At 42.0% G+C, this 57671-nt stretch carries 47 protein-coding genes, 4 tRNA genes and 1 other RNA gene (1 of these 52 running past the window's edge); 19 read left to right on the top strand and 33 right to left on the bottom strand.

Annotated elements, in window-relative coordinates; translation table 11 throughout:
• Window positions 1–1845, top strand: partial view of a TonB-dependent receptor gene (locus JIG37_RS03215; RefSeq protein ID WP_055196989.1) — the 3' portion only. The gene continues 378 nt to the left of window position 1, outside the view; the window shows 1845 of its 2223 coding nt (coding positions 379–2223); its start codon lies off the left edge, out of view; the stop codon is at window positions 1843–1845.
• Window positions 1846–1886: 41 nt separating this feature from the next.
• On the opposite strand, the gene JIG37_RS03210 is transcribed toward JIG37_RS03215, so the two are convergent.
• Window positions 1887–2255, bottom strand: a complete 369-nt coding sequence (locus tag JIG37_RS03210) for a hypothetical protein (protein ID WP_187490101.1) — start codon at window positions 2253–2255, stop codon at window positions 1887–1889.
• A gap of 49 nt (window positions 2256–2304) precedes the next feature.
• Between JIG37_RS03210 and JIG37_RS03205 the strand changes: the two genes are divergently transcribed.
• Both JIG37_RS03205 and ggt read left to right on the top strand, forming a co-directional pair.
• Window positions 2305–2850: a GNAT family N-acetyltransferase gene (locus tag JIG37_RS03205; RefSeq protein WP_166338967.1), complete on the top strand. Its 546-nt coding sequence runs from the start codon at window positions 2305–2307 to the stop codon at window positions 2848–2850.
• Window positions 2851–2926: 76 nt separating this feature from the next.
• On the top strand, window positions 2927–4585 hold the full coding sequence (gene ggt, locus JIG37_RS03200; protein ID WP_166338966.1) for a gamma-glutamyltransferase: 1659 nt from the start codon (window positions 2927–2929) through the stop codon (window positions 4583–4585).
• A 222-nt stretch (window positions 4586–4807) separates the two neighbouring features.
• Here ggt and JIG37_RS03195 read toward each other — a convergent pair whose 3' ends face one another.
• On the bottom strand, window positions 4808–6010 hold the full coding sequence (locus tag JIG37_RS03195; RefSeq protein WP_082389182.1) for an aromatic amino acid transport family protein: 1203 nt from the start codon (window positions 6008–6010) through the stop codon (window positions 4808–4810).
• Window positions 6011–6415: 405 nt separating this feature from the next.
• Here JIG37_RS03195 and JIG37_RS03190 point away from each other — a divergent pair, with 405 nt between their 5' ends.
• Entirely contained in the window at window positions 6416–7321 is a 906-nt protein-coding gene (locus JIG37_RS03190; protein WP_119852085.1) for a DMT family transporter, read from the top strand.
• 21 nt (window positions 7322–7342) lie between these two features.
• On the opposite strand, the gene JIG37_RS03185 is transcribed toward JIG37_RS03190, so the two are convergent.
• The gene (locus JIG37_RS03185) at window positions 7343–8221 is read right to left on the bottom strand and encodes an OmpA family protein (protein WP_054561850.1); all 879 of its coding nucleotides are present in this window, start codon (window positions 8219–8221) and stop codon (window positions 7343–7345) included.
• 216 nt (window positions 8222–8437) lie between these two features.
• On the opposite strand from JIG37_RS03185, the gene rnt reads away from it, so the two are divergent.
• Window positions 8438–9118 (top strand): ribonuclease T, encoded by a 681-nt coding sequence (rnt, locus tag JIG37_RS03180; RefSeq protein ID WP_138601594.1) that lies wholly within the window; start codon window positions 8438–8440, stop codon window positions 9116–9118.
• Here rnt and JIG37_RS03175 read toward each other — a convergent pair.
• Window positions 9102–10727, bottom strand: coding sequence for a FapA family protein (locus tag JIG37_RS03175; protein ID WP_166338964.1), 1626 nt, complete (start codon window positions 10725–10727; stop codon window positions 9102–9104). The two genes, rnt and JIG37_RS03175, sit on opposite strands and share 17 nt — an antisense overlap.
• Before the next feature lie 277 nt (window positions 10728–11004).
• On the opposite strand from JIG37_RS03175, the gene ssrA reads away from it, so the two are divergent.
• Window positions 11005–11363: a transfer-messenger RNA gene (gene ssrA, locus JIG37_RS03170) on the top strand.
• A gap of 87 nt (window positions 11364–11450) precedes the next feature.
• Here ssrA and JIG37_RS03165 read toward each other — a convergent pair.
• Complete coding sequence (locus JIG37_RS03165) at window positions 11451–12167, bottom strand: enoyl-CoA hydratase/isomerase family protein (RefSeq protein WP_199528685.1); 717 nt, start codon at window positions 12165–12167, stop codon at window positions 11451–11453.
• Window positions 12168–12372: 205 nt separating this feature from the next.
• Between JIG37_RS03165 and JIG37_RS03160 the strand changes: the two genes are divergently transcribed.
• Entirely contained in the window at window positions 12373–13146 is a 774-nt protein-coding gene (locus JIG37_RS03160; RefSeq protein ID WP_194441652.1) for a sulfite exporter TauE/SafE family protein, read from the top strand.
• Here JIG37_RS03160 and JIG37_RS03155 read toward each other — a convergent pair.
• From JIG37_RS03155 to JIG37_RS03145, 3 genes are all read right to left on the bottom strand, one after another.
• Window positions 13136–14614 carry a methyl-accepting chemotaxis protein gene (locus tag JIG37_RS03155; RefSeq protein WP_199528684.1) on the bottom strand — a complete coding sequence of 493 codons (1479 nt, stop codon included), beginning with the start codon at window positions 14612–14614 and terminating at the stop codon, window positions 13136–13138. The two genes, JIG37_RS03160 and JIG37_RS03155, sit on opposite strands and share 11 nt — an antisense overlap.
• Window positions 14615–14621: 7 nt before the next feature.
• Window positions 14622–15458, bottom strand: coding sequence for a transporter substrate-binding domain-containing protein (locus tag JIG37_RS03150; protein ID WP_199528683.1), 837 nt, complete (start codon window positions 15456–15458; stop codon window positions 14622–14624).
• 249 nt (window positions 15459–15707) lie between these two features.
• Window positions 15708–16343, bottom strand: coding sequence for an SDR family oxidoreductase (locus tag JIG37_RS03145; RefSeq protein WP_166338954.1), 636 nt, complete (start codon window positions 16341–16343; stop codon window positions 15708–15710).
• A gap of 142 nt (window positions 16344–16485) precedes the next feature.
• Between JIG37_RS03145 and JIG37_RS03140 the strand changes: the two genes are divergently transcribed.
• Window positions 16486–17943: an OmpA family protein gene (locus JIG37_RS03140; RefSeq protein ID WP_199528682.1), complete on the top strand. Its 1458-nt coding sequence runs from the start codon at window positions 16486–16488 to the stop codon at window positions 17941–17943.
• A gap of 22 nt (window positions 17944–17965) precedes the next feature.
• Here the strand turns inward: JIG37_RS03140 and mnmC are convergent, their stop codons facing one another.
• Complete coding sequence (gene mnmC, locus JIG37_RS03135; RefSeq protein WP_199528681.1) at window positions 17966–20014, bottom strand: bifunctional tRNA (5-methylaminomethyl-2-thiouridine)(34)-methyltransferase MnmD/FAD-dependent 5-carboxymethylaminomethyl-2-thiouridine(34) oxidoreductase MnmC; 2049 nt, start codon at window positions 20012–20014, stop codon at window positions 17966–17968.
• A gap of 179 nt (window positions 20015–20193) precedes the next feature.
• Here mnmC and fabB point away from each other — a divergent pair, with 179 nt between their 5' ends.
• The 4 genes from fabB to JIG37_RS03115 all read left to right on the top strand — a co-directional run bounded on the left by fabB (window position 20194) and on the right by JIG37_RS03115 (window position 28253).
• Window positions 20194–21408: a beta-ketoacyl-ACP synthase I gene (fabB, locus tag JIG37_RS03130; protein ID WP_054551681.1), complete on the top strand. Its 1215-nt coding sequence runs from the start codon at window positions 20194–20196 to the stop codon at window positions 21406–21408.
• Window positions 21409–21553: 145 nt separating this feature from the next.
• Window positions 21554–22675 (top strand): 4-phosphoerythronate dehydrogenase, encoded by a 1122-nt coding sequence (locus JIG37_RS03125; protein WP_138601610.1) that lies wholly within the window; start codon window positions 21554–21556, stop codon window positions 22673–22675.
• 32 nt (window positions 22676–22707) lie between these two features.
• Window positions 22708–23724 carry an aspartate-semialdehyde dehydrogenase gene (locus JIG37_RS03120; protein WP_054551679.1) on the top strand — a complete coding sequence of 339 codons (1017 nt, stop codon included), beginning with the start codon at window positions 22708–22710 and terminating at the stop codon, window positions 23722–23724.
• Window positions 23725–24044: 320 nt separating this feature from the next.
• Entirely contained in the window at window positions 24045–28253 is a 4209-nt protein-coding gene (locus tag JIG37_RS03115) for a FimV/HubP family polar landmark protein (protein ID WP_199528680.1), read from the top strand.
• Window positions 28254–28322: 69 nt separating this feature from the next.
• Here the strand turns inward: JIG37_RS03115 and JIG37_RS03110 are convergent, their stop codons facing one another.
• Window positions 28323–29948: a M28 family metallopeptidase gene (locus tag JIG37_RS03110; protein ID WP_199528703.1), complete on the bottom strand. Its 1626-nt coding sequence runs from the start codon at window positions 29946–29948 to the stop codon at window positions 28323–28325.
• A gap of 243 nt (window positions 29949–30191) precedes the next feature.
• Here JIG37_RS03110 and JIG37_RS03105 point away from each other — a divergent pair, with 243 nt between their 5' ends.
• Window positions 30192–30599, top strand: coding sequence for a lysozyme inhibitor LprI family protein (locus JIG37_RS03105; protein ID WP_199528679.1), 408 nt, complete (start codon window positions 30192–30194; stop codon window positions 30597–30599).
• Window positions 30600–30729: 130 nt separating this feature from the next.
• Here the strand turns inward: JIG37_RS03105 and JIG37_RS03100 are convergent, their stop codons facing one another.
• Entirely contained in the window at window positions 30730–31749 is a 1020-nt protein-coding gene (locus JIG37_RS03100) for an MBL fold metallo-hydrolase (protein ID WP_244664337.1), read from the bottom strand.
• 175 nt (window positions 31750–31924) lie between these two features.
• Here JIG37_RS03100 and JIG37_RS03095 point away from each other — a divergent pair, with 175 nt between their 5' ends.
• Complete coding sequence (locus JIG37_RS03095; protein WP_062564346.1) at window positions 31925–32518, top strand: TetR/AcrR family transcriptional regulator; 594 nt, start codon at window positions 31925–31927, stop codon at window positions 32516–32518.
• Between the two features lie 57 nt (window positions 32519–32575).
• Here the strand turns inward: JIG37_RS03095 and lipA are convergent, their stop codons facing one another.
• The 13 genes from lipA to leuS form a co-directional block, all read right to left on the bottom strand.
• Window positions 32576–33541: a lipoyl synthase gene (gene lipA, locus JIG37_RS03090; RefSeq protein ID WP_138602638.1), complete on the bottom strand. Its 966-nt coding sequence runs from the start codon at window positions 33539–33541 to the stop codon at window positions 32576–32578.
• The gene (gene lipB / locus JIG37_RS03085) at window positions 33538–34191 is read right to left on the bottom strand and encodes a lipoyl(octanoyl) transferase LipB (RefSeq protein ID WP_082389180.1); all 654 of its coding nucleotides are present in this window, start codon (window positions 34189–34191) and stop codon (window positions 33538–33540) included. Before lipB ends, lipA begins: the two co-directional genes overlap by 4 nt.
• Window positions 34192–34210: 19 nt before the next feature.
• Window positions 34211–34489 carry a DUF493 family protein YbeD gene (gene ybeD, locus JIG37_RS03080; RefSeq protein WP_054551674.1) on the bottom strand — a complete coding sequence of 93 codons (279 nt, stop codon included), beginning with the start codon at window positions 34487–34489 and terminating at the stop codon, window positions 34211–34213.
• 183 nt (window positions 34490–34672) lie between these two features.
• Complete coding sequence (locus JIG37_RS03075; protein ID WP_054551673.1) at window positions 34673–35833, bottom strand: serine hydrolase; 1161 nt, start codon at window positions 35831–35833, stop codon at window positions 34673–34675.
• Window positions 35834–35887: 54 nt separating this feature from the next.
• On the bottom strand, window positions 35888–36655 hold the full coding sequence (locus tag JIG37_RS03070) for a septal ring lytic transglycosylase RlpA family protein (protein ID WP_054551672.1): 768 nt from the start codon (window positions 36653–36655) through the stop codon (window positions 35888–35890).
• Window positions 36655–37761 carry a rod shape-determining protein RodA gene (gene rodA / locus JIG37_RS03065; RefSeq protein WP_054551671.1) on the bottom strand — a complete coding sequence of 369 codons (1107 nt, stop codon included), beginning with the start codon at window positions 37759–37761 and terminating at the stop codon, window positions 36655–36657. The genes JIG37_RS03070 and rodA overlap by 1 nt, the downstream gene beginning before the upstream one ends.
• Complete coding sequence (gene mrdA / locus JIG37_RS03060; RefSeq protein WP_138602636.1) at window positions 37758–39638, bottom strand: penicillin-binding protein 2; 1881 nt, start codon at window positions 39636–39638, stop codon at window positions 37758–37760. The genes rodA and mrdA overlap by 4 nt, the downstream gene beginning before the upstream one ends.
• 8 nt (window positions 39639–39646) lie before the next feature.
• Window positions 39647–40117, bottom strand: a complete 471-nt coding sequence (gene rlmH / locus JIG37_RS03055; protein ID WP_036967350.1) for a 23S rRNA (pseudouridine(1915)-N(3))-methyltransferase RlmH — start codon at window positions 40115–40117, stop codon at window positions 39647–39649.
• A gap of 27 nt (window positions 40118–40144) precedes the next feature.
• Entirely contained in the window at window positions 40145–40462 is a 318-nt protein-coding gene (rsfS, locus tag JIG37_RS03050) for a ribosome silencing factor (RefSeq protein WP_054551669.1), read from the bottom strand.
• A gap of 56 nt (window positions 40463–40518) precedes the next feature.
• Window positions 40519–41154: a nicotinate-nucleotide adenylyltransferase gene (nadD, locus tag JIG37_RS03045; RefSeq protein WP_199528677.1), complete on the bottom strand. Its 636-nt coding sequence runs from the start codon at window positions 41152–41154 to the stop codon at window positions 40519–40521.
• A 12-nt stretch (window positions 41155–41166) separates the two neighbouring features.
• Entirely contained in the window at window positions 41167–42207 is a 1041-nt protein-coding gene (gene holA, locus JIG37_RS03040; RefSeq protein ID WP_062564350.1) for a DNA polymerase III subunit delta, read from the bottom strand.
• Window positions 42207–42695, bottom strand: coding sequence for an LPS assembly lipoprotein LptE (lptE, locus tag JIG37_RS03035; RefSeq protein WP_138602632.1), 489 nt, complete (start codon window positions 42693–42695; stop codon window positions 42207–42209). Before lptE ends, holA begins: the two co-directional genes overlap by 1 nt.
• A 1-nt stretch (window position 42696) precedes the next feature.
• Entirely contained in the window at window positions 42697–45285 is a 2589-nt protein-coding gene (leuS, locus tag JIG37_RS03030; protein WP_199528676.1) for a leucine--tRNA ligase, read from the bottom strand.
• 186 nt (window positions 45286–45471) lie between these two features.
• Between leuS and JIG37_RS03025 the strand changes: the two genes are divergently transcribed.
• From JIG37_RS03025 to JIG37_RS03010, 4 genes are all read left to right on the top strand, one after another.
• On the top strand, window positions 45472–45930 hold the full coding sequence (locus JIG37_RS03025) for a zinc ribbon-containing protein (protein WP_054551664.1): 459 nt from the start codon (window positions 45472–45474) through the stop codon (window positions 45928–45930).
• Window positions 45931–45999: 69 nt separating this feature from the next.
• Window positions 46000–48402, top strand: coding sequence for an ATP-binding protein (locus JIG37_RS03020; RefSeq protein WP_062564353.1), 2403 nt, complete (start codon window positions 46000–46002; stop codon window positions 48400–48402).
• Window positions 48399–48875 (top strand): FKBP-type peptidyl-prolyl cis-trans isomerase, encoded by a 477-nt coding sequence (locus JIG37_RS03015; protein WP_199528675.1) that lies wholly within the window; start codon window positions 48399–48401, stop codon window positions 48873–48875. Before JIG37_RS03020 ends, JIG37_RS03015 begins: the two co-directional genes overlap by 4 nt.
• Window positions 48876–49038: 163 nt before the next feature.
• Window positions 49039–49947, top strand: coding sequence for a hypothetical protein (locus JIG37_RS03010; RefSeq protein ID WP_199528674.1), 909 nt, complete (start codon window positions 49039–49041; stop codon window positions 49945–49947).
• Between the two features lie 94 nt (window positions 49948–50041).
• On the opposite strand, the gene lnt is transcribed toward JIG37_RS03010, so the two are convergent.
• From lnt to miaB, 5 genes are read right to left on the bottom strand one after another with little or no spacing between them, the layout of a single operon-like run.
• A complete protein-coding gene (lnt, locus tag JIG37_RS03005; protein ID WP_199528673.1) occupies window positions 50042–51589 on the bottom strand; it encodes an apolipoprotein N-acyltransferase in 1548 nt (515 codons plus the stop codon).
• Complete coding sequence (gene corC / locus JIG37_RS03000; RefSeq protein WP_054551660.1) at window positions 51570–52454, bottom strand: CNNM family magnesium/cobalt transport protein CorC; 885 nt, start codon at window positions 52452–52454, stop codon at window positions 51570–51572. The genes lnt and corC overlap by 20 nt, the downstream gene beginning before the upstream one ends.
• 22 nt (window positions 52455–52476) lie before the next feature.
• Complete coding sequence (ybeY, locus tag JIG37_RS02995) at window positions 52477–52932, bottom strand: rRNA maturation RNase YbeY (protein ID WP_199528672.1); 456 nt, start codon at window positions 52930–52932, stop codon at window positions 52477–52479.
• Entirely contained in the window at window positions 52929–53981 is a 1053-nt protein-coding gene (locus JIG37_RS02990) for a PhoH family protein (protein WP_054551658.1), read from the bottom strand. Before JIG37_RS02990 ends, ybeY begins: the two co-directional genes overlap by 4 nt.
• Window positions 53982–54030: 49 nt before the next feature.
• Entirely contained in the window at window positions 54031–55476 is a 1446-nt protein-coding gene (gene miaB / locus JIG37_RS02985) for a tRNA (N6-isopentenyl adenosine(37)-C2)-methylthiotransferase MiaB (RefSeq protein ID WP_054551657.1), read from the bottom strand.
• Window positions 55477–55734: 258 nt separating this feature from the next.
• On the opposite strand from miaB, the gene JIG37_RS02980 reads away from it, so the two are divergent.
• Window positions 55735–56904 carry an FAD-dependent oxidoreductase gene (locus tag JIG37_RS02980; protein WP_199528671.1) on the top strand — a complete coding sequence of 390 codons (1170 nt, stop codon included), beginning with the start codon at window positions 55735–55737 and terminating at the stop codon, window positions 56902–56904.
• A gap of 293 nt (window positions 56905–57197) precedes the next feature.
• On the opposite strand, the gene JIG37_RS02975 is transcribed toward JIG37_RS02980, so the two are convergent.
• The 4 genes from JIG37_RS02975 to JIG37_RS02960 form a co-directional block, all read right to left on the bottom strand.
• Window positions 57198–57272: transfer RNA gene (locus JIG37_RS02975), tRNA-Gln, on the bottom strand.
• Between the two features lie 38 nt (window positions 57273–57310).
• Window positions 57311–57395, bottom strand: a tRNA-Leu gene (locus tag JIG37_RS02970).
• Window positions 57396–57465: 70 nt separating this feature from the next.
• Window positions 57466–57540: transfer RNA gene (locus JIG37_RS02965), tRNA-Gln, on the bottom strand.
• 40 nt (window positions 57541–57580) lie between these two features.
• Window positions 57581–57665: transfer RNA gene (locus JIG37_RS02960), tRNA-Leu, on the bottom strand.
• Window positions 57666–57671 lie beyond the last annotated feature (6 nt).

Below are 57671 nucleotides of genomic sequence, written 5' to 3'. Positions count from 1 at the left end.
CAAATGGGCTCTAACTTATCATTACCAAATGTTGAGCGTGTAGAGGTATTACGTGGTCCACAAGGTACTTTGTACGGTCGCAACACATTAGGTGGTGCAGTAAATATTATTACTAAGCAACCAGGTGATGAAGGCATTGTGACTACAAATGCAAAAGTAGGTAGCCGTGGTCGTTTAGCCGGTGACGTTTACTTTAATAACAGCCTTACAGACACTGTAAGCATGTCGGCAAGCGTGTCTTATAAACAACGCGATGGTGTAGGTGAAGCGATTAACCTTGCTAACCCAGAGAAAGAAATTGGTGAAGAGCAAGAGTTAAGTGGTCGTATGGCGCTTAAATGGCAAGCAAACAGCGACTTATCTTTTGTGTTCTCAATTGATGGTGTTGATAACGAATCAGGCCAATCACCATACACAATTGAGCTAACGGCGCCACTTGACCCGAATGACCCATTCAATGGTGATTTCCCATTACTTACAGAAGACATGTTACCGAGCGATCCTGATGATTTAGCAACGACGGTAGCGGGTATTGAGTCGACGGCTTACTCAGGCTGGGGTACTTCATTAACAGCTGATTGGGATATCAATAACACCTATACAGCTAAGTTTATCACAAGCTACCGTAGCTCAGAATACGAAGGGGGTCTTGATGATGACGCTGTTGCCCTTAACTTATCAGAGTTCCCTGAAGAAGGCGGTGCAGATCAATATTCATTCGAAATCCAGTTAAATGGTAGCTTCGATAATATGGACTTTGTGTCTGGCTTATACTTCTTTAATGAAGATGGCTTCACAAGTTCTGGTCCGTTTGTATTTAGCCCATTCAACACACCTGATGGCCTTTTGAATGATGGTACTACAGCGTCTTTTGGTGATTATGGTTACTTTGATATCAACCAAGAGACTAACTCATACGCAGCTTATATCAATGCAAGCTATGACCTAAGCGACGATTTAACAGTGGGCGGTGGTCTGCGTTATTCGAAAGATAAAAAAGAAGCCGATGCCTTATTCCCAACGTTTGCAACACGCAAATACGTAAGTGCTGATTTTGATGCAGTAACATGGGATTTAAATGCGTCTTACCAGCTTAGCAATAACATGAACGTGTATGGCCAAATCCAAAAAGGTTATCAAACAGGTGGTTTCCCACCGCGTCCATTTGGTGGTCCTGATCAATTTGTTTCTTTCGATGAAACAAAAGCAATTAACTACGAGCTAGGCCTTAAAGGTCAAGTACACGAAGACGTATCTATGATGCTTGCGGTGTTTGTTACTGACTACACAGACCTAGCATTACCATTCTCAGATCCAACTGCAGGTGGCGGTTTCGTTACTATCGTAGAAAATGCGGGTGAGTCTAAAGCACAAGGTATCGAGCTTGAAACAACAATTGCATTTACAGATGACTTTACGCTACGTAGCGCGATTGGTTACCTAGATTCAGAAATCACAGAAGTAGATGACGGTGTATTAGGTATTGGTAAAGGCGACTCACCAGCACTAACACCACGTTGGACTGTTATGGTCGCACCTTCTTATTTCATTGATTTAAGTAACGGTGGCACAGTGGCAGTAAACGCTAACTACTCATACCGTAGCGATATGCAAGGTCAATCAGTATACAACCAAAGTGAACACATTGACTCTCGTGAATTAGTGGGTTTCAACATCTCTTACTTAAACCCGAACGGTGACTTTGAAGTGACTCTTTACGGTGAGAACGTGTTAAACGAAGTATACGATGTGGGTCGTTTACAACAATCTGGTTTTGTTGGCGTAATGCGCAGCAATGACCGCAGTGAATTTGGCTTAAAATTCAAAAAAGAATTTGAGCTTTAATTACTAACAAAAAAGGGCAAGTAAATACTTGCCCTTTCTTTTTAATTATTTTTCTCTTGCTCGCGTTTTTCGCGCGCTTCTCTTAATTCTTCAGCCAGTTCTTTTGCTTTTTGCTTGGTTTTCTCAGACAGTTCACCAGCCGCTTCTTTACTCTCAATCCATGCATCTAAGGCAATTTCTTTACCGTCGTCATACATGCTTAAGCCCATTTTCTTACTCTCTTCGAGTAACTCTTGCAGTGAGTCGTCGTTAAACTCATTGGTGGCGTCTTTTACGTCGCTCCAAGCATCACTTAGCGCTTGCTTTACTTCCTCTTTTGCTTCGCTGGCATCTTTCTTGGCTTGCTCTGCGTCATCACAACCTGTTAAGGCAATACAGCCTAATAAAACTAAGCTTGCTAATTTGTTCATATTTTTCTCTAATGGTTAATTAACTATTAAGCAGTATAAGCAATAAAAAATGAATATAGCTAGAACAGCACGATTAAGTTTTCGGTTAATGGATGAAAATGATGCCGAGCTACTTTATGAGCTCGATAACGACCCAGAAGTAATGAAACATCTCACTCGCGGCAAAGTATCCACTATGCAGACCATTAAAGAGGTGTTTATTCCACGCTTGAATGCGTATCGAAATGAGCAAAAAGGCTGGGGGCTTTGGCAAGTAAACATCATAGAGAGCAATACCTTTATCGGTTGGGTATTAGTCAGGCCTATGGGCTTTTTTGAACAGCCTGATTTTAGTGATTTAGAAATTGGCTGGCGCTTTAAAAGAATGAGCTGGGGCAAAGGCTATGCGTCTGAGGCGGCACTTGCCATTGCTAAAGCCGTAAGCGAGCCAGAAGAAATAAAGTCGCTCAGTGCCACAGCACTTAAAGCTAACCTAGGCTCAATAAAGGTGATGGAAAAACTAGGCCTTAAGTTTGTAAAAAACTATACCCATCAAGATGAGCAAGGCGAATTACCTGCAGTACTTTATTCATGTCCTAAAGAGCAGCTTAGCTAAGTTAATCGTAACTAATTGACCTTAAGGGTTTCACATGTCTAAATGGTTAAAATAACATCAAGAAAAAGGAAGTACCATGGCAAGTTTAGTCAAATACGCGGCGCATCTATTTATCGTTACCGCTATATTCTTTCATCCATCAAGCTTTGCAAAGCAAGCGGCCGTCGCTATGCCAGATAGCTACAGCAGTGATACGGCGCGCGCTATTTTAGAGCAAGGCGGTAACGCCGTTGATGCGGCAATTGCGGCACAGTTTGTATTAGCAGTGACTTTACCAGAAGCTGGAAATATCGGTGGTGGTGGCTTTATGCTGATCCAAAAAGATGGCAAAGGTGATTTTATTGATTACCGCGAAACAGCCCCTGCTGCTGCACACAGAGATATGTATCTTGATGATAAAGGCGATGTTATTGATAACATGTCTGTGTATGGTATTCACGCAAGTGGTGTACCGGGCAGTGTTGCTGGAATGTGGCTTGCCCATCAAAAGCACGGCAGCTTAGAGTGGAAGACTCTGCTAGAACCTGCAGTTAAATTAGCTGAACAGGGCTTTATTGTGCACCCTAAGTTAGCTGCGAGTATCGAGCGTTACATTGCGCGAATGGCCAAAAAGTCGGTGAACATTAACTTTGCTGATTACTTTGCCGATGCCAAAGCAAATAAGGTATTTAAGCAGCCGGAACTTGCCGCCACACTAAAACGTATTCGTGATCAAGGTAAAGCAGGTTTCTACGAAGGTGAGACAGCAAAGATCATAGCGTCATTTATGAAGCAGCACGGCGGCATTATTACTGAGCAAGACTTAAAAGCTTATCAAGCTAAATCGCGTACACCGATTAAAGGTAATTGGCGCGGTTACGAAGTGCTCACATCGCCACCGCCAAGTTCAGGCGGTATTGCTATTTTACAGTGGCTAAAAATGTACGACTTGGCAAAGCCAAAAGGAACGCTTGAGCACAACTCGACCACCTATGTTCATATTTTGGCTGAAGTAGGTAAACGCGTATTTGCCGACAGAGCTGAATATTTAGGTGACCCAGATTTTTATGAGGTGCCAAAAACAGCTCTACTTGCAGATGATTATCTTAGTAATCGTGCAAGTACAATTCGCCCAGATGCCATTTCAACAACTGAGAACATCAAACCAGGTTTACACGAAAGTGAGCAAACAACGCATTTTTCTATTCTAGATAAGTGGGGCAATGCCGTTGCGAATACCACGACCATCAACTTAAGCTTTGGTAGCGGTGTGGTTGTATCAGGCGCAGGGTTCATTTTGAATGATGAAATGGATGACTTTAGTGCCAAGCCAGGTGTGATGAATGTATTTGGGGCAATTGGTGGCAAAGCTAACGAAATCCAACCTCATAAACGCATGTTGAGCTCAATGACACCGACCATTCTACTTCAGGATAACAAAGTTAAAATGGTAACTGGCTCTCCGGGTGGTACCACGATTATTAGCTCTGTGTATGAGTCAATTTTAAATGCGGTTGAATTTGATATGACTGCAGAGCAAGTGGTAGACAGCCCACGCTTCCATCACCAGTTATGGCCTAAAAATGTGATTAGATACCACACAGGTCTTGAACCAAAGGTTGTTAAAGCGCTTGAGAAGATGGGTTATACACTTGATGAACGCCATTTTGGTGATATGCATGTGATCATCAATAAAGACGGTAAATTAGATGCAGCCTCTGAAGCATCTGGCCGTGGTAAGGCGATGGTGTTTTAATTATACCAATCCGCAATAATACTTAATCATTTTGAGGGATTAAACCTGTCGCTACCTGCGTTAAAAATTTCTCATTTAGAACAACTAAATAACGAAATTTTTGCCTTGTTATCAACAAGGTTTTCTTGCCTAAAAATTGACTACTTAATTAAGCGAATTGGCATTACACCTTAAACACAGGTACAAAAAAAGCACCCTCGGGTGCTTTTTTTGATGAGCTGTTTAACCAATCGCTGGAATAAGCCCCGCCATTTGTAAACCTTGAGCACTAATAATAAGCACACCAAACAGGGCGGCCAGTGCTAAGCCAATATTACCGCCTTTAACTTGGTAACCCGCATCAGGTTTGCTGCTTCGTTGCTTATAGACCATAGCAACCGGTAAAAATACCGCTAAAATAACCAGCGCAATGGCGGCGTAGCCAAGTGCCATAATAAACCCTTGTGGATAGAATAGCGCAAAGCCTAGCGGTGGAATAAAGGTGATCAAGGCTGTTTTGATACGATCTTTACTGCCATCACCTTTTTTAAATGCATCAGCAAAAAAGTCGAATAAACCTAAACTCACCCCTAAGAAAGACGTGGCTAATGCTAAATCAGCAAAAATGTTCACAGCAGTGGCAACGTGTGGGCTGTGAGCAATGCTAGCAACACTGCTTACAAAACCGGGTAACCCTTGGCTTTGTAGTAAGTCACTTTGACTCATCATACCTTGGCTAAGTAATTGCCAAAAAATGTAAATCACTAAAGGCAATGCTGCACCTGCCACCATTACTTTACGAAGTGTTTTGATATCTAAACCCACGTATTTCACAATCGATGGAATAGAGCCATGAAAACCAAACGAGGTAAACACCACTGGGATTGCAGATAAAATCAGACCTTGTTCAATCGGCATTTCAAGTAAGTGTTGACCGTGAACATAAGGTGTAAGCATATAAAATAAGCTGGCTAGTACGCATACTTTAATAGTGAACAGTACGCGGTTAAGCTTATCGACTTTGCTGGTACCGAGTGTCACCACAGTACCAATCACAACAGCCAGAATAACTGAGCCAACTTGCGGCGCTAAAGAAAGCGATAAACCATTGTTGAGCTTTTCTTGTAATTGCGCACCACCACCTGCGATATAGGCAGCGCATAATGCGTAAAACAAAAACATCACTGAAAAGTTAGCGACCCATTGCCCACGTTTACCTAACCATGACTTAGCTAACGTATTGAGGGTTGCATCTCTGTCGGCATATTGATGTAGCTCTAGCATCAGTAATGCTGTGTAGGTCATTAAAACCCATGTAAGTAAGATAAGTGATAACGCTGTTGTGAAACCAAGCCCTGCGGAGGCGATAGGCAATGCCAGCATCCCTGCACCTATGGTGGTGCCAGCAACAATTAACATGCTACCTATTGTTTTATTTTTAAGCACTTTTTGCCCCTTAAACTTCGTGAGAGGCAAGCAAGATATAACTTGTTTAACAAAACTTAAATAGTTTTGTTATAAATCAAAGAAATTAAATGTAACCTATGATTTACATGTGCAAACAGGCTGTTGAAATCAGCAAAAAACTTTTTGCCAAATAGCATGAGTATTCGTGTTGACAAAATCACCATTTAGGCGGATTCTTAAGCTTCTTCAACTTACTTTTTAAATACCATGATGCAGCTAAACCAACGACCAACAAACAATTGTATGCGCCTGACCTCATCAGTCGTATGGTCTGTTATTTGCTGCGGTTAATTAAGTAAGTTTTACTAACCGCGTTCTAAGCGGTTGGTTATTTCCCTTTTAAATTTTCTTCCGCTTTTTTCGCCTTTTTAAAGGAATAAGCTAGTGCCTGTTAAAGCCTCATATTTTTTAATGGTGGTGATTTGGTCAACAACACCACTGGGTATTGTTTGGAGTAGTGAAACGGTAGCACCAACCCTGGCTGTGTTTTTACGCATGCTGGTGGGGCTGGTGTTGGCTTCGTTTGTCGTTGCTGTTGCCAATATCCGAGTGCCCTGGCATCGCCGTGCTTTATTCCTTTATGGCTATTCAAGCATAGGTATTTTTGGCGGTATGTTATTAAGCTACATGGCCGCTAAAACAGTGCCTTCAGGGTTAATATCATTGATGTTTGGCCTTGCGCCAATTTTATCGGGCTTACTTGCGCAAAAGATCTTGAACGAACCTAAGTTCAGCGCCATTAAGCTTGGCGCACTTGGCTGTGCCTTAATTGGTTTATTTTTAGTAAGCCAGCGCCATATTCAAGGGGGAGTAGAGCAGCTTAGTGGCCTGTTATATGTATTTATGGCAGTGTGCTTTTTCAGTTTGAGCGGTGTGATGATCAAACGGGTAAGAATTGCTATTCATCCAATGGCCACCACATTTGGCGCGTTGGTTTTTGTAACCCCGCTGTTTTTTATTACTTGGTTGCTGGTAGATGGCCAACTTAATAGCCAGATATGGAGTGCAAAATCACTGTACTCAATTGTTTACTTAGGCGTGTTTGGTTCATTAATTGGTGCGCTGGCGTATTTTCATGTATTGCAGAAGTTGAACGCGAGCACGGTCGCATTAACAACCTTGATCACACCAAGTTTTGCAATTGCTTTAGGTGGTTTGCTTAATGATGAGCCCATTGACCAAGCTCTGATTGTTGGCGCGACCATCATTATGATTAGCCTCGCATTTTTTCAGTTTGGCGATAAGTGGCTTAAGCGCTTTAAGCGTGTGAAGTCAATAGAAATGAGTTAAAGCTAGTAGCCGCTTCGGCGGCTACATTTTTGCAATTTGAATGACTAAACGACGGTTTTTGTTTCTGTCCAAAATGTTGTCATTACTGGCAACATGGCGCTTTTCACCGTAACCATCGGTATCTACTTTGCTTTCATCAACCCCTAAGCTAACAATGTAATCTTTAATCGCTTTAGCACGCTTTTTTGATAATTCGAGGTTATTCCAGCGACCACCGTAGCTATCGGTGTAAGAAGATATTGAAATAGATTCGATGTTGGTGTCGTACTTTAAGTATTCGCCAATTTTATCTAAGCGTTTTTGTGATGATTTAGTCAGTTTGCTGGTATTAGGCTCATAGTTCATCACTGTGAATGAAATATCTTCAAAGCTGTATGGCAGCATTGCATCTCGGCACTGTAAAAACGCCCAATAGGCTTGCTTAAAGTTGACACTCGATAAACCAACGGCAATTTTATCGGCACTGTTTTGCCAGTCTTGGTAATAAAATGTCGGTTGGTAACCTTTTTCAAGTTCGGTGAGCATTTCCCAAGCAGTTTTGTTACCAAGCTCGCCGTCAAACTTACGTAATAGCTTCATGTTTGCTAAGTCGCGAGCAGGCATACCTGCACGCCAACTAGGTGGTACGGCTTTTAGACCAGCAATACTGTAGTTGTCTGGGCGTACGACCATATCAAGGTTAAAGTTTACGTCTTTATTTTTACTGGCAGTGGTGCTGAAAATTGCTTCACCATAGTAAGGAACTTCATGATTTAATTGGCATTCTAAACGAGATGTTTTAACCATTTGCCAGTTCGACATATCAGCATTAGCGGTATACTCACGCATGGCTGCATGCGCATTTATACTTGCAACTGAGGTTAATAGGCCTAGGCTTAAAGGAAGTAATGAAAGCTTCATCACGGTAATTCTCCAACAAATCATCAATGCCAAATAATTGGCAATTTTTGTGTTTAATTGCTTCAGCACACTAAACACAGGGCTAGCTGATTAGTATAAAGCAAGTAATGTGCCTAAAAACTCAGTAAGAATCTGCGATTTAACACTATTTACTCTAGCAGAGTAGCCGTGGTTTTTGACATAATAGCCAGCTTACACTGGCAAACCAAGAAGACTATGGAAAATACTGAACAAACTCTTTTCGCAAAACGCTTTCGTGGCTTTTTTCCTGTTGTGATTGATGTTGAAACCGCAGGTTTTAATAAAGAGACCGATGCGTTATTAGAAATTGCTGCATCTGTACTGAAAATGGATGACGACGGCGTGTTAAGTATTGATCATACTGTGCATTTTCATGTTGAGCCATTTGAAGGCGCGAATATTGAACAAGCGGCCATTGAGTTTAATGGTATTGATCCTTTTTCTGCGCTGCGTGGTGCGGTGCCTGAAGAAGAAGCGATTAAAGAAATTTGTAAAGTCGTGCGCAAGGCACAAAAAGCAGCGGGTTGTCAGCGTTCAGTGGTAGTAGCACACAATGCAGCGTTTGATCACGGCTTTTTAAATGCCGCCATTGAGCGTTGTAAAATTAAGCGCACGCCATTTCATCCATTTGTTAGCTTTGATACCACATCATTGGCAGGCCTTGCACTAGGGCAAACAGTATTAGCTAAAGCGTGTAGGGCGGCAGGGATTGAGTTTGATAATAAACAAGCTCACTCAGCATTATATGATACTGAGCGCACAGCAGAACTGTTTTGTTTAATCGTTAATCGCTGGCAACAACTCGGCGGTTGGCCATTGCCTGAAACTGAAGCGACAGAAGAGGAGCAAGACTCAGCCGTTAAAACGACTGAGTAATTTTGCCTTCAAAAAATCGTACCATGTTAGGAGGGTAAATACGTGAAAACTGTTTACTCTCTTGCGCTATCTTAAGCTCCACCCCAGGATGCATTAATTCATTCACTTTTAAGCGGCTTGTTGCTAATAAGCGCGCAATCTTAATTTTCACTAAGTGTTTCTTTTTCTTCGTGCTGGCTGTTTTAATTTTAATCTGCTGCTCACTAGCAGTGATCTTTTTAATATAATGCGCACGTTGAGCTGGGTCGGGTATTTTATTGGCCTTTTTGCGAGCCTGTTGTAAGGCAGCTGCTTTGGTCGCTAATAACTTTTCAAAGTCATTAATTTGCTGCTGCTTTTGGCGTAAATCATGCCAGTACTGAGCAATGAAAACCCGTGTTTTAGTGCCTGACGGCGCACCAAGCTCGCCGGTTTCAATTCGCATCGCATCTAAAATATTGCCACCAATAATTTTGCCTCGCGGATTATTGGCTTTGCCAACGCGAATAAGGCGACGAGCGCTTAAATCACAATGCAAAGCCTGACGTTCAATGAATAAATCTTGCTCTGTTTTTATATGGCAGTACTGAGCATAACCAACAGAGATAGTGCGCGATGCCGTGATGTTACAGGTAAAGTTTTCAACGTTTTCACGCTTTCTGCCAACAGCCCCAAGCATCACGGTGACTTCACTTTTACTTTCAATTGTGGCTGATTCAACAAAGCCTAATACAGTGATATCACCCGTTGCTTTGACGCGCATTCCATCTTTTACATCACCACTGATAATAACACTGCCATCAAATTCGACATGGCCCGTACTTACATCAACATGATGAAAGCACAATACATCGTCCACGCGCATACCGCGGGGTAGGGCAACAGGCACGCCTTTAGCATCGGCAATTAACATATTGCTATTGTTTGGATCGATACGCGTTCCCTCAAATGGCTCAAGAGGTAAGTCTTTACCGGACTTAGCTGGCATCACATCACCAAACACCGTAAAGCCATCTTCACCAGGTGTTGCAGGCACTCGTTGCATTAATGGCGTGCCGGGTTTAACGGTAATAATGGCACCTAAATTACGCATGTCGACTTTACCGCCTGAGGTCGCTTGCGGGCTAAGAACGCGGTCTTGTGCTGTTGAGCATAAGCGCACGAATTTAGCATCAGTGCCTTCTTTAGGCATTCTGCCATGGGCAACAATTGCGCTGTAATGGGCGCCGGGTGGTTGCTTAAATTGTTGGCCTAAAAAAGTATCAAGGGCACGTAAACTAATGCCTTTAATCACTCCCGCCTCTGCAAGCACCTCTTGCGCCATATCCATGCTAACAATTTTACCGCCACGGGCTGTTGTTAGGCTTGCTTCAACCACCATGTTTTTAGCATCGACTTTTACTTCAAGCTGAGCATCAACGGCTTTAGCAACCACTAACGATTGGCTTTGATATTGGCTGCTAGGGATGAACAGCTTACCTATATTGGCATCAATATATTCGTAGTTGGCATAAGGCGACTGCTCAAGTAATTCAATTAATTGAGAACTCGTAGTAGGAAAACCCGCATCCCTAGGATGCTCACACAAAGAGACATAGCCACTTTGTTCATCGAATGAAAACATCGACATCTGAAAAGCCCTGTAAAAAACTGCCTGTTATTATAGTTATGTGTTGTTACAGGTTATTTTTGGAGAAGGGTAACAACGTTTCCTATTTCAGCACAACTTTTGTACTATGTTAAGGATTTGTATGATTAAAATGTGAAAATATGTATAAAACTGACTTTTCCTGCTTGAAATTTCAGCAGTCAAAGGCACTTAGCAAAAATTTCCCGATTAATGCCTTGAGTCTGAACAGGCTACTCAGTTATACTGCACGAACACTCTGAATGAGATACCAAATTCAGGGGCTGATTAGGATTCGACGGAATTCAAGACGCCCGAGGTGCATGTCGAGGTGCGGTTGGCCTCGTAAAAAAGCCGCAATTTAAAGTAATCGCAAACGACGATAACTACGCTCTAGCGGCATAATAGCCCGCTAGCACTTCTCCGGTGTATGTCTGTGGACCCGGTTCTGAAGTGTCACCCTACACGGACTCGCTACGGAAACCCTGGCCGGGGTTGAAGGGCTAAAATTAAGCGGCCTCGCCTTTGCAGATCGTGTTCGTCCGAGCTGTATAAGGTTAACTAAAAGACGATACTAAGCATGTAGTACCAAAGGTCGAGGCTTTTCGGACGGGGGTTCAAATCCCCCCAGCTCCACCAAATATGAAAAAGGCTGCTCTCAGAGCGGCCTTTTTTATTGCTAAAACTTTTTTCTAAAGCTCCTCTAAAGAAGTCCAGAGTCTAGAATCAAACAACCAACTGAACAGCATCAATAATCGGTTTGTTTTCTATATCAATGGTGTCGATGATGTGTTTGTGTAGGCGCTTTTTGTGCTCGGCGAAAATCGCGCGTTTTTTATCGAACTGGCTGGCAAATTCGAGGGCGGTATTAAATAAAGCTTCGTTGTCTGGGCAAGCTTGTTCAATAACATGATCCGTGGCAAGTTCGCCTGCGGTAACGCGGCGGCCAGTTAGCATCATCTCGTTAAAACGATAGTCTGGAATGGCTTTTTTAATAAAGGCGAGCATGCCCGGTAAAAACGGGATTGATAAGTCAACTTCTGGAAAGCAGAAGAAACCACGGTCGCTTTGCATAAACCTAAAATCGCAAGCACACGATAAAATGGCGCCATTACCAAACGCGTGACCATTAATTGCTGCAATTACTGGCATTGGGAAGAGTAATAGGCGTTTAAATACCGCATCCATCGAGTGCATAAAGCCACTTACTTCTGCAAATTTTTGTGTTTTTAATGCCGGCATTAGCCAATCGGTATCTATGCCCAAACTCCATGATTTTTCGCTGCTTGAAGTGATCACGAGTGCTTTGTGTTCAGGATTACGTTCGATTTCGTCAAGGCAAGTTAAAAAAGCCTCTGCAAAAGCAGGATTATGGCGATTTTCAGCTGTTGTCATAGTTAAGATAGCAACAGATCCTTGTGTACTTACATTCATCAGTGTCATGCTGTGCCTTCAATTTTATTGTGTTGTGGGCATAGTTATAACCCATAGGTTTAACAAAATAAACAACAAGTCTGACCAGTTGTGAATTTAGGGGCACTTCTCTTTTGGTTGATATGGTCTTTTAGTCGAAACTATTTTCCAATATATCGCTAATAGTGGTGAGTCATGATAGCGTTAGCTCAAACACACTATTTAAAGCGTAACAATGGATTTGATCAGTTGGCAGTTTTTGGGTGGAGATTTATTAAGCCCGATCAGCACTATAATGCTCATTGTGGTTGCGGGCTTTACTTCAATGATTTCAGCAGCTTTTGGTGCGGGTGGCGGCTTAATGCTGCTAGTGATCATGGCATCCATGCTTCCTATGAGTGTGGTTATTCCTGTTCATGGGTTAGTGCAGTTAGGCTCTAATGCAAACCGCTTTTTGTTCACGTTTAAACATATTGATGGTGCTATGTTTGTGTACTTCTCTTTAGGGGGAGTCATAGGAGCGCTGGTTGCCTCAACGATTGTCACATCAATTCCCCTTGAATTAATGAAAATAGTGGTCGCTGCCTTTGTGCTTTATTTACTGTGGGGTGTGACGCCAAAACTCAGAGAAACTTCAAAGTTATGGCGTGTTCTCGCAGGGCTTTGGACCACGTTTATTTCGATGTTTGTAGGGGCAAGTGGGCCTTTAGTTGGCAGCTGCTTATACGTAAATAATTATAATAAGCTTAAATTTACCGCCACTTTCTCAAGCTGCATGACAGTACAACATACCTTAAAAGCGATTTTATATGGGGCTGTGGGGTTTGCATTTTGGCAGTGGTTGCCGCTGGTTATGCTCATGATATTGAGCGGTGCTTTAGGTACTTGGCTTGGCCTTAAGTTATTGCACCGCATTTCGTCAGATAAATTTAAAAAAATTTTTCGTTTAGTGTTATCGGTGCTTTCCCTGCAACTTGCGTGGCAGGGGATCATGGCTTTTAGTATTTAAACAAACCCAATTTAGCAACGATGCCGCGTTCTAATTCATTGAGCTGGCCTATGGTGTTATCAAGGTGCTGAGCTTCTTGTGATAGGCTCTTAGCGCCTTGGTTAATAAGCTGCATAGTATTTAATATATCAGCGGTGACACTGGTTTGCTCTTCAGAACTTGCTGCCACGCTCTCGTTCATTTGATTAATGGTATTGATTTGTTTAGCAATATCTTTAAACACCGCTTGGCTTTTTTGATTCGCTTGGCTCACTTTATCGCTCAGTGACTTACTTTGCTCCGTTGCGGTTACACAATCAGAGGTATTATTGTGTAGCGATACAATAATCGACTCAATCTCAGACGTTGAATCATAGGTTTTACTAGCAAGCGCTCTTACTTCATCGGCGACCACGGTAAAGCCTCGACCAGATTCACCAGCACGAGCCGCTTCAATAGCAGCATTTAGAGCCAGCAAATTGGTTTGCTCGGCAATGCTTTTTATAACATCGAGCACTTGGCTAATTTCATTGCTGCTGGCGTTTAATTGTTTAACTACATTTGAAGTGTGGTCTAGTTGTGCAGTTAACTCACCAACAATATTGCCATTGGCATTCATGTTTTGTTCGCCTTGTTGGCATAAGCTATGTACATCGGTTGTTTGCTGCGCGGTTTGGTTGGCTCCTTGAGCAATTTCTTTGGTTGCTTCACTTAACTGACTAAGCGCATTGGTTGCTGAATCAGTGCGGTTGTATCCAAGTTCGGCCTCATTTTTTGAGCGAACAGATGCTTCGTTTACTGTGCTGGCAATCATTTCAAGTTCGCTGGCAGTGCTGCCTAACTCTGTAATTATTTCTTGTACTTGCGCTATAAATCGGTTGAAGCCATTAACCAAGTAACCAATTTCATCATTAGATTGATAGCTAATACGTTTTGTAAGGTCGCCTTCACCTTTGACAATTTCATCAACAAGGCTGTTTACGCTATCGATTGGTTTTATCACTAAAAGCCGCACGATATAAATAATCACGGTACCTAGGGTGATAAATGAGACCAGCAGGGTAATAAACATAGTGCGTGTCGAATTAGCAATGGTGCTATGCAGCGCTTGTTGTGAATAACCAATTTTAATGTGGCCAATTAAATTATCTAAATAGTGCAAATCAATAGTTTTGCTAACCGATGCGCTGTTACTTTGTTTGATGATTGAGGCAAGAAGCTTATTACGATGGTCTGTCACTGAAATGCTATGTATATGTTTGTTTTGCGAAAAGGCTTTAATAATCTGATTGATTAACGGCTCATCATAAGAGAATACCGGCTCAGCTAAAATAACCTGCATTTGCTCATTAAGGGCAGTGATGTCGTCTTGCCATTGTTGTGTTTGACTCGACTTTGCGAGCAGATAGTTTGCGCTGATCACGAAGATCACGCTTAAGAAAAGGCACAAAGATAGTGCTAAGGTCATTTTATATTTTAGTGATTTCATTATGCGCTCATTGAAATGGGTTAAACCACAAAGGGCTATTTTTATTTGGTGTGTTCGACGATAACGTTGGGTTTTCAAGCTCAATGACGCGACGCGAGCTCAAGTTGGCTTTTGATAAAACAGTTTGTACTTGGCTGTCTTCCAAAAACATCGCGTTAAAAGTGCCATCATCGATCATCTCGTTAAGGGCATCGCTTAGTTGTTGGTGTAGTGTAAGGTTGTTTTTATTGACGAAAAAGTAAAGAGGTGCGGTGTACTTTATGATCAAGTGCGGCTCAACAATGAGGTCAAGCTCCGAATGATTGGCAATTTCATCCCAAGGTTCATTTACACCACGTGGGAAATAATCAAAGCGCTCACCCTCAAGCATTGGGAATAAGTTAGGGTATTTTAATGTGGTAACAACGGGCAGTTGGTTCGCTTTTAATATTTTCGTATCTGGCCAGGTTTTACCTTGCCCTGCGGTGTAGCGCTTTAAATCTTGCAAGCTAGTTACCGAGCTAAACAGCTCGCGATTTTGTGCTTTCACTAATGCTACTCGCATGCCAAGTAAGCCACGAAACAAAGGAATATAAACGGCTTGGTAATCTTCCTCTAATTGTCTTGAAGTCATGCTCCAGATAACGTCAAGCTGCTTATTTTGTAAGTCGTTTAACATTCGAGCATCGGTAATATCTTTAAAGTTATTATATGGATGCGAGTAGCTTAAACCCGCTCGCTCAATTGCTTGGGTTAACAATTTATAGGGTAAAGAAGTGTTACTACTATTACTTTGTATCTTAACTTCTTGAGAATAACTTACAGAAGCAAAGGCCAGACATAGAATAATGAGGGTGTAATGCATTGGACACCATTGTTTCGTTTTTGTAAATAATATATTAATTCCATATGGCGTTTAATGTCATTACTGCTTTATCATTAAATAGGGCACAGCAATGCTTATTTGTAAGCTAATTTAAAATAAAAATAATTAGAGCATTGAAATATAAAGTTTTTATTCATTGCGACTTACAAAAAATTAATTGTTTGGGTGGGTATTTAAGGAGGGAGCTGGATAAAGTTAACTTTATCCAGCTAAAGTTTATAGTTTAAATTAGGCATCCAGTAAGTCATAGATTGACTTATCACCATTAAACAATTCAAACACTTGTGGTTTTTTCGGTGTATGTTCAGCAAGGTATAGCAGGGTATTTGCTACATCTTCACGGTTGATAACCGCATCTTGGCGCGTTGCAGGGCGCGTGGTGGTTAATCGCCCCGTTGCTGCATCATCTAATAGCGTGCCGGGTCTGACTATACTGTAATTTAACTCGCTATTGATTAAATGTTGGTCAGCCATGTGCTTTGCAACTAAATACGGTTTTATACTGCTTTCAATGTTGTCTGGGGCATCAGCACCGATTGAGCTCACCATAATAAAGTGCTTAACCTTGGCATCTACCGCATAATTAATCGCTTTAACTGCGGCCCATAAATCTATCAGTAAGGTTTTATCTGCACCTGTTGCACCACCAGATCCAGCACTAAAAATTACTTGTTCAACCCCTTCGAAGGCACGACTAAAATCGTTTTCGAGGTCTTGCTCTACAATCGTTAAATTATTACTTTCAAGCGCACTCAGCTTGCTTTTGTCTCGAACTAAAGCCACTACATCATGACCGCTTGCCAGCATTTTTTCGGTGGTCATTTTACCTATTTGACCCGTTGCGCCAATGATTAAGGTCTTCATATCAAACTCCTTCAAATTGCTGTGTAACTAAAGACCTTGGGGTGTGGATTTATTTTTAAAGGGGTACAAGCAAACTTTGAATAAAAAAGTATTATTTGGCATAGTGTTGAATTAGGTACAAACTCAATTAAAAGGACTTAAAGTGAAAATATATTTTAATCTTTTGGTGGTGGTAACATTAGCATTTTGCAATGCGGTATCTGCCAATCAATGGCTATCGCCTTATCCAAATAGTGAGGTTGAAAAGTCGGTTAAACTCAGTGGCGAACAGACACAATTAATGAGCCAGTTTGATGACAGTAAAAAGTCGTCAGAGCGATTTAGTTACACAGACTTTATTGGCGATGTAAACCACACATTGTACGAAATAAACAATGTTGCCACTCTCAAAGTATTTGAAAACTATAAACACGCTCTACTCACAGATGGCTTTAATATTGTTTACTCTTGTCAGCTAGATGCTTGCGGTGACAGCAGTGATTTTGCAGAGGAAGTCGGTTACTTTCAGCTCTATAATTATCATCGTAAGCCTTATTATCTGCTTGCCACTAAAGGTGAAAAGCCTGAGTTTGCAGTGTCGTTATTTGTTGGCCAGTACAACAGTAAAACGCGTGTTATGAGTAGCTCAATTGCGATTAAGGAGCTTGAAACAGGTCTGATACAAGCCAATACAGCTGCTTTTGCAAAACAGCAATCAAATCCAGTTACCAAAGCACCTAAAGACGATATTAGAGGCTCAAGCGATCATCCATTACTTAGCCGTTATCCTGGTAGTTTTATTGAAGACTACGAGCAAATTGATTACGAAGAATTTTCACTACCAACAGGAATATTCAACGGTAAAAACAAAGCGCTACCTGCCGAAGATGTGACAGGCGATATCACTCGTATTACTTATGAAATTAGAAAAGTATCAACCCTTAAGGTTTTTCATAACTATGTGTCTGCCTTAACAAAAGAAGGCTTTGAAACGGTTTTTAGTTGCGAACGTCAAGCATGTGGTGACGACCGTAAGGCAATACAAGCACTTGGTGATCACTTGTCGGTAAAACAAGTTTATAACTATTATCGTCAGCCGCGTTATCAGTTAATGAAAAACACCATAGAAAATCAAACAACCTTTGTCGCATTTTTTGTGGGTAATTACCAAGGCACTACGCGAGTGCAACTTGTTATAATTCGAACAGAGCCTTTACAAGGAGATTTAGTTAAAACCAATCCGGATCAGGTGTTAAAGCAACTAGAGCAAAAAGGTAAAGCAGCCATTTATGGCATTTACTTTGACCATGATAAATCAGACATTAAACCTGAGTCAGCCGAGTCATTAAAAGTGATTGCGGATGTTTTAAATAAAAATAACAGCTTAAACTTGTACGTTGTTGGTCATACTGATGATAAAGGAAGCCCAGAATATAATTTAGGGTTGTCATCTAAACGAGCAAAAGCGGTTGTTAAAGCGCTCGTGAGTCAATATGGCATTAAAGAGTCGCGCTTAATTGGTTATGGTGTAGGCCCTTATGCGCCAGCTGCCAATAATAAAAACGATTTGGGTCGTCAGTTAAACCGGCGCGTAGAGCTAGTTGAGCGATTAAGTAATTAATCAAAAGGGGCTTTTTAGCCCCTTAAATTTTATTACGAATTAGGTCACGAACAATAAAGCGGGCGGGGTGAATAGCTTGACTCACGCGTTCGCTAAATGGTCTTGGTTCATTATTTAAACAAGCAATTAAATGTTCAGCACAAAGGGGGGCACTGCACAGGCCTCTTGCACCAAAGCCTGTGAGTACATGCAAGCCTTGCTGAGGTTTTGTTAACGTTTGGTACTGATAACGCTTGCCCAAGCGAAGATTAGCAAACGCGCTTACATAATCACTTTGTTCAGCCCATTCACCAGCCATAGGTAAATGGTCAATGAAGGTACACCTTACAGCTGCTTTCGCGGCTGTTATCTCACCTAAGGTCGTTGCAAACTCGCTGTCTGTGTAAAAACTTAACAGTTGTTCGCGATTGATGTGGTTGTCTTGCTCTTTAACTTCACGGCTTTTTGAGTTTTTTTCAAAGGTCGCGCCCATGCAATGATGGCCCTGATATTCAGGAGTAAAATAGCCCTTATGGCAAAGCACGGTCTTTAAGCGTTTTGACTGCTCGCTTGCTTGCACATGCGAGACTTGGCCGCGCACACCAACAACAGGTAGAGCTTGAGTTTGGCTAAACTGGTCACTGTGTTCACCTGCACAATTAATCACATCGCTAAATGGCCCGAATGTTTGCTCTTTGTTGTGTAGTAACCAGCCGTCAGCGGTTTTTTCGAGCTTTTCAATATGGCAATTAAAGTGACTGTCCATTTTATTATTGGTAGTGGCAGTTAACGAATTTGCCGCATTAAAGAGTGCTGTAACCAGGGCTGGTGGATTTACCCAGCCGCCTTTTGCAAAGAATACGCCTGAGTAACCTGTATCGACACCGGCAATTTCGTCGCCTTCTTCAGCGCTTAAATTACGCATTAATTCAGCTGGCCAAAGTTCTTTATCGGCAAGGTTTTGATGTTTATCAGCTAGACCTTGTTTAACCGCGTGCTGTAATACACCACACCACTGATGAGGGTAGTCAAAACCATCATTAAGTAATTGTTGGTAAAGACGCATCGCATATAAAAAACTATGAGCAAACATTTCACTGTGCGGTGAGTTCTTCGCTTGCAAATGCGGATAAACAGCCCCTTGTACATTGTGAGATGCGCCCATGGCAAGTGCTTCATCTTGGCAAAAAAGCGTGGCTTTTAGCCCTCTTTTTGCCAGTGAATACAGTACACTGCTACTGGCAATACCACCGCCAATAACAGCCACATTACTCAGTTCACTTTGCTGATGTGCAAAATACGCTGGCCCTGACTGTTGCTCATTAGGCTCAGTGAGCTCGCCAATTAGCATTTCGCGTTTTTTACCATAGCCTTTTGCTTTACTCATGTTAAAGCCAGCTTCGATGAGTCCTCTTCTGACAAAGCCTGCGGCAGTGAAAGTGGCGAGTGTGGCATTTGATCTTGAGATAGCACGCATCTTGTTGAACAAACTCTGTTGCCACATATCTGGGTTTTTACTTGGTGCAAAGCCATCTAAATACCAAGCATCAACAATTCCTTCGCTTGGGTAGCTCATGGCGTCAATGCTGTCTTGCACGTCACCAAAGTAAAGGTCGAGTATTAGTTTTCCGCCTGCAAATTCTAGGCGATGACAGCCGGCTAAATTAATTGGGTATTGAGCAATTAGTTGCTCACTATACTTGCTTAAACTAGGCCAAGCTTTGAGTGCTTGAGCAAGGTCATCACGCTTAATTGGAAACTTTTCAAAAGAGATAAAGTGCAAGCGGGTAACACTTTTTTTACCACTATGGTCGGGTTGATTTTGAACTTCTTGCTCTGCATGCTGCCTATCAAGGTGAGCAGCAAAGTGCTGCCATGTATTTAAAAAGTTAAGCCCCGTACCAAAGCCTGTTTCAGCAATTGCAAAGTGGTTACGGTCATGATTTTGTAATCGTTGCGGGATATGGTTTTGTTGATAAAACACATAATGTGATTCGGCTAAGCCATCGTCATTAGAGAAATAAACATCGTCAAACTGATCTGCGACAGGGGTACCAAGGTGATTAAAATGAATATGTGCGTTTTTGATCATGGTTTAACTAATTAACTACAAACTTTTTTCATTATTTTACGTGTTTTCTTTGAAATAGTCTGGCGTTATTTATAAGCTAGATATTCAGAGTACATGTGTACGCTAGAAAGCTGACCACTTCGAAAGTAATTTCAGCGTAAAATAGAACACAATTTAGTATAGAGCTAAGGTAATTACCCATGAGAAGAGCCGTTATTACGGGCATCGGTGTTGTTTCAAGCATCGGTAACAACAAAGAAGAAGTATTAGAATCATTAAAACAAGGCCGTAGTGGTATCGCGTTCAACCAAGAGTTTGCTGACTACAACCTACGTAGTAACGTATCTGGCAAAATCGATATTGATGTTAAAGAGTTTGTTGATCGTAAAGCAATGCGCTTTATGGGCGATGCAGCGGCATACGCTTATATCTCAATGTCACAAGCGATTGCAGATGCTGGCCTTAGTGAAGATCAAGTTTCAAACGAGCGCACTGGTTTATTAGTGGGTTCAGGTGGTGGTTCATCTAAGTGGCAAGTTGAAGCAGCTGACATTTTACGTGAAAAAGGCGTAAAACGTGTTGGTCCTTACATGGTACCACGCACTATGGCAAGCACGACTTCGGCGTGTCTTGCAACACCATTCAAAATTAAAGGTGTTAACTACTCACTAAGCTCTGCATGTGCGACATCTGCACACTGTATCGGTCATGCGGTTGAGCAAATTCAATTAGGTAAGCAAGACGTCATCTTCGCAGGTGGTGGTGAAGAGCTTCACTGGACGCTAGCAATGGAATTCGATGCAATGGGTGCATTGTCTACTAAATACAATGAAACACCAGAGAAAGCATCACGTACATACGATGCAAACCGTGACGGTTTCGTTATCTCTGGCGGTGGCGGTATCGTTGTTGTTGAAGAACTTGAGCATGCACTTGCTCGTGGCGCGCACATTTATGCAGAAATCACAGGTTACGGTGCAACGTCTGACGGCTACGACATGGTAGCTCCATCAGGTGAAGGCGCTGTACGTTGTATGAAGCAAGCAATGCAAGGTCTTGAAGGCGGTATTGATTACTTAAATACTCACGGTACTTCAACGCCTGTTGGTGATGTGAAAGAGCTTGGTGCTATTCAAGAAGTATTTGGTGGTAACTCGCCAATGATCAGTGCAACCAAAGCGATGACAGGTCACGCTTTAGGTGCAGCAGGCGTTCACGAAGCAATCTTCTCGCTATTAATGCTTGAGCATAACTTTGTTGCTCCATCTATCAACATTGATGAACTAGATGAGCAAGCTGCAGGTCTAAACATTGTAACTGAGCGTAAAGACGTTGAACTAAATACAGTTATGTCTAACAGCTTCGGTTTCGGTGGCACTAACGCCACATTAGTAATGAGCAAATATAAAGGTTAAACCTCTCCAGTATTTGCTTAAAGCCGAGCAATAGCTCGGCTTTTTCATTTGTTATAAATAACCCCAAAATCGTCTTAGTTGTTACCTATCCGAATACTGATAAATTCGCTACAATAGCGCCACTTTCTGCCTCTCGGACACACAAATGAAAATTCTTGCAGATCAAAATATGCCATTGGTTGAGCAGTACTTTGCCGATTTTGGTAATGTTGAGCGATTTGATGGCCGTAATCTTCAACCCGAGCAGCTAGTCGGGGTCGATATTTTGTTAACCCGTTCAGTTACTAATGTAGATAAAGCCTTACTCACTCAAGCAGATAAATTAAAATTTGTGGGCACAGCAACCATAGGTGTTGATCACATTGATACCGAGTTACTTGCTGAGCGAAATATCGCATTTAGCAGCGCACCAGGTTGTAATGCTGTGGCGGTTGCTGAATATGTTATTAGCTGCTTGTATGCCTTGAGCCAAGAAAATGTCAGCTCGTTACAAGGCAAAACCATCGGCATAGTAGGTGTTGGCAGTATAGGTAGCTGTTTACGTGATAAGTTAAGCTTGCTAGGCATGAATGTATTGTTATGTGATCCACCAAAACATGAAGCCGGTGAGCTTGCAGAGCATATTGAGTTAGACACATTACTAGCCCAAGCTGATATTGTGACTTTTCACGTGCCATTGGTTAAACAAGGGCCACATAAAACCTTGCACATGCTAGACGAAACACGCTTAAAAGCACTTAAGCCGGGCATGACGATTATCAATGCAAGTCGTGGTGATGTGATTGATAACCAAGCATTGCTAGCATTGTTTGAGCAAGGCGCAAAATTAGATTGTGTGCTTGATGTTTGGGAAAACGAACCCAATATACTGACACCTCTGCTTGATTATGTACGTTATGCCAGCGTGCATATTGCAGGGCATACACTTGAAGGCAAAGCCCGCGGTACACAAATGCTATATCAGCAAGTATGTGAGCTTGAAGGCATCGCAGCGCTTAAGTCTCTGGACGATTTTTTACCAGAGCCAATTAGCCATTCTGTCACGCTTGGTGAAACCTTTAACCTAGACGATATAGGTCGCTTGGTGCACTTAATTTATGATGTGCGTCGCGACGATGGCATTTTACGAAGTAAATTAGCAAGCGAAGGCTTTGATAGTTTACGTAAGAATTACCCGCCACGACGCGAGTTTAGTACTTTGTCGGTGGCTGCCAACAGTGCATGTGAAGGCGCATTAGCTGCACTGGGATTTAGAATTAACGAATAAAGCCATTTGCTTTATTCAAAAGAGGAAAACACATGTCGCAAAAATTTAATGTAGCCGTATTAGGTGCCACAGGTTTAGTGGGTCGTCAGATTATCGAAACTTTAGAAGATCGTAAGTTTCCGGTAGACCAATTATTTTTACTCGCAAGCAGCCGTAGTGCTGGTGAAGAAATTCAATTTCGCGGTGAGAGTATTGAAGTAATCGATGTTGAAGAGTTTGATTTTAGCCAAGCTCACATTGGTTTATTTTCAGCAGGCGGCAGTGTCTCTGAAAAATATGCACCGATTGCGGCGGACGCAGGCTGTGTGGTAATTGATAATACCTCACACTTTCGTAATGACTACGATGTGCCACTCATTATTCCTGAAGTGAATGCATCAAGCTTAGCGGATTTCAGAAATCGCAACATCATTGCAAACCCTAACTGCTCAACGATTCAAATGCTGGTGGCGTTAAAACCAATTTATGATGCTTATGGCATTGACCGCATTAACGTATCAACTTATCAAGCTGTATCGGGGGCGGGTAAAGAAGCCGTTGATGAACTAGCCAAGCAAACAGCAAACTTAATGAATGCGCGTCCGATGGATAATGCCGTTTTCCCTAAACAAATTGCTTTTAACGTGATCCCACAAATAGACAGTTTTGAAGATAACGGTTATACCCGCGAAGAAATGAAAATGGTTAACGAAACACAAAAGATCTTAGGTGATAACAGTGTTGTGGTTAACCCGACCTGTGTTCGTGTTCCCGTGTTCTTTGGTCACAGTGAAGCGATCAATATTGAAACGCGTATGCCAGTAGATATCGAACATGTGAAGCAGCTATTAAACGATGCACCAGGTGTAGAGTTTATTGAAGACTTAGCTGATTACCCAACAGCTGTGTCTGATGCAAGTGGTAACGATACAGTATACGTAGGGCGTTTACGTGCTGATATTTCGCATCCACATGGTTTAAATATGTGGGTTGTAAGTGATAATACGCGCAAAGGTGCAGCAACAAATAGTGTGCAGATTGCTGAAGAGCTTATCGCAAATTATTTATAAATCTGATGATTTAGGCTGAGCTAAATTTGAAGAAAGCGGCAATTTGCCGCTTTTTTTGTGAATTCACTGCCAAATTATTGCCGCATACGTTGTAAAAGCGTATAAACTTAACGATAACAATAAAAAAGTCTCTCAGCCGCTAATATTTAAGCTATTTACTATCAAGGTGTTGCAATAGATATTGCAAGGCAACTAAGCTATAGTTTGCAGCTGGAATAGAGCTTGCAAGAAAACATAATTAAGAATCAATTCTGCAAGAATTACTTGATGTTTAAGCAACCAAGGTTGCTGCGTTAACATTTAAAACATAAAGGATCAGCATGCGCGGTTTAGCAACACTCTTCATATTAGCGTCTGCATTGGTGGTAACACCGACATACTCTGATGAAGGCACCACACTTAAAGGCCCTAAAGGTGTCGATTATGGTGCGCAGGGGCGCTCTATTGGTCCAATTAAACCGACCGATACACTGTGGCGCATTGCCGCTAAAATTCGCCCTGACAACTCTGTAAGTATTTATCAGGTCATGCAAGCTCTGTATGACAAAAACCCATCGTCATTTTTAGACCAAAACCTTAACCATATGCGCGATGGCGCATACCTAAAAATCCCAACAATTGCTGAAATGCGCGCGGTCAATCCAACGTTAGCAAAAGCACGTTCTGAACAAGATGATGAGCTATGGGAGAAAAAGAAAAACGGCACCCTGACTACTGCTGAAATTAATGAATCGCAAAAGAAAGTAACCCAAGCCCGTAAAGTTGATGTAGACGAAGCAAAGCAAGAGCTTAAGCAAGAAATCAACACCATTAAAACAGAGCAGGGTACGCAGCTAGTTGAGCTTCAAAAGCAGTTTAAATCATCGGTTGAAAATGTTGAAGAAATCTTAGCTGAGAACAACAAACTCAAAAAACAACTGAGTGGTATTTCTAAAGAGCTTGAAACCGTTCGCGATCAGCTTGGTCAAGACAGTGAAATTCAAAAGCAGCTGAAAGAACTGATCACTAAACAAAATGAAATCATAGAGCAGCAAAGAGCAAAAAAGATTGAAGAGGACAGTGGGTTTAGTTTTTCGAGTTTACTGAGCAACCCATTTGTTCTCGGTGCATTAATGTTTATTCCGGCATTACTGATCATTGCTGCCGTTGTGATGTTTTTGAAAAAACGCAACAGCGCCAATGATGATACAGATGCCAGCGATGACGATGAATTTTTACCTCAAAGCCCAAGTTATAATCCTGATGATGATTTAGAACCAATCATAGAAACTGATCCACTAGTTCCTGATCCAGTCGAAGACAATGATGACTTGAGTGTGCGTTTAGATGACGACTTAGACCAAGACATGCTGCCAGATGATGACATCATTTTTGACGACAGCATTGATGATAGTTTCGATGAAGATGACAGTGTTTTAAATCAAGATGAGCTAGAAGGGCTTTTAAGTGATGATATTGAGTTTAGCGATGATTCATCTAATAGCGCTGACGATAATGATTTAGATGCATTTTTACAGCAAGATTTCGATCAAACCGATGACGACAGTTTAGGTGATGAAATAGACCTAGATAGTGAACAGTCTCCAGCAGATTCATCGGGTGATATTTTAAGTGCTGATGACATTGATGACCTATTTGATACTGATGAAGGTGACTCGTTAGATAACGCTAATGATGAAATGGCAGCGCTTAGTGAAGAGCTCGCAGAAGATGACGCTGAAGATGATTTTGACATTGATAGCTTAATTGATGAGCAAAACAACACGGATTCTAATCAAGACGTAAACCTAGACGATATTGATGACTTACTCGATGAAAATAATGATGCCTCAACAACTAACGTAGAAGCAGAACTAATCGATGAAGATGATTTCGATATCGACAGCTTAATTGATGAAGCGCAAACAGACGAGCCAGCAGCCGAAGCTAACGATGCATTAGAAAACGACGAGCTTGATGATGCGCTGGATGTTGATGACATTGACTCGCTATTAGATGAAGCTCAAGAAGAAGCGCCAGCCGAAGAACCAAGCGCGGATGAACTCATCGATGAAGATGATTTCGATATCGACAGCTTAATCGATGAAGCACAAACAGAAGAGCCAGCCGCTGAAGCTAACGATGCATTAGAAAACGATGATCTTGATGATGCGCTAGATGTTGATGACATTGACTCACTATTAGATGAAGTTCAAGAAGAAGCGCCAGCAGAAGAACCTAGCGCAGACGATTTAATCGATGAAGATGAGCTTGATGATGCTCTCGATGTTGATGACATTGATTCATTACTAGATGAAGCACAAGCAGAGCAAGAGCCTCAAGCGGAGCTTGTTGAGGAGCAGCCTGAAGAGCTTGTAGAAGAACCTAGCGCAGACGATTTAATCGACGAAGACGAGCTCGGTGATGACTTAGATGTTGATGACATTGATTCATTATTAGATGAAGCACAAGCAGAGCCAGAGCCTGAAGAGCTTGTTGAAGAGCCTAGCGCAGACGATTTAATCGACGAAGATGAGCTTAATGATGACTTAGATGTTGATGACATTGATTCACTACTAGATGAAGCTCAAGATGAGCAACAGCCTGAAGAAATACAGGAACCTGAAGAGTTAACTGAAGAATTAGCAGAAGAACCTAGTGCAGATGACTTAATCGACGAAGACGAGCTCGATGATGATTTAGATGTCGATGACATTGATTCATTATTAGATGAAGCTCAGACAGAGCCTGAAGCAGAGCTTGTTGAAGAGCAGCCTGAAGAGCTTGTAGAAGAACCAAGTGCAGACGATTTAATCGATGAAGATGAGCTTGATGATGCCCTAGATGTCGATGACATCGACTCACTATTAGATGAAGCTCAAGAAGAGCCTGAATCTGAAGAGTTGGTTGAAGAGTCAATTGAAGAACCTAGTGTAGACGACTTAATTGACGAAGATGAGCTTGATCATGATTTAGATGTCGATGACATCGACTCATTACTTGATGAAGATGCTAGTGATGAGCAGGACTCTGACGTTGATGATGAGCTTGAAGAGCTTATTCAGCAAACAAATGAGCTGAAGCAAGACACTGAAGCGCAGATATCGGATTTAAGTCATGAACAGAGTGACAGTGCAGAGCATGATGAGAATCTACAAGAGTCGCTAGAAGATTTAGCCGATGCTGATCAAGCGGTTGATGACATGAATGTTGAATCAATTGCATCAGAGTTGGTTGATGATGCGGATGATAGTGACGAAGTTGATATCGATGAGGCGCTTAATCAAGAGTTTAATGAAGATAGCGATGAGCTATTAGATGAAGATGATAGCCTTGACGAATTTGATGATCCGTCACTGAAAAGTGTTGATGAGTTATTAAATGAAATTGGCGAAGAAGATGATTATGTTGAAGCTCCAGACTGGTCAATAGATGAACCAGAGCAAGGCATAGAAGAAGTTGAAATTGATTTAGGCGATGATCCGCTAGCAGATGAAGACCTAACTGATGAATTTGATTTAACCGCCGACGAAGAGCCGTTACAGCAAGATACCGTGACTCCTAGCCAAGAGCTAGAAGAGTATCCAGAGCTTGAGCTAGATGAAGCCGGTTTTGAATTGGATGAATCTGATGAAGACACTTCTAATGAGTTAGATGAAGATGCACCATTACAGTTAAGTCAGGCAGAGCAAGACCTTGCTAATTCATTAGCAACGGGTAATGAGCTTGATCAGCTAGACGATGATTTTGATGATGAGATCTTGCTTGATAATGAATTTACAGAAGATGATGTTCTTGATCCTGAGGACGACTTATCGGATCAATCACAGAGTGAAGGCACAACAGAGTTAACGAGCGAAGCGCCAATTGACGATGAGGTGGCTGATAGCCAAGACGAATTAGAAGAGTTCCCTGAATTCGAATTGGACGATATTGAACTTGATGATGCCCGAGAAGCTGAGCAAACATTAGCTGATATCGAGTCTAATTTATCTGACGAGGCTGATTTAAGTGAGCTGTCAGACGATGAAATCGATGATGATTTTATGGCCGACCTTACTCAAACAGACTTTGATGCGCTGTTAAATGAACTAGCAGAGCCAGACGAAGCAGATATCAGTGATGCCAGTGAGTTCGATGTTGATTTTAATGCACTATTAAATGAAGACTTACAGGGTGAAAGCGAACAGCCAGTTGCACCTGAAGTACAGGCATTAGATACCGAGGAGCAAACTACTTCAACGGATGAGTTTGTAGATATCGATTCATTACTTGAACAAAGTGACGATGAAGCACTCGACCATGAACCTTATGATGAGGTTGATATGGATGTAGGGCTGAGTGATTTTAACGACTTACTAGCAGGTGATAACCCAACTGATGTTGATGCCGAAAGTGGTGGTTACTCAGCAAAACTGGACTTAGCTCGGGCATATATCGAAATAGACGACTTTGATGCAGCGCTCCAAGCCATTGAAGATGTTATTGCCAATGGCCCAGAGGAAGTGCAAGAAGAAGCACAATCACTTAAAGCTAAAATTAGCGAGTAATAAGTAAAACTAACCAATAATAAACCGAGCTAACTTCAACTAGCTCGGTTTTTTATATCTAAGCGAAGGTTATTGTTTGTCTTGTAAGCGACGCGCTTTGAAATCAGACTCGGCTTTCCACTTAGGCCAATCGCCGTTATCAGCAAGTTTGGCAGCAATATCAACAATCAGTTCAATATCTTGCTCAACACCGCCCATAGACCAATCTGCTGAATAGTCGTCAGCTTCTTTATGATATTTGTGCGCGATATAATCAGGATCTGTATCACCTAAACTCATAAATAGTAAGCTAGGCACGCCTTGTTTAGCTAGAGAGAAGTGATCAGAGCGGAAGAACAAACCATTTTGAGGACGCGGGTCCATTTTTACATGACGACCTTGTGCTTTCGCTGCATCTGCAAGGTAGTCTTCCATTTCAGACATGCCTTTACCGTATTGTAATATGTAGTCAACGCCGTCTAGCACGTTCATACCATCAATATTAAGCAGCGCGACCATTTGCTTGGTTGGTACAATCTCGCCAGTTGCGAATTGCTCTGAGCCAATAAGCCCTGTTTCTTCAGCCGTAAAGTTGGCAAAGATAATAGAGCGTTTAAATGGTTTTTTCTTATGCATTTCAGTAAGAATACGGGCTATTTCAACCGTTGCTGCGCTACCTGATGCGTTATCAACAGCACCATTGTAGATTTTCACACCGTCATCAGTTTGCTTGGTGCCAAAGTGGTCCCAGTGCGCACCAATTACAATGTACTCATCAGGGGTTTCGCTACCTTTAAGCGTTGCAACAACATTATGCGATTGCGCTTGAGAGATATCACTTTTCAGTGTCAGCGCTGCTTTCGCTTTTAAGTCGACAGGTTTAAAGTCAGCTTTTAGTGCGTTGGCTTTTTCAGTTTGATAATCAAGGCCTGCTTGAGCAAAAATTTCATTTGCCGCTTGTTCGTCAATCCAACCCATTACAGGGATGTCAGAAGCATTTTTATCTTGGTCGATTAAGGTATATTTGCTACCCGTGTTCGAGCTTTCTACAACGCCCCAAGGGTATGCGGCAGGAGCAGTTTCGTGAACGATAAATACTGCTTTTGCACCTTGGCGAGCACCTTCTTCATACTTGTAAGTCCAACGACCGTAATAGGTCATAGCATTACCGGTGAAAAGCGCGTCGTCTTGGGTGGCAAACCCAGGATCATTAACAAGCACGATAATTGTTTTGTCTTTTACATCAATATCAGCAAAGTCATCCCAATTATATTCAGGTGCATTAATACCGTAGCCAACAAACACAACATCAGAGCCGTCGATGTTGATCTCAGGGTTAATTTGCTGCGTACGGGCGGTAAAATCACTGCCAGCATTAAAGCTTAAATCACCCACTTGTAAGGTCATGTTTTGATCTGGAGTGAGTTTTGCCATGGTAACTGGCTGTAAATACTCGCCATTAAAACTACCGCTTAAGCCGAGTTTTTTATATTCATCGGCTAAATAGTTAATGGTCAGTGTTTCGCCTTCAGTTAAAGGGCCACGACCTAAGAATTCATCAGAGGCGAGGGTTTTAATATGTGAGCGTACATTGGCAATGTTTACGGCTTCATTGCTTTCAGCGCTTGGTTCATCAGTGTTTGTCGTTGGTTGCTCAGAGCAGCCAAATAAACCGATTGCAAGTGCTAAACTTGCATACTTAAGGTGAGTTGTCATAGTTTTTCTGGTTGATTGCACAGGGTTTCACTATATGGGACGCGAAGGGGGGCTGTCCAGAAAGAGTCTACAAATAACTAATTATTCAGGATGAAAGGATAATAATGCAGAACACTCTCTTGATAAGTTTCATTCTACAACTATTTTCCATATTTATTATAAAGTAATAGCCACATAAGCCTCTAGTAAACAGAATATTATTTGCTAGAATTGAGCCTGAGTAATGTTTTCAAATGAGGGACTATGAAATACATATTTGCTTTTTTGTCATGCTTCACTTCCAACGTTAACGGGTCTCAAGAAGTTAATTATGAGGAGCTCCACAAACCATATTTTAGTCTAAATTGTTTGAGTGAAAAAACTCAACAAGATATGGATAAATGTGGGGATAGGAATTTATTAACGGCTAAAAAGACAATGGAGTCAATGGTCGAAACGATACATACCCGTTTCGCAGAATTATCACCAGAGCTATCTGGTAAATTTAAAAAATCACAAACTTTATGGGAAGAATCACATACAATTGAGTGTCAACTTGAAGCATATGATTCAATAGAGGGAAGTGGATACCATTCAATATTAAGTTCTTGTATCGAAATGAAAATGAATGAAAGGATAAGTTATTTGCGATGGTTAGCAAGTGGTATTTAGCTAACCAAGCGACAAATTATTGATCGCAACAATAATACAATTATTAAACTGTCCTTTATGAGCTGACTGCTCAGTTCAGTCAGCTCTTTTGAAGGATGCTGTAATGTATGGAGTTGATTCGCGTAAGGAATTACCACCACGCTTTTTCAATGGCGGTATCTTGAATTTTAAATACCTCACCAACTAACGGAGTACTCAGTGATACTTGCTCCTGTCCTGCTTTTTTAGCGACACGTTTAAGTGGGTCATACCAAGCATGAAAGGCTAAATCGAATGTTCCATTATGCACTGGCACCATCACATCACCTTGTAAGTCGAGGTGAGCTTGTACTGATTGCTCTGGTGTCATGTGAATGTCAGCCCAATCTTTGTCGTAAGCACCAGTTTCAATAAAAGTGATATCAAACGGCCCATAGCGATTACCAATCTCTTTAAAGCCAGCAAAATAGCCAGAGTCACCGCTAAAATAAAAGCGCTTGTCATTTACTTTAATAGCCCAAGAGCCCCAAAGAGTTTTATTGCCGTCTGTTAAACCTCGGCCAGAAAAGTGCTGGGTTGGTGTAAATACAATTTGGCTATTTGCCATATTTTGCTCTTGCCACCAATCAAAACTATGGACTTTTTGTTCATCAACGCCCCATTTTTTCAGGTCGTTTTCGACTCCTAATGGCACATAAAAAGAATCTGTTTTATCAACAAGCTGTTTAATTGCTGCTTTATCTAAGTGATCATAATGGTTGTGTGAAATAAACACTTTAGCAATGTTTGGTAGCTCTGCAATGCTGATAGGTGTTGGCTGAAAGCGCTTTGGCCCCATGAATGAAAAAGGCGAAGCGCGCTCTGAAAATACCGGATCAAATAGCCAGTATTCGCCATACACTTTCGCTAAAATAGAGGAGTGACCTAACTTCACAAAATGCACTGTGTCATTAGATAAACGTTCAAGCTGTGCATGAGAAACAGAATGCATAGGCAGTTCACCTTTTGGCTCTGCATCAATTTTCTTTTCTGTAATAAAGCGTTTGAAGATACCTAGCGTTTTCTTAAAGCTGGGTCTTTCTACCTCAGCACTATTGTGGAACTTGCCATCAGATAATTGCGCAGAGTGGCTGTTATCAGTCACACCTTCAGCGGCTAATTGATTATTCATAATAAACACTCCTATCACGATGCATAGAGTGGCGATTGCGAGCCATTTTAGAAATTTCATATCGTCACCATAAGTAAACTACACGGTGTAGTTTTTCATGGTTTGCTATAAAAGTAAACTATCTAGTGCATTTTTTATTTTTGCGTTACACTAGTAACCCTTATCGGAGGGGTCCATGAAATTATCACAGAGAAAACGATTAGATATATTGAATGCAGCTGAGACATTGTTTTTTCAGCAAGGTGTTGAGCATACCAGTATGGATCAGGTTGCAAGCTTAGCGGGTGCCTCAAAGCGTACCGTATATAATCACTTTGAAAATAAAGATGTGTTGTTTCAAGCCATTCTAGTGTTTATGTTTGAAAAAGTCCGCCAAGAGCAAGCGGTTGTATTTGATGCTGCTGTGCCAATTGCACAGCAGTTAACACGCATTGCTGAACAAGAAGTGGCGCTTTTGACCTCTGAAGAGTTTTTAAAAGTAGCGAAAGTCGCTTTTATGCAGATGTTACAGCAGCCTGATTTAGCAAAATCATTAGCCAGTAATAACATGGGCTGTATGCAAGATCTGGTGGCGTTTTTAGAAGCAGGTGTGCAAGCACAAGTTTTAACGATTGATGATGTTGAGTTTGCAGCAAAACAGTTTGTGTATCAGTTAAAGTCGCTGATCTTTTATCCGTTGCTGTATGGCTTTGAGCGCCAAGAAGGTGACTCAGACAACAAAGTGATAAGCGAAACTGTAAAAATGTTCTTAGCGCGTTATGGGCGCTGATATTTTAGAACATAAAAAAGCCCGCTTAATGCGGGCTTTTAAATAATTGTAAAAGTATTACTTCACTTCTTTACCAGCTGCTTGTTGGTCAGCATGGTAGCTTGAGCGAACAAATGGACCACAGGCCGCATGTGTAAAGCCAATTTCGTCTGCATAATCTTTTAAAGCATCAAACTCTGCTGGCGGCACATAGCGTTTAACCGGTAAGTGGTGCTTAGAAGGTTGTAGGTATTGACCTACTGTTAGCATATCAACGTTATGCTCGCGTAAGTCACGTAACACTTCTTCGATTTCGCTAATTTCTTCACCTAAACCTACCATCAAACCAGATTTAGTTTTCACTTCTGGATGTGCTTCTTTAAAGCGGCGTAACAACTCAAGTGACCATTTATAGTCAGCACCTGGACGCGCTAATTTGTATAAACGCGGTGCTGTTTCTAGGTTGTGGTTAAATACATCTGGCGGCGTCTCGATTAAGATATCAAGGGCTCTGTCCATACGACCACGGAAATCAGGTACTAGAATTTCAATCGTGATTTCTGGGTTGTGCTTACGAATTTCACGAATACAGTCAGCAAAGTGCTGTGCACCACCATCACGTAAATCATCACGGTCTACTGACGTGATTACAACATAGCTTAGCTTCATGTCTTTAATAGTCAGCGCTAGCTTTTCTGGCTCAGCTGCATCTGGCTTTAATGGACGGCCATGGGCAACATCACAGAACGGACAACGACGAGTACAAATAGCACCTAAGATCATGAAAGTCGCAGTACCATGGTTGAAGCATTCAGATAGGTTAGGGCACGAAGCCTCTTCACACACTGAGTGTAAACCATGTTTACGCATCGCTTGTTTAATACCATCAATACGTTCAGTTGATTTTGGTAAGCGAATTTTTAGCCACTCTGGCTTACGCAACATTTCGTTTTTTTCAGTCGGTAAAACTTTAACTGGGATCAGTGCCATTTTTTCTGCATCACGCAGTTTTACGCCTGGTTCCATTTTGACTGGTTTATTCATTCGTTTTCAAACCCTTCAGTGTGCTTAACCACAGTAGCATTAAGCTTTTTAATCATGTGTTTTACAAGCCCTGCACCTGCTTGCTCGAGGTTTTGCGGACCGTTAAGATCGGTTGTTTGCACCATGTTCATACCAGCATAGCCGCATGGATTAATACGTAAGAATGGACTTAGATCCATACTTACATTTAGTGCTAAACCGTGGAAAGAGCAACCGCGGCGAACGCGAAGGCCTAATGAGGCAACTTTGCTGTCGTTAACGTAAACACCGGGTGCGTCCGCTTTCGCGTAGGCATCAATGTCGTAGTCTTTTAACGTATCAATAATGCACTCTTCAAGCCAGGTTACCAGCTCCCTTACACCAATGTTTAAACGACGTAAGTTGAATAGCACATACATCATTTGTTGGCCTGGTCCGTGATAGGTAACTTGACCACCACGATCCACTTGGATCACTTCGATATCACCGGTATTTAATAAGTGCTCAGCTTTGCCTGCTTGGCCTTGCGTAAATACTGGCTCGTGCTCTACAAGCCAAATTTCATCTGCTGTGTGCTCATCACGGGTGTCGGTAAAAGATTGCATTTTTTGCCAAATTGGCATGTAACGCTGACGACCTAATTGACGAACGATTAATTCTCTTTCGCTCACGAGTTACTCCGTAATCGGCCTATAGCATGTGACGTACGTCATCGATGTTGCTGATCACGTTATAAATTTCTTCAATGTGCTCTTTACTTGTAACCGTTGCTACAAGCGTTACAGATTCGTAATTACCTTTGCTGCTTGGTTTTACCTTTGGCGCATAATCGCCAGGTGCAATTGGTTGCAGCTTTTCTAGGATCTGATCTGTTAGATTTACGTTAGCTAAGCCCATGATTTTAAATGTGAATGGGCATGGGAAATCTAAATACTCGTCAAACTTAGTATTTTTTACAGGTTGAACCACGACGGTGACTCCTCAAACAGTGAGTGTGCTTAATAGAGGTGTTCTCTGCCATTTCTTGGCGTTAAGCAAACTTAGATTACGACGCACTCGACCCAGCGCGACTGATATGGGGCGCATTCTATCATTTTTCAGACAAAAAAAAACGCCTTGCGGTGCAAGGCGTTTATAAACTTTATGTCCAGATTACTGAATTTGTAAACGTAGGTAATCGTAGATCTTGCTAAAGAAGCTGCCTTCTTCCACTTCTTCTAGTGTAACTAGTGGATATTGTGCAATTTCTTCACCTTCAAGCTGTAAGAATAGCGTGCCTACTTTAGTACCTTTAGCAAGCGGTGCTTCTAATGTTTTATCAAGTTCGAAGTTCGCTTTTAAGTTTTTACGCTGACCACGTGGAATCGTAATAGGTGTGTCTTCTAAGATACCTAACGATACGTTTTCTTTGTTACCCATCCAAATACGTTGCTCAGCAAAGCTGTCGCCTGCTTTATATGGCGTGATTGTTTCGAAAAAGCGGAAACCGTAGTTCAATAGTTTTTTGCTTTCAACTTTACGAGCACGTTCGCTTTCAGTGCCCATTACTACCGCGATTAAACGCATGTCATCTTTAGTTGCAGAAGTTACTAAGCTATAACCCGCTTCTGACGTATGGCCAGTTTTAATACCGTCAACGTTCATGCTTTCATCCCATAACAATGAGTTACGGTTGTATTGCTTGATGCCGTTAAAAGTGAATGATTTTTTCGCGTATACTTCGTACTCATCTGGTACATCGCGAATAAGTGCAGCACCTAAAGTTGCCATATCACGTGGTGTCGTGAAGTGTTCGTTAGTATCTAAACCATGGCTATTTACGAAGTGGCTGTTAGTCATGCCAAGTTTTTCAGCGTGGGCATTCATTAAATCAGCAAATGCGCTTTCGCTACCAGCAATGTGTTCAGCCATGGCTACACAGGCATCGTTACCTGATTGAATAATAATACCGTGGTTAAGGTCATCAACGCTGATCTGCTTACCTACTTCGATAAACATTTTTGATGATTCAGGAAAATTCTTTGCCCAGGCTTTTTCACTGACTGTAACCATATCAGTTGGTGCAATATTACCTGCTTTGATTTCAGTACCAATTACATAACTGGTCATCATTTTGGTTAAACTAGCCGGTGCTAATTTTGTATCTGCTTCGCCTTCGGCAATCACTTTACCTGTGGTGAAATCAACCAAGAAATAACCTTTCGCATTAACTTGAGGTGGGGCAGGGATAATTTGGGCTGTTGCAGAAAATACGCTAGCAGTGCAAACAAGGCCACAAACGCCACTTAAGATTTTATATTTTATAGATTTCATCGTACTCATTAATGGTTAAAGTTAAACATGTTGCGTTGACCTATTCTAAAGGTCTTACTCACTGTAAAGCAAGAACGCGTTCTGAAATTGGTTTTGTTTTAGCTTTTCTAAAACTGCTTGTGCTTCTGCGGCATCTTTTATTGGACCAAGACGTAACCGATAGATTCCATCTTTTTCAACAATGTTTGTTGGCACATGATATTGCTGACGAAGTTGAAACGCGAGCGCTTCAACATTAGCAAGAGTACTTCCCGCTGCAACCTGAATGTAGCTTAAACGAGGGGCAGAATTGGCAAGGGTAACAGCCTCAACCTTAACACGGGCTGTACCTTGTCGGTAATAACCTAATTTATAGGCCGCAGAATAAGATAAATCGATAATCCGGTCATCATGAAATGGGCCACGGTCGTTTACACGAACAATTACTGATTTTCCGTTATCTAAATTTGTTACTCTGGCAAAGCTCGGTAGCGGCAGCGTTTTATGGGCTGCTGTCATCGCAAACATATCGTACACTTCGCCGTTTGAGGTGTGGTAATTGTGAAACTTTCGACCATACCACGAAGCAATGCCTTCTTCAGAATAGCCAGTTTCATCGAGCATCGGCGTGTAGCGTTTACCACGGACTTCGTAAGGGCGACTAGCGCTTGCACTTTTAACAACCGCCGTGACTATGGCATCTTGCATTTCAAGTTCGGTTGGTTTGCGAAGCGGGGCTGCATCATGCTCCATAGCATAACGGCCTTGCTGAGATGAAGAGCTACATGCTGCTAGCAGCACAGAAAATAACGCTATAAGTAAGTAATTGACTCGCTGTGTCATTATTTTAAAAGCATCCTTTTATCGGTGGCGATAGACATGATAATGCCAAATCCGGCCATCAAGGTCACCATTGAGGTGCCACCATAACTTATTAGAGGTAACGGAACACCTACTACAGGCAGTAAGCCCGAAACCATGCCAATATTTACAAATACATAAACAAAGAAGGTCAGTGTTAATGCGCCGGCAAGCAACTTACCAAACGCATCTTGTGCGTTTACCGCAATATATAAGCCACGACCAATAATAAACAAGTACATACAAAGTAATAAACAAACCCCGAACAGGCCAAACTCTTCGCTTAGTACAGAAAAAATAAAATCGGTATGACGCTCAGGTAAAAACTCTAATTGTGATTGGGTACCTTGCAGCCAGCCTTTACCTTCAATGCCGCCAGAACCTATCGCAATTTTCGATTGAATTATGTGGTAACCCGAGCCAAGCGGATCGCTTTCAGGATCTAAAAAGGTCAGTACCCGTTGTTTTTGATAATCAAGCATCACGTAATGCCAAAACGGCCATGCTGCCAAACCAACAGTAGCAGATAAAAAGCCAATAAGACGCCAACTTAGCCCAGATAAAAACAATACAAATATCCCTGAACTGGCAATCAAAATAGAGGTGCCTAAGTCGGGTTGTTCTTTAATTAAAATGGTTGGCACCATTACAATCGCAAAGCCAATAATTAAATGAATGATTCTTGGCGGTAAATGGTTACGCCCGATATACCATGCAACCATCATTGGCACGGCTATTTTCATTAACTCTGACGGCTGGAAGCGGGTAACACCTAAGTCAAGCCAGCGCTGTGCACCTTTTGAACTAACCCCAAATAACAACACCCCAACCAGCATTAAAAGCCCCACGCAGTAGAGCGGAATAACCATACTCTTTAATGTGTTAGGTGAAAACTGCGCGAGTATAAACATACCTAAGATAGCGCCAAACATACGTGTTGCGTGGCGTATCATCATTGCAGAGTCTTGGCCGCTGGCACTGTATACAATAGCAAGGCTGGCTACCATCATCGTCATAAGGGCGATAAGAAGTGGTAAATCGAGGTGTAGGCGCTGCCAAATTGAGCGTTTTTTATTTAAAGGGATCATGGCGCGTCACTTTGGGCTATTTGAATCGGGTTCGCTGAGAAGTAGTAATCCATTAATTGACGCGCAATAGGCGCACCAACTGTACTACCACCACCGGTGTTTTCAACCACCACAGAGACCACAATTTGTGGATCGTTATAGGGTGCAAAACCAACATAGATAGCGTTATCACGTTGGCGCTCTTTAAGTGATTTTGCGTCGTAACGCTCACCTTGAGCAATACTCACAACCTGAGCAGTACCTGTTTTACCTGCTGGGTCATAATTCGCCCCTTTAAATGCTTTATGAGCAGTACCTGTGACTTTATGTACGGTGTTGTGCATGGCGTCTAGCGCAATTTGCCAATGATGAGGATTTTTTAATACTACAGGTGGCTTTTCATCATTATTAATTTGCGTTACTTCGTTTTCTTTTTTAGCGACTTGTACAAGGTGCGGAGGGTGATCGAGTCCACGGTTCACTAAGATGTTGGTTGCATTAGCTATTTGCATTGGTGTTGCGGTCCAATAACCTTGCCCGATACCTACAGAAATGGTGTCGCCGCGCCACCATGATTCTCTAAAGCGGGCTTCTTTCCATTCTCGCGATGGCATAATGGCAGATGTTTCTTCATGAATATCGATTCCAGAGAGTTCGCCAAAGCCAAACTGCGTCATAAAGTCACTGATTTTGGTGATCCCTAAACGGTAAGCAACATCGTAAAAATAGGTATCGCATGACTCTTCAATAGCACGATAAACATCAACATGGCCATGGCCCCAACGTTTCCAGTCACGCCATTTGTGCTCCACGTTAGGAATTTGGAAAAAACCCGGATCCCAAATTTGTGTTTGCTCGGTTACCAGTCCTTCTTCAAGAGCAAGGATCGACATATGAGGTTTTACTGTAGAGGCAGGTGCATAACGGCCTTGCGTGGTTCGGTTAATTAGCGGTCGGTCTGGGTTTAACAACTTTTTGTAATCTGTGCTGCTGATACCATGGACAAATAAATTCGGGTCATAACTTGGGTTGGAGTAAAGTGCTAAAACGCCGCCATCTTTAGCATCAAGCACTACAATGGCACCACGCATATCTTTTAAGGCATGTTGAGCAATTTGTTGCAGGCCAATATCCAAAGTCAGTACTAAGTCGTGACCAGGCTCAGGTGGCGTGAGGCTTAAAGTGCGGATAACTCGGCCACGGTTATTCACTTCAACGCGCTGCGAACCAACCACACCATGAAGAAGTTCTTCGTAATACTTTTCGATACCCAGCTTACCAATGTCGTGGGTTGCACGGTAGTTAGTTGCTTGGTCTTCTGCTTCCAGTTTGGTGAGTTCTTTTTTGTTGAGTTTGGCAACATAACCTAGGGCATGGGTAAGGGTATCACCATAAGGGTAATAGCGAGCTAAACGCGCTTCGATACTAAAGCCAGGAAACTTATGCTGATTAACCGAGAACTTTGCAACTTCGGTTTCGTCTAAACGGGCTTTTAATACTTGGCTTTTAAAGCGGCGATTGTGCTTAATGTCATCTAGAAAGTCAGCTTTTTGTTGCTCAGTTATTTTAATAACTTTTTCAACTTCGCTCAGTGCCTCTTCAAGGTTATCAACTTCCTCGGGTATTACTTCTAAATTATAAACTGGCTTGTTTTCAGCCAGTAATACGCCATTTCTGTCGTAAATAAGCCCACGGTTAGGGGCAATTGGAATAACTTTGATGCGGTTATCGTTCGAACGTGTTTGATAATCTTGATGTTCGATAACTTGGATGTTGTATAGGTTAGATAACAACACACCAATTAACAGTGTCACAAACACAAAACCCACAAATGCTCGGCGAGCAAACAAGTTTGCTTCAGCCGAGTGGTCTCGAATCGTGGGTCTGTGTTTTCGCATTGGCTTTACTACTCGCGATGATAAGGGTGGTTGTTATTCAAGCTCCAGCCTCGGTATAGGCTTTCTGCAACAATGATGCGCACTAGCGGGTGCGGTAGTGTCAGGTTTGATAATGACCACTTTTGCTCAGACGCTGCAATACACTCAGGTGCTAAGCCTTCTGGTCCACCAATCAATAAGCTAACATCGCGACCATCAAGCTGCCACTTTTCCATACTTTTTGCCAGCTGATGGGTATCCATTGGTTTACCCGTCACCTCTAGCGTTACAATGCGGTTACCTTTAGGGATCGCAGCTAGGGTCTTTTCGCCTTCAAGTTGTAAAATACGTTTGATATCCGCATTTTTACCACGTTTACCTGCGGGGATTTCAATTAGCTCAAGAGGCATATCACGCGGGAAGCGACGTTGATATTCTGTGAATCCGGTTTCAACCCATGCTGGCATTTTGGTGCCAACAGCAATCAATTGTATTTTCAAAATGGTTACCTATGTCCTTGCTAAGGGTTAGCCCCAAAGTTTCTCTAGATCATAGAAGTCGCGAGTTTGGTCTTGCATAACATGCACAACCACATCACCTAGGTCTACAAGCACCCATTCACCTTCGTTTTGGCCTTCGTAACCGAGAGGTTCTTCACCAGCATGGCGTGCTTCTTTAGCAACATGATCAGCAATAGATTGTACATGGCGTTTAGAGTTACCTGAGCACACTAACATGTAATCAGTAATGTCAGACTTACCACGAACATCAAGCTGTACCACATCACGGGCTTTCATATCGTCGACTTTATCAAGGGCAAATGCGAGTAGTTGTTTAGAATCCAAAGTGTTTTCTCAAAAATAAATAATCTTAATTTGTTATTTTATCACGCAGGCAGTATTTATTCATCTGTTTGGTAAAGATGATGCTGCGCAATATAGTGACTTACATTGGTAGGTAAAAGTTCCGCTATATCATTATTTAAATGCAGCTTTTTTCTTATTTCGCTTGAGGCGGCATTAACTTGTAAGCCATTTAAAAAGAATAACTTACCTGCAGGGGCTTGTTGTAGCTGGCTAAGTTGCTCTGTTACGGCATTCTCTTTATAAGCTGCAAGTTCACCAGATACTTGGCAGTGCTGCCCCGGACGCTGGTACACCACAATATGACAAAGTTTGACAACTTCTTGCCATTTAAACCATTTATCTAGGCTATTGAATGAGTCCATGCCGATTAAAAACATAATCGGCGCTGCTGGGTTTTCTGCACGAAGCTCTTCTAAACTCAGCAAAGAATAAGACGCACCTTCTCGGTTTAGTTCGCGGTAATCGATAGCAAAATGCGGATTGTCGTCAATCGCAAGTTTTAGCATGTTTATACGATGCTCATCACTTATTCCTGGCTTGGCTTTGTGAGCAGGAATAGCACAAGGCATGAAGTAAAGGGTATCGAGTTGGCACTGCTGAACACACTGCTGGGCCATATTAATATGACCTAAGTGAATTGGATCAAAGGTGCCACCAAAAATAGCAATCATGAATTGTTACTCTTAGTCAAAGACCGGGTGGCAAGGTAAAGGTATCGCCACAGGTTGGCAAAACACTAAGCATATTTGCATTAATGCTTGGTAGGGGGCTACAAGGTTGCCTTGTTTATATGCGGCATCAAACTGGGCTAATTGTTTGGTAATTTGTTCGAGTACTTGGATGTTCAAGCGGTTTAAGGCCTGTTGTACAACAGCTTGTTGGTTTTTCCAAATATTATACTTTTTGTATAAATCAGCCATATTGGCACCATTCAAGCGCCCGTGTTGCATTGCCAGTAAGTTAGCTGCTTCTTTATTGATGGCCCAAAAAATACTCATGGCTTCAGTGTTATCGGCAGCCAGCTTAGTCATTACTTTAACTGCTTGTTCGGCGTGGCCATTTAATAAAGCATCACTCAAATCAAAAATATCAAATTTTGACTGATTCAGTAGCCCTTGCATCACAGCTTGCTGGTCAATTAGCTCACTACCATAAAGCAAAGATAGCTTTTCTAACTCTTGATGACAGGCAAGTAAATTTCCTTCAGTGGCATCAATTAAGCTTTGTTTTGCGTTGTTGTGAAGGTTTAAGTTTAAACGGTAGCATTGTTCATCTAACCAGCGGCTCAGGTGATTACCTGTTAATGGGTAACAAGGAACAAATAAGCCTTGCTTATCGAGGGCTTTAAACCAAGCACTGCGTTGAATATCTTGGCTGGCTTTGGCGCCTTTTAAAACCAAAATAGTATCGGGGTTAGCAAGCTCAACAAGCTGCTTAAAGATTTGGCTGCCTTGCGTACCAGGTTTTTGCTCGTTTAAATCAAACTCAATTAAGGTACGAGCGCTGAACAGTGACATACTTTGATATTGAGCAACAATTTCTTGCCAGTCAAAACCCGGCATTAAGGTAAATTTGATTACCTCGTCAAAGCCTTGCTGTTTAGCTGCTTGGCGAATTTGCATGATGCACTGCGCAATTTGATAAGGCTCTTCACCAAACACCATGTAAAAAGGCGCGAGGCCTTTTTTTAACTGGCTAGGAAGCTGGTTTGCATAACAACGCATTACAGTTGTGATAACTCACGAACAATACGACGACTCGCTTGCTTACGAATTTCGCCTAATAGCAAATCAAGCTCTTTTGCTTTTGCAAGGGCATTGTCTGGGTCGTCTTGGTAGTTACGATACAATTCAAAGCTTTGATTAATCGCTTTTTGTCCAGGGCGCTTGAGGGTATAGCTTACGCTGTAGGCAAGTTCATATTCAGCAACCTGACCATTATCAAACAATGACAGAATTTGACGCTCTAAGCGGTCTTTATGAATCTTTAACTCAGGATGTTTACCAACTTGGTTAAGCTCAACTTTACTCGCAATCAGTTCTTTTTCGACTAATTCGAATAAGGCTGACTTTTCATCATCACCAACAAGGGTGATTACTTTCAAGTCGTCAGGCAAGTTAGAGGCTTTCTTTAAGTGAAAGCCACAACTTGTCAGCAGTAAACAGACTAGCGCAAGGGCTAGTCCGTTTTTCAGTGCGTGAAGCGCTGCCATCTTAGTTAGCAACCACGTTAAGTAGTTTGCCTGGTACGTAAATTACTTTACGGATAGTCGCGCCATCAGTGAACTTAGTCACGTTTTCTTCAGCAAATGCTAATGCTTCAACTTGCTCTTTAGTTGCATCTGCAGGCACTGTTAACTTAGCACGTAGCTTACCGTTAACTTGTACAATGATTAGCTTCTCATCTTCAACAAGTGCTGACTCATCAACTGTTGGCCATGCTGCATCTAATATATCGCCTTCTTTGCCAAGGTCTTGCCATAACTGGTGACACATGTGCGGTGTGATAGGCGCAAGCATGATAAGTAATGCTTCAAGTGCTTCGTTAGCAATTGCTACATCTTGTTTATCAGCAAGTGGTGCTTTAAGTAACTTGTTCGAAATTTCCATGATAGCAGCGATTGCAGTGTTGAATGTTTGACGACGTTCAACGTCATCAGTCACTTTTGCAATTGCTTTATGAAGTTCACGGCGAAGTACTTTTTGGTCGTTATTTAACGCTGACTTATCAAGCGCTTGATAACCTACTGTTTCAACATCAACAGCGTATTTCCAAATACGTTTTAAGAAACGCATTGCACCTTCAACACCTGAATCAGACCATTCAAGAGTTTGCTCTGGTGGTGCAGTGAACATCATGAATAAACGCACTGTGTCCGCACCGTACTGGGCGATAACTTGTTGTGGGTCGATACCGTTATTTTTCGATTTCGACATTTTGCTCATGCCCGCAGAGAATACTGGCTCGCCATCTTCTTTGTGCCACGCTTTAACAACACGACCTTTGTCGTCTGTTTCAGTTTGTACGTCTGTTGGTGAAATCCAGATATCACCGCCTTTCTCATCTTTACGATAGAAAGTATCAGCTAGTACCATGCCTTGACATAATAAGCGCTCAAATGGCTCATCTGAGTTTACTAAACCAAAGTCACGTAATAGTTTGTGGAAGAAACGCGAGTAAAGTAAGTGCAAGATCGCATGCTCAATACCACCAATGTATTGGTTTACTGGTAACCAGTAATTGGCAGCACCTGGCTCGATCATGCCTTCGTCAAAACGTGGGCTACAGTAACGAGCGTAGTACCAAGACGACTCCATGAAGGTATCGAAGGTATCTGTTTCGTGGAATGCAGGCGCGCCATTTACTGTTGTTTTAGCCCACTCAGGATCAGCTTTGATTGGTGAAGTCACACCATTCATAACTACGTCTTCTGGTAAGCGAACTGGTAGCATGTCTTCTGTTGCTGCAAGCTCATCACCATTTTCGTCGCTAAGCATTGGAATTGGAGAGCCCCAGTAACGCTGACGGCTAACACCCCAGTCACGTAGACGGAAATTAACTTTACGCTCACCTACACCCAGTGCTTCTAGTTTGTCTGCAACGGCATTAAACGCTGCTTCAAACTCAAGACCATCGAACTCACCTGAGTTAACTAACACGCCTTTTTCTGTGTATGCTTGATTGTCTAAATCAACCGTTTCTACAGAACCTGCAGCTGGTGCGATAACTTGGGCAATTTCAAGGCCATAAGCTGATGCGAACTCGTAGTCACGTTGGTCATGTGCAGGAACAGCCATTACAGCGCCTGAGCCGTAATCCATTAATACAAAGTTAGCAACCCAAATCGGTACTTGCTTACCTGTTAATGGGTGAATCGCATAAAAGCCAGTTGCAATGCCTTTTTTGTCCATGGTGGCCATGTCTGCTTCAGCGATTTTCGTGTTTTTACATTCATCAACAAACATAGCTACAGCGTCGCTGTTTTTAGCGGCTTCTTGTGCAATTGGGTGACCTGCAGCAACTGCTACGTAAGTCACACCCATGAAGGTATCTGGGCGCGTTGTATAAACACTGAATGTGTCTTCGTTATCAGCACGCTTAAATTCGATTTCTAAACCTTCAGAGCGACCAATCCAGTTGCGCTGCATGGTTTTAACTTGCTCAGGCCAGTGATCAAGTTTATCTAAATCGTCTAGTAGCTCTTGTGCGTAATCAGTGATTTTGATGAACCATTGTGGAATTTCTTTTTGCTCAACAATGGCACCTGAACGCCAACCACGACCATCAATTACTTGCTCGTTAGCAAGTACAGTTTGGTCAACTGGATCCCAGTTTACTGTTGACATCTTTTTGTATACTAAGCCTTTTTCATAAAGCTTAGTGAAGAACCATTGTTCCCACTTGTAGTATTCTGGGTGACATGTCGCGATTTCACGATCCCAGTCGTAACCAAAGCCTAGTTGCTTTAACTGGTTGCGCATGTAATCGATGTTTTCGTAAGTCCATTTAGCAGGGGCAGTGTTATTTTTGATTGCCGCATTTTCAGCAGGTAGACCAAACGCATCCCAACCCATAGGTTGCATTACGTTTTTGCCTTGCAAGCGTTGGAAGCGTGATACTACGTCACCAATGGTGTAGTTACGAACGTGACCCATGTGGAGTCGGCCGCTTGGGTATGGGAACATAGATAGGCAGTAATACTTTTCTTTGCTCTCATCTTCAGTGACTTTAAATACTTGGTTTTCTTCCCAGTAGGCTTGTACTTTTGACTCAATGTCTTGCGGGTTATATTGCTCTTGCATCTACGATTCCAGACTTCTTGCAAATTAATAAAAAATTGTCGATAAGGATAACCCAAAATACATGCTAATCACAGCGGCAAATAGGCGCTTTTGTTAATTTTCCAAGGAAATATATTTTCAGGGCAGGTTAACCTATACTCAACTAGAATAACGGTTGATTTTTCATCATTTTTGAAGGAGTAAGCGATGGCAGATTATAAATCTTGGCTTAGCGATTTAAGTGCATGGCTTAAAGACGTAAAAGATCATGAGCTAAAAGATGCAATGGAAAAATTTGTTGAGTCAGAGCAGGCACTTAAAGACTTAGGGCAAGAAAAGCTCAATCAGTATCGTGACTATCTACAACGCGATATCGACCACATTAAAGAAAACGACAGTCACTATGATTCACTCGCATGGCTAGAGCTTAAAGAATCGCTTTGGTATGAGTTATCGCACATTGAAGATAAAACCCAGCTCGAATGGCAAGCCTTAAACCAAGATTTTCAACATAATGGTGTTTATCAAGAGGGAGAATGGATAGCCATGGGCACATTAGTATGTAAAAATTGTCAGCATAGTTACGATGTTTACCATGCTACGCAAATTACTCCTTGTACTGAATGTGGCGGTATTTATTTTCGCCGTAAGGCATTACAACCTTAATCAGTGACGCAGGCTTGTGCTGGGCGTTACCTATAATGCCCAGTCAAGACTGGGAAATAAGAAGTTAGAATGACAAAAAAACTAATCCCTCTACCTATTTCTGCGTTAGCGCCTAAGATTGCCGCAAGTCATGTTGCGACTTGTATGCAAAACCCATATCCAGAAGCGTTGCCATTTATTGGTCAACAACGTGCACAAAGTGCCCTCGACTTTTCACTCGGAATGGAATTACCGGGTTACAATGTTTATGTGATGGGTGAAGCGGCTCATGGTCGTTACACCTTAGTAAAAGACAAACTCACAGCCCATTCAAAAGACCGCCCAACGCCTAATGAGTGGTTGTATGTTAATAACTATGATGACCACCGCGAGCCAATCGCGTTATTTATGCAAGCAGGTCAATCAAAGCAGTTAGCTGACGATATAGATTCATTTATCGACGAAGTACTCGATACATTCCCAGCAGCTTTTGATAACCCGGGTTATCAACGCAAGAAAAAATCAATCGACCGTGAGTTTACCGATACTTACGATGCGGCAATTACTGCTGTTGAAATTGCAGCACTTGAACAAAGTGTGGCACTGATTGAAGAAAATGGCGTTGTGGGATTTGCGCCTTTAGTGAATGGTAAACAACTGAGCGACAGTGAATTTTCAGCCCTTGATGAGCCACTGCGTATCGAATTTTATGAGGTTATCGAAAAGCTTGAAGATGCGTTAATCGAAGCATTAATAGAGCTTCCTCGTTGGAAACGAGAGTCATCCGAAAAACTACGTAACCTTAAAAAATCAACTGCTGAGCTTGCCACTAAGCCACTCATTAAAGCCCTTGAACATAAATACGCTACGCACATTGGTGTGTTGCGTTATTTAAAAGATATTCGTGAAGAAATCATTGATGCGGTACTTGAATGGCTCGACGATGATGAAAACGACGAAAACAAAGAAGACTTTGACCGTAAAGGGATGCTCACAGACTTCTTTGCACCAAATATTCTAGTCGAATACAAAGAGGGCGATGCAGCCCCTGTGGTGTATGAGCCGAATCCGACTTTTGGCAATATTTTCGGCAAAATTGAATATGCGACTTCGCAAGGCTCGCTTATCACCAGTTACCGCTCAATTCAGCCAGGTGCACTGCACCGTGCTAATGGTGGCTATTTGATTATGGATGCCGAGAAAGTCATGGCGAACCCACAAGTGTGGGATGGCCTTAAGCTTTCTCTAAAAACGCATCAAATCAAAAACGACTTACCTTATCAAGACAGCTCTGTGGGAAGTAGCTTTACGTTACGTCCGCAGCTTATTCCTCTTGATGTAAAAATAGTGCTGCTAGGCTCTCGCGACCTTTATTACACCATTGGTGAATATGACGAAGAGTTTGCAGAGTTATTCCGTGTCCTTGCTGACTTTGATTATTACTTACCAAGTAGCGATAAACTGCAATATCAGTTCATTACCAAGGTAACTGAATATTGTCAGCAAACACTTAATTGCACCGTAAATGAAGCTGCAATGGCAAGATTATTAAAGTTTAGTTATCGCCAAGCTGAGCACCATAACAAGCTCTCAGCTCGCTTTGCAGATGTATTAGAGTTAGTGGCAGAAGCCAGTTTTTATGCCAAACAAGATGGCCAAACCGTGATTGATGCTCATCACATAGATGAAGCCATTGTTGGTAAGCAATACCGCACAGGGCAAATTTCAGAAACCATGCTGAGTGATATTAAAGAAGGGCAAATTTTAATTGCAACCGAAGGTCACGCAGTGGGCAAAGTAAATGGCTTAACTGTGCTACATATTGGTGATACCTCATTTGGCACACCTGCACGCATTACAGCCACTGTGTACGCAGGTGCAGATGGCGTTATTGACGTTGAACGTGAAGCCGAGCTAGGCAAAGCCATTCACTCAAAAGGGGTGATGCTATTAACCGGTTACTTAGGTAATAAGTATGCTCAGCAATTTAGCCTAACGCTCAGTGCCAATATCGCAATAGAGCAAAGCTATGGCTACATCGACGGTGATAGCGCCTCATTAGCAGAGCTGTGCGCGCTTATATCAGCCATTACAAACTTACCTATTAGCCAATCTATTGCACTGACGGGGTCGATTAACCAGCATGGTGATGTGCAATCAATTGGTGGTGTAAACGAGAAAATAGAAGGCTTCTTCAAACTTTGCAAAATGCGAGGCTTAACCGGTGAGCAAGGGGTGATTATTCCTAAATCAAACCAAGTTAATTTAGTGCTTGATGACGAAGTACTCGATGCCGTTGAAAAAGGGCGCTTTAATATTTATGCCGTTGAAACCGTTGATCAAGCACTGAGCTTATTAATGGATAAAGACGCAGGTGAAATGACCGCAGAAGGTTACCCTGAAGGCTCTATAAACGCGCTAGCCTTAGCAAGGCTTGCCAATATTGCAGATATTGTAAATGGCGACAATGATGATGAGAAGGACGCAGAATGATTAATTTAATACTTTTACTGATCATTGGTATTTTTTGTTTTTTAATTTTTAAAAATAGTAAAAAGGCGAAGCTTCAAGCGCTTGAAAATGAGAAGCTTGCCGCGGATTTTTTAGCGAATAATGGTAAAGCTGATGATGTTCATGAAACCGCATCTGGGCTGCAATACAAAGTTGAGCAAAGTTCAGGGAATGACACAAAGCCAAGTGCAACCAGTAAAGTAAAGGTTCACTATCATGGTACGCTTATGGATGGTAGTGTTTTTGACAGCTCAGTGGTAAGAAACTCGCCTATCAGCTTCGGCTTAAATCAAGTCATTGCAGGTTGGACCGAAGGCTTACAGCTAATGAACGAAGGGGATAAGTTTACCTTTTATATCCCGCCTCAGCTTGCTTACGGCCGTAAACGCGTCGGCAGCATTCCAGCAGGCTCGCTACTTATATTTGATGTAGAGTTGATAAAGATTAATGAATAAATATCTTTTTTAGCAATTTATCGTTTTGTTCGCTGACTTTCAGATTTTAGGAATATTCTGATTGTATATGTATATGTATATGTATATGTATATGTATATGTATATGTATATGTATATGTATATGGTTTTATTTATTTCGTTTTTAAAATATAAGGGATTTTTTATGAACAAAATTATAATGTTATTGATTGTTGGTCTTTTTACTGGTGTATCTTTGCCTGTATTTGGTCAGGCAGATGTTGAAATTTGTAACAATTGTTCAAAGAGCCAACAAGAAAGAGTAGCAAGGTTTAGTACTAATTATAATACTGAAGCAATAATTGTTGTTGATATGATCAATGAACGGGCTACAAAGTTCGATACCTACTACTCTGAGGACCGCTTTGGTGAACCAGTTGCAGATGTTTATGAAACTAGCTTGAGCAGTAATGAGCTTCACGATTTAGCGCTCCTTTACGAATATCGGAAAGAATTAGTCCGTGTGGTAACACAGGCTTCTGAAAAAAGCATGCTCGCTCAAGGGACAAACATGCGGAAAAATAATCATACGACCATGCAATCTAGCCCCAGCTCTAATGATAATTATGCGTTAGGAAAGGAAATAGATGTAAAAGGTAGTCCGTATGATTTTTTAGTGTACAGTTTTGTTCGAAATGATGTTTATGATTTTTATTTTGGCGGGAAAACGTCTGGACTCACCAGAATATTGTCACAAACAATGCGAACAATTAAGTTTCCTAATATGAATAAGTTAGAGGTATACGTCCGTATAAACTTTTACAGTGATGATTTAGCACAGACTGGAAATGGCTTTATTAGTGTAACGTTAGATCAAACAACAGAGTCATTCAATATCTTAGGTGGTAGAGATGGTGACAATAATTCCATCCCACTAAATCGTAGTCAGGTAAATGGAAAAGGATTCGTATTTTCAAATGGTGGCGGTGAGCAGGTTAAATTCGGATACTATATTCTTTCATTTGGTGGCGGTGGCGGTGGCGGTGGCGGCGGCTGTCGAGTTGTTAAAACTGAAACTAAGGGAAATAGAACAATTTATACTTATCAATGCTAGTATTGAGATTGGTTTTCTGGTTTTGAACCACCTACTTAGTAGGTGGTTGTCGGTTAAGCTTTGACCAAAATTATTAATGTTCATTTCTTAGGTGTTATTTCTTAACCCTAACAAATACACCCACAGCGCTCAGTAATATCACTACCGCCCATACTGGCCAATTGCCATATTGACTATAAATGCTATCGCCTTTAATTAACGTGATATTGGCTTCGAGTACATCCGCTTTAAATTGTGGCATAGCTAATTGTGATTTAGCGATAGGGTCGTAAACGGCGCTAATACCATTGTTGGTCACGCGAATTAGCGGGCGCTGTAACTCTAAGGCGCGCATACGCGCTATTTGCATGTGCTGATGCGGGCCATGTGAGTCACCGAACCATGCATCGTTACTCACCGTGAATAAAATGTCGGAGTCACTGCGATAATTACCACGAACCAACTCAGAAAAGGCAATTTCATAGCAAATAGCCGGTAAAATGTTTAAGCCATTTGCGCGTAAATTGTTTTGCACTTCATCACCACGGGTAAAGGAGGACATAGGCAAATCAAACAGTGGCGCAATTGGGCGCAAGAAGTCCTGAAACGGCACAAACTCACCAATGGGTAATAACTGATGCTTTTGGTAGCGGTTTTTACCTAAATATTGATAGTGGCCTTCACTGTCATCGTGTTCTTTTTTACCAAGCACTATTAAGGTATTAAAAATGTTACGCGTGTCGTATTGGTAATCAACGATACCGGTAATAAGCGCGGTGTCATTAAACGTTGCAGCACTATCAAGGCCTGTTAAATACTCGGTTGATAATGCTTCAAGCTCAGGCACAGCAGCTTCTGGCCAAACAATTAAATCAGCATTCCAATGCAGGCGAGTCATATCTTGGTATTTGCTCATAGTCGTCCAAAACTCAGACGGCTCAAAACGAAGATGCTGTTTAATATTACCCTGCACCAGTACAGTTTTAATGGTTTTATCTTGGTAGTGTAGCTGGTTGCTGCTTGCAATCGTATATAAGCCAGCTAATAGGGCTACAGAGGCGATAAGTGGTTTGCCATCTTTGCTTGCTAGGCGATATAAAGCAAACGCAATTAACATACATACAAGCGTAATCCCAAACTCACCAATCACTGGGGCTAAAAAATTAAGTGGGCTGTCTGTTTGCGTGTAACCAAAACTCAGCCACGGAAAGCCTGTTAACAATGTGCCACGTAAGTATTCTGTGGTTGCGATAGCGGCGAGTAACCAACATATAAAGCTATATGGGCCTGTAGCAAGGCGTGTTGTCAGCCAAGTAGCTAATGCAGGATAAAGGGCTAAATAAGCACAAAGCAGCACCATTAACGAAAGTGATGCGATTAATGGCATGCCACCAAAGGTCGCTATTGATACATGCACCCAGCTTATACCTGCACCAAACCAACCTAAACCAAATAAAAAGCCATATTTAGCACTTTGTTTAGCGGCTAATTTACCGTTTGCGAGAGGGTTAATGCAGTAGAGTAGAGCACCAAGGGAAAGAAAAGTTATAAACCATAGGTTATAGGGTGCGTAACTTAAGGTTAAAAAGAGGCCCGCAACAAGTGCGAGCCAGGCTTTTTTATCTTTTGCAAGGTGACTTAGGTTAGTTAGCAGTTTCTTCACTGTCGTTATCATCAGCCTTTGGAATGGTGACTTGCAATTGTAAGATACGGCGGTTATCTGCGTTAGTGACTTTAAATTGTAAGCCTTCTACCTCGATTGTTTCACCACGACTTGGCATGTGACCAAATGCATGTAAAACAATACCACCTATGGTGTCAGCATCTGAGGTGCTGTAACCAGTTTTAAAATACTCGTTAAAGTCATCAACTTCAGTCAGTGCTTGCACAGCGTAAACGTGCTTTGCAACTTGGCGAATATCTTGTAGGTCTTCACTTTCATCGTGCTCGTCTTCGATTTCACCAACGATGATTTCAAGGATATCTTCGATAGTGACAAGACCAGACACACCACCATACTCATCAATAACAATCGCCATGTGGTAACGTTGTTGACGGAACTCATTAAGCAGAGTGTCTACACGTTTACTTTCAGGCACTACAACTGCAGGACGCAAATATTCACGTAAAGAAGGCAGTTGCTCATCTTTGTTGATGATCAGTGGTAATAAATCTTTTGCTAATAAAATACCTTCAACATGGTCTTTGTCTTCACATACCACAGGAAAACGTGAATGTGTTGAATCAACCATCATAGGTAATAGCTCTTCTAATGGTGTATCAACCTCTAAGGTTACCATTTGCGAGCGTGGGATCATGATGTCCCGCACTTTCAGCTCTGATACACCTAGCACCCCTTCAATCATATCTTTGGTTTCAGGGTCGATAAGGTCGCGTTCTTGCGCATCGGCAATTACTTCTACCAGCTCTTCTCTATTCTGGGGTTCCCCTTGCAACATTTGGGCTATGCGGCCCAGCCACGTTTTGCCAGAAGAACCCTGGCTAGTTTGCGAGTTGTCGTCGCTCATTGCGTCTAATTGCTCCGTTAATTTAAATATCGTCTCGATATGGGTCAGCGATGTTCAGATCGGCAAGTAATTGCTTTTCTATGCTTTCCATTTCAAGTGCATCTTCGTCCTTTATATGGTCAAATCCAAGTAAATGCAAGCATCCATGGATAACCATATGGGCAAAATGGTCGTGAAAGGTTTTTTCTTGCTCAATTGACTCGGCTAAAACAATAGCTGGGCAAATGATTAAATCACCCACTAAAGGTAACTCAATGCCCGGTGGTGCTTCAAATGGAAAAGATAAGACATTAGTCGGTTTATCTTTTCCGCGGTAATCATTGTTGAGCTGCCTGCTTTGTGCTTCATCGCTGATCACTATAGTCAGCTCTGCATCTTCACGGTAGTTGCTGAGGGCTTTGTCAGCCCATAGCTGGAATTGTTCAAAGCTTGGTAAGTCGTTAAACTCACAGGCTATTTGTAAATCTAATTCGGTCACGAGTTTGCTTCTTGTTGGTTTGCTTGCGCTTCTTTCGCACGTTGCTTCTCTGCACGTTTTAAACGTTCTGCTTCATCGTTTCGCTCATAAGCTTCAACGATACGAGCAACAACCGGGTGGCGAACCACATCGTGTGATTGGAAGAAGTTAAAGCTAATTTCATCGACACCGTTTAATACTTCGATGGCATGACGTAGGCCTGAGCGGGCACCGCGTGGTAAATCGACTTGTGTAATATCACCCGTGATCACCGCTTTTGAATTAAAACCAATACGGGTTAAGAACATTTTCATTTGTTCTGCTGTGGTGTTTTGGCTTTCATCGAGAATAATAAACGCGTCATTTAGCGTACGACCACGCATGTAAGCAAGTGGCGCAACTTCAATCACGTTTTTCTCAATCAGCTTTTCTACACGCTCAAAACCCAGCATTTCAAATAATGCATCGTATAGAGGGCGTAAATACGGGTCGATTTTTTGGCTTAAGTCACCTGGTAAAAAGCCTAGTTTTTCACCAGCTTCAACCGCAGGACGAGTTAATAAAATACGGCGAATTTCTTGACGCTCTAAAGCATCAACAGCTGCAGCAACCGCTAAATAAGTTTTACCTGTACCGGCTGGGCCAATACCAAAGGTAATATCGTGGTGCAAAATATTTGCAACATACACGCCTTGATTATCATTGCGCGGTTTAATAACGCCACGGCGAGTTTTAATCACCATGTCTTTGCCATATACACCTGGGTTTTCATCTTGCTCAAGCGCATTTGATTCGCTAATTGCCAAATGTACGGCTTCAGGTTCAATCTCGCCAATCAGGCCGCGAATAGGTTGAGTTTCAATATAGAGGTTTTTTAGTATCTCAACAGCCGCTGCTGCAAGGTGCAGTTTACCGGTTACTCTGAAGAAATTATCACGGTGTGCAATCTCAACACCAAGGCGGCGTTCAATTTGCTTAATGTTCTCGTCAAACGGACCACATAAAGATGAAAGGCGTTTGTTGTCGGCGGGTTCTAAATAAATCTCTAATGTTTTTAATTGATTACTCAAAATTGCTTCCTATTGATGGGTGCAGGCTGTGCCTGCACCAAGTGTCACCCTAAGGTACGAAAGTAGCAACGCCAATTTCGTTAGGGGCCGTAGCGGCCTCAGCTTCAGCAGCTTTATTTAAAATAGCTGAAGGTGCCACATCACGGCGTAAGTTCATTTCTGATTCTGTACGAATTAATTCACCACGTAAAGAGTTTGGCAATGCTTCTGTAATACGTACATCAACGAATTGACCGATCACTGAGTGAGGGCCTTCAAAGTTAACCACTCGGTTGTTCTCAGTACGGCCACGTAATTCCATTGGGTTCTTCTTAGAAGGACCTTCAACTAGGATACGCTGTTCGGTATCAAACATTTGGCGGCTGATTTGCTGCGCCATTTGCGTGATACGGTTTTGCAGAATGTATAAACGTTCTTTTTTCTCTTGCTCTGTTACGTCATCTGGTAAATCAGCAGCAGGCGTACCAGGGCGCGCACTGTAGATGAAGCTAAAGCTCATATCAAAACCAATGTCATTGATAAGGTTCATAGTTGCTTCAAAGTCTGCTTTGCTTTCGCCTGGGAAACCAATGATGAAGTCTGAAGACATGCTTAGGTTAGGGCGAATTTTACGTAACTTACGAATCGTAGATTTGTACTCGAGTGCAGTGTGACCACGTTTCATAAGGTTAAGAACACGGTCTGAACCACTTTGCACTGGTAAGTGTAGGTGGTCAACAAGCTCAGGTACGTCTGCGTACGCATCAATGATATCTGGTGTAAATTCTACTGGGTGCGATGTGGTATAACGAATGCGGTCAATACCGTCAATCGCAGCGACATAACGTAATAGATCAGAGAAGTAACAAATTTCACCGTCGTGAGTTTCACCACGATACGCATTTACGTTTTGACCAAGTAGGTTTACTTCGCGAACACCTTGCTCTGCAAGTTGGGCAACTTCAAGTAATACGTCATCAAGTGGACGGCTTACTTCTTCACCACGCGTATAAGGCACTACGCAGAATGTACAGTATTTAGAACAACCTTCCATAATTGATACAAACGCAGTAGGGCCTTCCGCTTTTGGCTCAGGTAAACGGTCGAACTTTTCAATCTCAGGGAATGAAACGTCAACTACCGAGCTGCTGTCGCCACTTTGCACTTGCTTAATCATTTCTGGTAAGCGGTGTAATGTTTGCGGGCCAAAGATTACATCAACAAACGGCGCACGTTGACGAATTGAGTCACCTTCTTGCGATGCAACACAGCCACCAACACCAATGATTAACTCTGGTTTGTCGTCTTTTAATAGTTTCCAACGGCCTAGCTGATGGAATACTTTCTCTTGTGCCTTTTCACGGATTGAACAGGTATTGAGTAAGATCACGTCAGCGTCTTCAGCTTCTTCAGTTAACTGATAGCCGTTAGTCGCATCTAGTAGATCAGCCATTTTCTGAGAGTCGTACTCGTTCATCTGACAACCCCAGGTTTTAATATGCAGCTTTTTACTCATTGAAATATAGCCTCGTTTTCAATTCGGTAGTGACACAAAAATGTGTTAGAAACAGGATTAAGTGGCAAGTATGCCGACTTAAAGGACGCGTATTTTAGCTGGATACCCGCACAGATCCAAGTATAGTTTTTATCTTTGTGGTGTGAAATCAAACAAGTCACTGTTTTGAAATTCATAAGCGGTAAATGCACTGACACGCAATATTGAATTACGTTACAATTTATCCCGTATTTAAATAGCCAAATGAGCGAATATTAAATGAATAAAAATAAGGTAATTGTTGTCGGTGGCGGCATGGTAGGTGCTGCTACTGCTGTAAAACTGGCTAAGCAGGGTAGGGATGTCACCGTTATTGAAAAGCACCTTATCGATGCTGATCAAATTTTAAGCTCAGATAAGGTTGATATTCGCATTTCGGCTATTAATCGTTTTTCAGAGAATTTACTTGATGAGCTTGGTGCAATGCCATTACTAAGACAAAATCGTATCGCACCTTATCAACAATTAGAGGCCTACCAGCAACAAGGCGAAAATTTATTGTTTGATAGCCATGAGATTGGCGAAACGCATTTAGGTCATTTAATCGAAAATAATTTAATTCAAGCAAGTCTTTGGCAGCAATTCGCCAAGTACAACATCGAAGTGATAGAGCAGTTATCAGCCATCACGGATATTACTCAAACGGTTGATTCAATCACCTTACATTATGGCGATACTCAATATACCGCTGATTTAGTTGTTGCTGCAGATGGTGGACAGTCACAATTGCGAACTAAAGCTGGTTTAGGTGTAACGGGTTGGCAATATGGCCAGCATTGCATGGGCGTGTTAATCAAATTAGATGCCCCGCAGCAGGTAAAAACGTGGCAACAATTTACGCCAACCGGGCCTGTAGCATTTTTACCGATGCAGGCGCCTTACGCTAATTTAATTTGTTATCACGATGCTGCGGTTTTAAAGCAGTGGCAAAAATTGTCGAATGAGCAACTTAAAGCAAAACTCATTGACCATTTTCCTGAACTACCGGGCGACTTTGAATTACTTGAGCATGCTGTCTTTCCACTTGCACGCCAACATGCCAATGATTACTCGCACGGACGTTTAGTTTTGCTGGGTGATTCGGCGCACACAATTAACCCGCTTGCTGGGCAAGGTGTGAACCTAGGGTTTCAAGATGTTGTAGCACTGGCAGATATTTTGGCAGATCAACCTGATGTTGGTCAGCAAGCGTTATTAAAGCGCTACGAGAAAAAACGCCGCCACGCTAATTTACTAATGATGAGTATGATGGATGCATGTTATTTTGGTTTTTCAAACGAGATTAAACCACTGAGCTGGGTGCGCAGTAAGTTTTTAAAGCTTGCTAATAACACAGGCCCTGCAAAGAACTGGGTTTTAAAGTATGCGATTAGCGGGACATTAAGTTAATAGTAAAAAATTAATCGTACAAAAGGCAAAGAAGCGGGGTAATGAAAATTAGCCCGTTTTTTTGTGCTAATACCAATCCGCAATAATACTTAATCATTTTGAGGGATTAAACCTGTCGCTACCTGCGTTAAAAATTTCTGATTTAGAACAACTAAATAACGAAATTTTTGCCTTGTTATCAACGAGGTTTGATTGCCTCAAAATAGACTACTTAATTAAGCGAATTGGTATAAAATTACCGAATATACTTTGGAGAAACTTGAAACTTGAAACTTGAAAGGGAAGTAAGTAGTTGGCTGGGATACCAGGATTTGAACCTGGGAATGGCAGGATCAAAACCTGCTGCCTTACCGCTTGGCGATATCCCAACGCTAAACTTGAAGAGTTTTAGTTCTACTTAAGAACATGGTGCGGAAGGAGAGACTTGAACTCTCACAACCGAAGTTACTGGAACCTAAATCCAGCGCGTCTACCAATTCCGCCACTCCCGCATCATTTGTACTAATGTACTGGTAGTTATTTTAGACTCTTCATTGAGTATTCTTTATCACTTTGAGAAAGTGGCTGGGATACCAGGATTTGAACCTGGGAATGGCAGGATCAAAACCTGCTGCCTTACCGCTTGGCGATATCCCAACAAAGAATAATTTGATAGTTTGAGTTCTTATCAAGAACATGGTGCGGAAGGAGAGACTTGAACTCTCACAACCGAAGTTACTGGAACCTAAATCCAGCGCGTCTACCAATTCCGCCACTCCCGCATCATT

It is taken from the genome of Pseudoalteromonas sp. bablab_jr010 (assembly GCF_016464105.1).
GTDB lineage: Bacteria > Pseudomonadota > Gammaproteobacteria > Enterobacterales > Alteromonadaceae > Pseudoalteromonas > Pseudoalteromonas simplex.
Note: the sequence above shows the minus strand (reverse complement) of the source record. Positions and strands in the feature narration are given on the sequence as shown.

What these genes read in the sequence shown, in the direction of transcription:
- JIG37_RS03210 (WP_187490101.1), bottom strand. Translation starts at nt 2,255, where the DNA reads ATGAACAAATTAGCAAGCTTAGTTTTATTAGGCTGTATTGCCTTAACA.
- JIG37_RS03205 (WP_166338967.1), top strand. Translation starts at nt 2,305, where the DNA reads ATGAATATAGCTAGAACAGCACGATTAAGTTTTCGGTTAATGGATGAA.
- ggt (WP_166338966.1), top strand. Translation starts at nt 2,927, where the DNA reads ATGGCAAGTTTAGTCAAATACGCGGCGCATCTATTTATCGTTACCGCT.
- JIG37_RS03185 (WP_054561850.1), bottom strand. Translation starts at nt 8,221, where the DNA reads ATGAAGCTTTCATTACTTCCTTTAAGCCTAGGCCTATTAACCTCAGTT.
- rnt (WP_138601594.1), top strand. Translation starts at nt 8,438, where the DNA reads ATGGAAAATACTGAACAAACTCTTTTCGCAAAACGCTTTCGTGGCTTT.
- JIG37_RS03175 (WP_166338964.1), bottom strand. Translation starts at nt 10,727, where the DNA reads ATGTCGATGTTTTCATTCGATGAACAAAGTGGCTATGTCTCTTTGTGT.
- JIG37_RS03165 (WP_199528685.1), bottom strand. Translation starts at nt 12,167, where the DNA reads ATGACACTGATGAATGTAAGTACACAAGGATCTGTTGCTATCTTAACT.
- JIG37_RS03160 (WP_194441652.1), top strand. Translation starts at nt 12,373, where the DNA reads ATGGATTTGATCAGTTGGCAGTTTTTGGGTGGAGATTTATTAAGCCCG.
- JIG37_RS03155 (WP_199528684.1), bottom strand. Translation starts at nt 14,614, where the DNA reads ATGAAATCACTAAAATATAAAATGACCTTAGCACTATCTTTGTGCCTT.
- JIG37_RS03150 (WP_199528683.1), bottom strand. Translation starts at nt 15,458, where the DNA reads ATGCATTACACCCTCATTATTCTATGTCTGGCCTTTGCTTCTGTAAGT.
- JIG37_RS03145 (WP_166338954.1), bottom strand. Translation starts at nt 16,343, where the DNA reads ATGAAGACCTTAATCATTGGCGCAACGGGTCAAATAGGTAAAATGACC.
- mnmC (WP_199528681.1), bottom strand. Translation starts at nt 20,014, where the DNA reads ATGATCAAAAACGCACATATTCATTTTAATCACCTTGGTACCCCTGTC.
- fabB (WP_054551681.1), top strand. Translation starts at nt 20,194, where the DNA reads ATGAGAAGAGCCGTTATTACGGGCATCGGTGTTGTTTCAAGCATCGGT.
- JIG37_RS03125 (WP_138601610.1), top strand. Translation starts at nt 21,554, where the DNA reads ATGAAAATTCTTGCAGATCAAAATATGCCATTGGTTGAGCAGTACTTT.
- JIG37_RS03120 (WP_054551679.1), top strand. Translation starts at nt 22,708, where the DNA reads ATGTCGCAAAAATTTAATGTAGCCGTATTAGGTGCCACAGGTTTAGTG.
- JIG37_RS03115 (WP_199528680.1), top strand. Translation starts at nt 24,045, where the DNA reads ATGCGCGGTTTAGCAACACTCTTCATATTAGCGTCTGCATTGGTGGTA.
- JIG37_RS03110 (WP_199528703.1), bottom strand. Translation starts at nt 29,948, where the DNA reads ATGACAACTCACCTTAAGTATGCAAGTTTAGCACTTGCAATCGGTTTA.
- JIG37_RS03105 (WP_199528679.1), top strand. Translation starts at nt 30,192, where the DNA reads ATGAAATACATATTTGCTTTTTTGTCATGCTTCACTTCCAACGTTAAC.
- JIG37_RS03100 (WP_244664337.1), bottom strand. Translation starts at nt 31,749, where the DNA reads ATGAATAATCAATTAGCCGCTGAAGGTGTGACTGATAACAGCCACTCT.
- JIG37_RS03095 (WP_062564346.1), top strand. Translation starts at nt 31,925, where the DNA reads ATGAAATTATCACAGAGAAAACGATTAGATATATTGAATGCAGCTGAG.
- lipA (WP_138602638.1), bottom strand. Translation starts at nt 33,541, where the DNA reads ATGAATAAACCAGTCAAAATGGAACCAGGCGTAAAACTGCGTGATGCA.
- JIG37_RS03075 (WP_054551673.1), bottom strand. Translation starts at nt 35,833, where the DNA reads ATGAAATCTATAAAATATAAAATCTTAAGTGGCGTTTGTGGCCTTGTT.
- JIG37_RS03070 (WP_054551672.1), bottom strand. Translation starts at nt 36,655, where the DNA reads ATGACACAGCGAGTCAATTACTTACTTATAGCGTTATTTTCTGTGCTG.
- rodA (WP_054551671.1), bottom strand. Translation starts at nt 37,761, where the DNA reads ATGATCCCTTTAAATAAAAAACGCTCAATTTGGCAGCGCCTACACCTC.
- mrdA (WP_138602636.1), bottom strand. Translation starts at nt 39,638, where the DNA reads ATGCGAAAACACAGACCCACGATTCGAGACCACTCGGCTGAAGCAAAC.
- nadD (WP_199528677.1), bottom strand. Translation starts at nt 41,154, where the DNA reads ATGATTGCTATTTTTGGTGGCACCTTTGATCCAATTCACTTAGGTCAT.
- holA (WP_062564350.1), bottom strand. Translation starts at nt 42,207, where the DNA reads ATGCGTTGTTATGCAAACCAGCTTCCTAGCCAGTTAAAAAAAGGCCTC.
- lptE (WP_138602632.1), bottom strand. Translation starts at nt 42,695, where the DNA reads ATGGCAGCGCTTCACGCACTGAAAAACGGACTAGCCCTTGCGCTAGTC.
- leuS (WP_199528676.1), bottom strand. Translation starts at nt 45,285, where the DNA reads ATGCAAGAGCAATATAACCCGCAAGACATTGAGTCAAAAGTACAAGCC.
- JIG37_RS03025 (WP_054551664.1), top strand. Translation starts at nt 45,472, where the DNA reads ATGGCAGATTATAAATCTTGGCTTAGCGATTTAAGTGCATGGCTTAAA.
- JIG37_RS03020 (WP_062564353.1), top strand. Translation starts at nt 46,000, where the DNA reads ATGACAAAAAAACTAATCCCTCTACCTATTTCTGCGTTAGCGCCTAAG.
- JIG37_RS03015 (WP_199528675.1), top strand. Translation starts at nt 48,399, where the DNA reads ATGATTAATTTAATACTTTTACTGATCATTGGTATTTTTTGTTTTTTA.
- JIG37_RS03010 (WP_199528674.1), top strand. Translation starts at nt 49,039, where the DNA reads ATGAACAAAATTATAATGTTATTGATTGTTGGTCTTTTTACTGGTGTA.
- corC (WP_054551660.1), bottom strand. Translation starts at nt 52,454, where the DNA reads ATGAGCGACGACAACTCGCAAACTAGCCAGGGTTCTTCTGGCAAAACG.
- miaB (WP_054551657.1), bottom strand. Translation starts at nt 55,476, where the DNA reads ATGAGTAAAAAGCTGCATATTAAAACCTGGGGTTGTCAGATGAACGAG.
- JIG37_RS02980 (WP_199528671.1), top strand. Translation starts at nt 55,735, where the DNA reads ATGAATAAAAATAAGGTAATTGTTGTCGGTGGCGGCATGGTAGGTGCT.